Origin of the sequence: Micromonospora sp. S-DT3-3-22 (genome assembly GCF_015354745.1) — a bacterium.
In the GTDB taxonomy this organism is placed as follows: Bacteria; Actinomycetota; Actinomycetes; order Mycobacteriales; family Micromonosporaceae; genus Micromonospora; species Micromonospora wenchangensis.
This window is the reverse complement of the sequence record NZ_JACGMO010000062.1, coordinates 1-40,453: the sequence shown is the minus strand read 5'-3', so window position 1 is coordinate 40,453 and position 40,453 is coordinate 1. Positions and strand designations below refer to the sequence as shown.

Here is a 40,453-nt window from a genome sequence, read left to right as displayed (position 1 = left end):
CCGGCCCCGTCGAGCGTCCCGCCCCGGTGCTCCGCCGGCCCGGTCGGCTGCACCGGGTCCTCCGGGCGGTTGCCCACCGGCCGGTCCTGCCCGCTGCCCGCCGAGCCGTCCCGCCGACGGGCGGCGGGGACGCCCCGGTCGGTGCCGGTGGCATCGTCCAGGTCGGCCCGGCCACCCGGTTCGGCCTGGTCCTGGGCGGCGGACCCGGCGAGCTGTCCCATGACAGCGGTGGGCGGGGCGGTCGCGCCAGTCTGGTCGGCTGGTCCCTGTGCCGCCGGCTCCGGGACCGGTCGGGCGTCGGCTCGCCGGCCGGTGCGGCCCCGGCGTCCGGCGAAGGCCACCTCGACCGGGCGCACCTCACCGGCCGACGACGGGGTCCCCTCCGGGTCGCTCCGACCGTCGTGACCCGGGGCGGCGGTGGACGCGCCCCGGCCGGTGCCGGTGTCCGGCTGCGCCGGTCGGGTACGGCCGACGCCGGCCGACGCCCGGGCCTCCTCCGCTGCCCGGGTGGCCTCCGCCGCCAGGTAGGCGACCTCGAATCCCGGCGGCGGCCAGACCTGCGCGGTGGGCAGGCCGGCGGCGGCGAACTGCGCTGCGGTCCGGGCCGCTGCGGCATCCGCCCCGGCCCCGTCGGATCGCCCGGCGGACGTCCGTCCCTGCGGATTCTCCGGCCCACCCGTCGCACCCGGTGCCGCGAAGACACCCGCTCCCCCGGGCCCACCCGCCGCCCCGCTCGGGCCACGTTCCACGGCCGAGTCCTGGTCCACGGCCGGACCACCAGCCACGTCCGGGCCCGCGCCCGGCGTCGGACCGCTGTCCCCAGCCGGACCCGGGGTCCCCCCCGGAACCACCGCCGGCCCATGGCCGAGGGTCGGACCGTGGTCGGGAGCCGGGTCGTGGTTCAGTGCCGGACCGTGCATCGCGGTCGGGCCGGGCAGGTCGGTCGAGGACTGGAGCGCCGTCGGGTTCTGGGCCCACGGCACGGCCTGCAATGACCGGTCGTCCGGGGCGGGCTCGCGGACGACCCCCGGCGGCGGGCCACCCCGCCGGGTCGGATCGGGTGGCGACGACGTCCCGGTCGCCGGTCCGGCATCCGGTTGCGGCACACCCGGAAGGTGGCCGCCCGACCAGGGGAACCTCGACACGTCGTCCCCGGTCGTCGGTGCCTGGTACGCCACCGGACCGACCGGCCACAGGTCACCCGGCCCGGCCGCTGCCGCCCGGACCGAAGCGGAAGGCGTCCACCCGGGCGGAACGGTCGGCGGGCGGTGGGGCGCAGCGGTGTCGTACCGGATCAGGGTCGGCTCGGTGGCCGCAGCCGGCCCGACGGACGGCGCGGAGGCAACCGGGGCCGGGCCGGCGAACGCCGGCTGAACGGCGGCGGTCGGGGGCAGGGACGGGCCCGTCCCCGGCGGCGGGATGGTCACCATCGCCGAGGCGGGTGCCACGGTCAGCAAGGGCAGGCCCGGGACGACCGGATACCGGTCGGTGGGCACCGGCGACGCGACCGGAACAGACGCGACCGGAACAGGTGGCGGTACCCCGACCGGCCGGCGGCGACGCGGCCAGAACGGCTGTCCGGGCCGTAACGACCAGGCCATGTCCACCTCCTTCAGGTTCCGGTACGGGTGTGCGGGGTCGGGCCGCCGGGGTGGGTCAGGATTCGCCCGGTCGGCCGCCGGCCAGGTCCACCGCGAAGCGTCCCCCGCAGTGGGGGCAGGCCACCTCGGCCCCGGTGTGCCCCTGCTGGTTGATCCGCCGGTAGAGGTCCTGGAGGAAGGCCAGGTCGGAGGCGAAGAGGTGCTCGATCACGTCGACGTCGACGGCCTTCACCCCGCCGATGCGGGTGACCGTCCGGGCGAGCAGCAGCACGGTGAGGAACGCCGGATTCTGGCGTACCCGGGGATCGCCCTGGGGGGTGATCTCGTCGCGGGCGGTGGCCAGCCGCATGGTGCCCTCGCGGTGCACCCCGCCCCGGTCGTCGACCAGCCCGCGCGGCAGCACGAACGGGTACTCGGTCCGCAGGCCCGCCGCCGGTCCGGCGGCGGGCTCGGCGAGGCTAGATCCGCGCATTGAAGTCGAACAGGTCGTCGCACATCAGCGTGACCGTCTGGTAGACGATGTCGGTGGCCCCGGCCTTGACCCCGCTGACCTCCACCCGCGACGGCCAGGCGTTGGTCATCATGTACGTCAGCCGGGCGTCGCCGTTGAGGTCGTCACCGGGGCCGTAGAGCTTCAACGCGCAGTCCCGGTAGGCGTCGTACATCATGTTGCGCACCTTCTGGTGCCAGAGCCACAGGTCGCCGTTGAGGTCGAGGCCCCGCTTGAGGGTGACCGTCGGCGGCTTGGTCCGACCGAAGTGCCGGGAGAAGATCGGCCCGGTGGTGCCGGCGGCCATGTACTCCGCGTTCTCCACCTCGCTGCTGATCCCGACCAGTTCGGCGAAGTTGATCGCCGACATGCCCGGCACCTCCAGCCGGAAGACGGCGGCACTGATGATCTGGGTGTTCTGCTTCGGGTCCTGGGTACCCTGACCGGCCATGCTCGTTTCTCCTGGTCTCGTCGTCGCTCAGGTCGGGTGCTCGCCGCCGGGGCCGGTCAGTCGCCGGAGCCCTGGGAGAGCTGGGAGAGTCGGAACACCACGAACTCGGCCGGTTTGACCGGGGCGATGCCGATGTCGACGGTGAGGATGCCGGCGTCGAGGTTCTCCGGCGGGTTGTTCTCGGCGTCGCACTTGACGAAGAACGCCTCGGACCAGGTGTCGCCCATCAGCGCGCCGCTGCGCCAGACCCGGCGCAGGAACATCGTGATGACCCGGCGCACCGCGTCCCAGAGGCGGGGGTCGTTGGGCTCGAAGACCACCCAGTTGGTGCCGAGCAGGATCGACTTCTCGATCCAGTTGAACAGCCGCCGGACGTTGAGGTAACGCCACTCGGCGTCGCTGGACAGGGTGCGCGCCCCCCAGATCCGGATGCCCTGCCCGGGGAAGGCCCGGATGCAGTTGACCCCGATCGGGTTGAGCTGGTCGTGTTCGCCCTTGGTGAGCCCGCTCTCCAGGGCGAGCGCACCCCGGATGATCTCGTTGGCGGGTGCCTTGTGGACGCCCCGGGTGTCGTCGTTGCGGGCCCAGACACCGGCGACGTGCCCACTGGGCGGCATGAAGACCGCCCGGCCCTGCGCCGGGTCCATCACCTTGACCCAGGGCCAGTAGAGGGTCGCGTACTTGGAGTCGTAGCCGGCGACGTCCATCCGCCATTCCTTGAGGCGCTGCGGGTGCAGGCCGGGCGGCGGGTCGAGGATGGCCACCCGGTCACCCATCAGCTCGCAGTGCGCGATCATCGCCAGCTGGACGGCCTTGAACGCCTCGTCGTCGATGGCACCCTGCTGGTGGGCGGCGGCCAGGTCGGGGACGCAGAGCATGGTGATGTCCTCGATCGCCTCCAGTCCGGCGAAGCCGGTCCGGTCGCTGACGTCACCGACGTAGTCCTCGGCGCGTACCCGCAGGTCACCGGTGCCGGTCGTGGTGGCCGGCAGCGCGGGCGTGGCGAGGGTGATCTCGGCGCCGCGTCGGGGCGGGGCGAGGGTCGCGCCCTTCGCCTCCTCGATCTGGATCAGCTTGGACTGCTGGCGGACGGCGGTGACCACGTTGCCCGCGCCCCGCTTGGTGGTCAGGTTGTCCAGCGTCTCGACCGGCTTGCCGGCCTGCTTGACGACGAGCTTGAACGCGTCGTCGCCCCCCTCGGAGGCGTCGGTGACCTCGACCGAGAGGTCCTGGCCGGCCGGGCCGGGCAGGGCCGCCCGGACGGTGAAGGAGAGCCGGCCGTTGTCACCGGCCGCCGGTACGGCCGCAGCCGCGTACGACTCACCGGCGGCGGCGTCGTCGGCGGAGTCCGCGCCGGCACCACCGGCACCACCCACCCGGACCACGTACGCGGAGCCGCCCCCGTTGAGGAAGTAGCCGTAGACCGACAGCGGCAGGAAGCTGCCCGCCACGAAACCACCGAAGGTGCGGGTGTACTGCGTCCAGTTCGTGATCAGCGTGGGCTCGTCGACCGGCCCCTTCTCGGCGAAGCCGACGAACGCGGCGACGGCCGTCCCGACCGCTTCGATCGGCCTCGACCCGGAGGAAACCTCCTCCACGTAGACGCCCGGCGACAGATACGTCGGCATCGAACCTCCTGTACGACGGTGTGATGGGGCCGAGCCTGCCAACGTCGACCGGCCGCCAGGGCTGCCCGCCGGGACGCCGCCGGGGTAGGCACCACTGCCCCCAAGGGCAACCGATCCGCCCCGACGGCCTGCCCGGCCGCCGCCCGCGCTCCCGTTCGGGCAGCCGGCAGGGTGGACGGATGATCTGGGATGTCGACCTGTCGGTCCGGGCCTGGCTGGGCCACTACCTGCCGGCGGACGTGCCGGTCGTCTTCGACCCGCCGGACCGGTGCGCGCAGAGCGCCGACGGTGACCTGGTCTCGGCGTTCCTGCTGGACGTCGAGGAGGACTCCGCGGGCGTCTCGGCGACCTGGGACGAGCTGCGCGACGCCGACGGCCAGCTCGTCGGGCGTCGCCCGCCGGGCCGCCGCTACCGGTTCAGCTACCTGTTGACCGCCTGGGCCGCCGACACCGAGCGGGAGCACCGGCTGCTGGGTGACCTGCTGGTGGGCTGCGCGAGCTGCACCGCCCTGCCGTCGGGGTTCCTGACCGGTGCGGTGGCCCGCGCCAACCAGCCGGTGGTGGTGCGCAGCGCGCCCCGGCGGGAGGGGGACACCGGTTCCGCCTGGGTGGGCTACGGCGGGACCGCCCGGACCGGGCTGCACCTGCAACTGCTCGTGCCGTTCGTGCCGGAGACGCAGACGGACCTGGCTCCGCCCCCGCGCGAGGTCAGCGTCAACAGCGGTGGTGGCCGGCCCGCCGGCCCCGGCGGGGTGGCGGGCCGACGGCCGAGGGGCGGGATCAGCGAGCCGCGCTGACGGCCCGCTGCCCGATCAGGCGTTCCGCTGCCCGTTCAGGTAGCCACGGCTGCCCCTTGGTGTTCCTCGTTCGTGGTTCTGCCGGCCCCGCCCGCGCGGCGAGACTGCCCGCATGAGTGTCGCTGTGGGACTTGTCGAGACCGACCTCACCGTCGCCGCCGGCGGCACGGTCGGCTGCACCGTCCGGGTGCGTAACACCGCCGCCGTCGTCGACCAGTTCACCCTGGACGTGGTCGGCGACGCCGCACCGTGGGCCGAGGTCGAGCCGGCGACGATGAACCTGCTGCCCGGCACCGAGCAGGAGGCGCGGGTGACGTTCACGCCGCCGCGTGCGGCGACCGTGCCGGCCGGCAGCGTCGATTTCGGGGTACGGGTCCGGGGGCGGGAGAACCCCGAGGGTTCGGTGGTCGAGGAGGGCACCGTCACCGTGCAGCCCTTCGTGGAGCTGGCGACGGAGCTGGTGCCCCGTACCTCCCAGGCGCGGCGCGCCGCCCGGCACCAGCTGGTGATCGACAACACCGGCAACGTCGAGACCACGGTCGAGGTGCTGCCCGCCGACCCGGACCGGTTGCTGACGTTCCGGGTGCTGCCGGCCGCGCCGGTGCTGCGGCCGGGCACCGCCACGTTCGTGAAGCTGCGGGTACGCCCCCGGCGGCGGTTCCTGCTCGGCCCGGACCGCAACCTGCCGTTCCAGGTGGCGGTGACCCGTCCCGACGCCGAGCCGATCATCAGCGACGGCCTGCTGGTGCAGCGGTCCGTCCTGCCGGCCTGGTCGCCCCGGGTGGTGCTGGTGGCCGCTGCGGTGGCGGTGGCCCTGGTGGGGCTCTGGTTCGCGGTGCTCAAGCCCACCGTGCAGTCGACCGCCAAGGAGGCCGCGCAGGTGGAAACCAAGGAGTTGTCCCAGGAGGTCGCCGAGGTGAAGACCCAGGCCAGCGAGGCGGCGCAGACCGCCGAGAAGGCCGAGAAGGTGGCCAACGTCGCCGCCGGCGTCAGCCCCAAGCCGAGCGCGTCACCGAGCCCGACGACCGACACCGGGAAGGGCAACGGCAACGGGCCGGGCGGCCAGGCCGGGACGCTGGACAACGCCGATCCGGAGACCGCCGCCGACTTCCGGGTGGCGACCAGCGCGTCGCCGACCACCGCCAACGAGTTCACCCTCTCCACCTACCGGCCGGCCGAGAAGAAGGTGCTGTGGGTGACCGACATCGTGTTGCAGAACCCGCACGGCGACGCCGGCCTGCTCCAGGTGCGGCGGGGCGACACCGTGCTGCTGGAAACCGGCCTGAACAACTTCCGGGACCTGGACTACCACTTCGTCCAGCCGTTGCGGTTCTCCGCCGGCCAGCCGGTGACGGTCGCGGTGAAGTGCGCGAACCCGGGCACCACGGCGTGCACCCCGGCCGCCTACTTCGCCGGTCAGCTCGTGCCGGTCGCGCCCACCCCGAGCCCCTCCCCCAGCCGATGAGCGACCCGCACCCCGCTGCCCGGCGGGCCCCCGGCCCGTACCCCCCCGACCCGACCGACACCGCCGACCCGACCGACACCACCCACTCGGAGGGCAACGGCCACCCGGCCGACACCGGCCGCACCGTCCACCCCGGGCCGGTCCGTGCGGCGGTCCGCTCCCGCGACCCGATCTCCCAGGCCGGGGTGACGGCCCAGCTCGGCACCGTCGGGGCGGACGAACCCGCCGGTGCGCGGCCGGTCGTGGTGGCCGGCCCCGACGACGACCCGGACATCCTGGTGATCGTCGCCGACACGGTGGACGGGTGGCTGCTGGCCCAGCTCGACGCCCTGACCGGGCGGCCGGCCCCCCGACCGGTGCTGGTGGTGGGGCAGCTCGACGACACCGCCGGCCTCCAGGCGATCGAGGCGGGCGGCCTGAGCCTGGTACGCCGTTCGGAGAGCACCGCCACCCTGCTGCGCGAGGTGGTCCGGGCCGCCGCCCGGGGCGAGGCGAGGCTCCCCACCGACCTGCTCAGCTCGCTGCTGACCCGGGTGGGTCGGGCGCAGCGGCAGGTGTTGGCACCCCGGGGGTTGACCATCCTGCCGCTGTCGCCGCGTCAGCTCGCCGTGCTCCGGATGATCGCCGCCGGGGCGGACATCGCGACGATCGCCCGGGAACTGTCCTACTCGGAACGCAGCATCAAGAACATCGTGCACGAGATCACCACCCAGTTGGGCGTACGCAACCGCACCCAGGCGGTCGCGCACGCCATCCGCGAGGGGCTGATCTGATCCCGTCCCGTCGGTTCAGGGGAGGTCGTCATCGTGGGCGTACCCGCGGCGAAGCTCGGTGACAAGGTGGTCGGCACCGACACGCACATCATCATGGTGCCCTCACCGACCGGGCCGGTGCCGACACCCACCCCGATGCCGTTCGCCGGGACGATCGCCAACGGGTGCAGCACCGACGTGCTGATCGAGGGCAAGCCGGCCGCCGTCGTCGGCAGCGTCGCGGTGAACGCCCCGCCGCACGTGCCGACCGGTGGGCCGTTCCAGACCCCGCCGAACAACCAGGGCACGATCATCGCCGGCAGCCCGCTGGTGCTGATCAACGGCAAGCCGGCGGCCCGGCACGGTGACAAGGTCAACACCTGCAACGATCCCGCGCCGCTGCCGGCCGGCAGCATCGTCGCCACCGGTCAGGTGCTGCTCGGCTGAGCAGGCCGCGTTCCCGGGGCGACCCGGGTCCGGGGTGCCCGGGCGGGTGGGCCGGTCAGCGGCGGCGGGTGAACGGCCCCGGCTGGGCGGTCGCCGACTGCACCAGGAACGTACCGCTGGTCACCTGGCCGACCGCCGGCACCGAGGCGAGCGCGGCCCGGGGGCCGGCGAGCCCCTCCTCGAAGACCACCATCGGCACCGCGAACCGGCCGGACGCGTCGGCGACCGCCGTCACCGTGCCGGTGCCGTCGACCCAGCCGACCAGCACCTCGGCACCCGCCGGGAAGCCCTGGCCGAGCGCGGTGACCACCTGGCCGGGACGGCCGACGCCCGGGTTGAACTGCAACGTCGGGCTGCGGCCCGAGACGCTCAGGGCCAGCGACTGGGCGGCGACCCCGCCGGTGTCGGTGGCGCTGGCGAGGCTGAGCACCGACGTCGCGGCACCGATCGCCCGGGGGGTGGCGGTGAGGGCCATCGTGCAGGACCGGGCGACGGCCAGCACCCCGGCGCAGGTGGAGCCGGTGACCGCGAAGACCGCCGGGAGGGGTTGTTCGGCGAGGGCGGCGGCCACGGTCAGCGGGTAGTCGCCGGTGTTGGTGAGGGTCACCGTCCGGGCCGCCGAGGGCACCCCGAGCGGGACCTCGCCGAGGTCGAGCGTGGCGGCGTCGGAGTGCAGCACGGGTACGTCGGGTGCCGCCCCGCTGACGGTCACGGTCAGCCGCTCCGGCTCCCCCTGGACGATGCCGTCCACGGACACGTCGAGCCGGCAGGCGTACTCCCCGTTGCGGGCTGCGGCGTCTACCGCGACGGCGATGGTCAGGTCGACGGTGCCGCCGCTGTCGACGGTCTGCTCGGCCGGGGTGACGGAGGCCGTGAGCTGCGGGTCGCAGTCGGTGACGCGGGCGGCGACGGTGCTCTGGATGGCGCGGACGCCGGCCAGGATGGCGTTGGAGACCTCGGACGGGCCGGCGGCGTTGAGCAGCACGCCCCCGGTCTGCCGGGTGATCTCGGTGAACTGTCCGGTCTGGTCCAGGGAGTAGCTGCCCGGGTTGCCGACGTCCACGGCCACCACCCGGACGCCCCGGGTGGTCAACGCCTGGATGGTGCCGGCGAGGTCGTGGCCGACGCTCGGGTCGTGCGACGGCGCGTCCCCGAAGATCACCACGATCGGGCTGCTCTCGGCCCGCAGGGTGACCGCTCCGGTGGCGACGGCGTGCAGGGCGTTCAGGCCGGCCTCCGGGTCGTCGCCGCCGCCCCCGGCGGTCCAGACGTTCACCGCGTCCTGCACCTCGGACGGCTCGGCGGTCAGGTCCCGGTTGAGCCGGAAGACGAACTCGTCGCCCTCGTCCCGGAACTCGGCGACCGCGAAGCGGGCGTCGGGCTGGACGCCGCTGATGTCGTCGACGATCCGCTTCGCGTTGACCCGGACGTCGTTCAGCGCCGCCTGCATGCTGCCGGTCGTGTCGGCGAGCAGCACCACGTCGGGGCGGGGCGGGATGGTCGCGGTGGTCACCGTGCGGGTGACCACCGCCGAGCCGCCGGGGGTCAGCCCGAGGGTCGTCCCGGCGGGTTCGCCGACCAGGGGGGCGACGCCGTCGCCCACGCTGATCCGCAACGCCGGGCCGCCGGCCGGTCGCGGTGCCGCGAAGAACTCGGCGTACGCGGCCGGCGGTGCACTGGCCACCAGGAGTGCCACCACAGCGAACGCCGACGCGGCGCGCAGGGAACGGGACGCTGACGCTGCCATGGTGGACAGTGAACGCGGCCCGACCGGGTCGACCGGGACCGTGCGGGAAGTTCTGCGGGCAGTCCCGCCTGCCCGTTCGGGCACCGCCCCGGCGCCCCCGCCGGCTGTCACCCTACTGCGGGCGGGCCGTCAGCACCCGGACGTCCAGCCCGCCGGAGCAGCGCCGGACGACCGCCGCGACGCTCTGCTCGTGGCTGGTCTTCACCGGGTCGACAGTGAAGTACGCCTTGCGGCCCCGGCCGTGGCGCACCACGTAGCTCTCGGCCGTGCCACCGGCCCACGGGTCCCCGAACGTCTTGAGCACGTTGTAGATCGGGGTGTCCATGTCGCTCTCGTCGGTGTAGAACATCACCAGGTCCTTGAACTGCACGTAGTGCGCGTACGCCCCCTCGTCGGTGAGGGTGGCGATGATCCCGGTGTTGTGCGCGTTGAGGGCCGAGTCGATCGTCACCGTGATGAAGACGTGCTGCGGGAAGACGTGGATGGTCAGCCGGTCGTCCCGGTACATGCGGGGCATCCGGTTCATCGCCGCCCCGATCATGGTGACGAGTTCGTCCACGTCCACCCCCCACGCGCTGACCAGGGCCTGGGTCTGCGCCCAGGAGTAGTGGCCGGGCAGGTTCGAGTTGGCCTCCGGGTTCAGGGTGAAGGCCACCCCGATCTTGAACTCGTTCTGCTGCCACTCCGGCGCGTCCTCCCCCTCCACCAGCGGCTCCGCGAACCGGACCGACTTCGCCGGGGCGGGGGGCGCCACCAGGTCGTCGTCGGACGCGATGTGGCCGAACGCCCGGTCGTAGCCGGAGTAGTCGTAACTCTCCTCCTCGCTCTCCCGGTCGCTCTCCTCCTCCTTGCCCCTGCCCTGGTGACGGAGCGCCTCCTCGGCGAGGGCCTGGCAGGAGGCCACGAAGGCGGGCATCACCTCGGGGACGGACAGCGCCATGACGGCGGCCTGCTGCACCTCCTCCCGCCAGAGCGCGAACAGCTGCTCGTCGTCGCGCAGCAGCTCGGCCAGCGTCGCGAAGTCGTCGTCGTCCCGGAGTTCGACAGGCACGTCCGGGTACCGTCGGGCGGTCTCCGTCAGCGCCGTGTTCATCGCCCAGTCGTCCCACGGCCGGGGCAGTTGACGCTCGAACGTGTCAAGCGTCGCCCGCGCGTCGTCGCCGTGCCGGTAGGTGACCAGCAGGTACTCCAGGCTGCGGATCAGGTCGTGGCGGTCCGGGTGCATCTGCTCGATCCACCGGCCGAACATCCGGGTGCCGTAGTCGGCGTCGAGGACGGTGGCGAACTCGACAAGCTGGAAGTAGTCCGGGCTCTGCGTGGCATCGTCCCAGTAGTTCTCTTCCCAGGTCATGACCGCTCTTTTCGGATCGGCGACAGTCGACCCGGCCACCCTGCCGCGACCCCGGCCGCCGCGGTACGCGGGCACCGGCCGTCTTAGGGGCAGTCCCCCCTGCCCCCGCGGGCAAGCCCGGTGCTGGGGTCAGCGCCGCGCGGCCGGTGGCCCGCTCACGCCGGCCGGCACCGGCGCAGCACGCCGTCGGTGACCGCGGCGAGTTCCCCGGTGCCCCGGTGCAGGCAGGTCGGCACGAAGCCGGGCACCGTCGCGGTGCGGTGCCCGGTCAGCGGGTCCCAGGCGTGCAGGCCGTCGGAGTGCGCCGAGTAGAGCCGCCGGTCGTCGGAGAACCAGGCCCCGGCGGGCCCGGCGAAGGTGGTCAACTCGCGGCCCGAGGCCACGTCGAACAGGCGTACGCCGGGCAGCATCGTCTCGTCGTCGTCGCCGATGCCACCGACCGCCAGCAGCGTGTCACCGACGAAACAGAGCGGCCCGTTCCAGTGGTAGTCGCGGTGGCACAGCGCCCGGCGGGTCGGCCCGTCCTCGGACTCCCACACGTTGCCGTCCAACCACGGGCGCAGCGCCCACACCGAGGGCACACCCACCGGATGCCAGACCCAGCCGTCGTCGGCGAGGACCTGCCCGCCCGGGGCGCAGAGCAACCGGCCGTGGAAGTAGTCGAGATGGTGCGCCGGCCGGTCCTGCTCCGACGTCTTCTCCAGTTCACGCGGTGTCAGCAACTCGCCGGTGGCCGGGTCGCTGACGTCGAGCCGGTTCCACCGGGTGCGGTGCACCACCACCGGCCGGCCGTCGACCCGGGCGAAGGCCAGCGCGAACGGCACCGTGTTCGCGTGGTAGTCCCCGCCGTCGAGGGCGAGCGTCACCGCACCGCCCCGGTCGAGGTCCACCACCCGCCCGTACCGGCCGAAGTCGTTGACCACGGCCGCGAAACGACCACATTCGGAGACGTGCAGACTGCGTCGTAGCTGGCGGTCCATCCACGGCTGCTGCCCCGGCTCGTCGACCAGTTCGACGGTGGCCAGCACGGTGGCCCGGTCGTCGTCCGGGTCGAGCGCGACGATCGTGCCGTCGGCGGTGAGCACCAGCCAGCGGGAGCCGTCGGCGTCGTCGACCGGGGCGAGATCGGTCACCTGCCCCAGTGACGCCGGCAGCGGCCAGTCCGACACCGTCAGGTCGAGCGGTTCCGGCCGTTCCAGGATCTCCGGCTCGCCGCGCCAGCCCAGCAGTTCCCCGTCCTCGACGAGCCGGTCGACGCACCCCTCGCACACCACGACCAGCGCGGCCGACCCACCGGCCTCGCCGCACTCCCGGCAGACCAGGTCGAACGCCAGCCCGCGCCCGGTGAGCAACCGGAAGCACGCCACCTCCCGGTCCTCCGGTACGGCGACCAGGTGGGAGCAGACCCGGCTGGTGGCCACATCCGCCGGATGCCCGCACGGCAGTGTCAGCACGGCAGCACCCTATCCGGCTCCGTCGGCACCCGGCGACGTCCGACCTCGTTGCCCCTTGCCTGTCGGGCCTGACTGCCGTAGCCGAGTCTTCACCCCGGACAACGCGGAACGTCGCGACAGGCCAACATTCGTCTATGCGACTCGGTATCCGACAACACCTTCACGGCCGTCTCCGCTCACCGTGGTGGGAGCGGTCCATCGGGGCGCTCGGCGTGCTGCTGCTCGCCGACAGCTTCCTCCCCTGGTACCGGTTGAGCTGGACGGTCAGCCGGTACGGCAGCGGACAGCAGACCCATCACGTCAACACGGCCACGGCGTGGCACAGCTCATCGGCCTGGTCGCTGGCCGTGCTCCTCGGCGTCATCGCGGCGGCCGGTCAGGTGACCTGTGGCGTCTACGCCAACAGGTGGCCGACGCTGTCGGTGCGGCTGCGCTGGCTGCTCCTGCTCACCGCGACGACGGGTCTGCTCGTGGCAACCGTCTCCTGGTTGGCGATCCCGTCAGTGGACGCGGCGAGCGGGTACGGCTCCGTCGCCGCCGAACAGATCGCGGGCGGGGTCAGGTTCGGCGACATCGTGCGTGACCATCTCTCCGCCAGGGAGACGAATGTAGCCTGGGGCTTCTACCTCGCGGTGTTCATCATGATGGCTCTGGTGCTGCTCATGCTCCTGGACGTTGTCCGGCGGGCCGACCGCCATGCTGCCGCCATCGCCGGATAGGGCAGGGACTGCGCCGCACGGCTGGGGCCGCAGGGTGGCCGAAGGCTATCGGCGTGCCGATCTTGACCGGTTGGGTGGTGTGGGGGCCGGGGGATGGTCGCTGTGCCGCCGGCGCCGGCACCTCCTGCATGTGGTCCCAGCAGGAGGATATCCGCAGGCCAGAGGGATCGGCGGCTGATCTTGGAGGTGCCCCCGGCAGGATTCGAACCTGCGACACACGGTTACCGAACGTCACTTTCTACAGCTTGTCATTGATCGTCGAGTTTCATCGCTGACCTGCACAGACGCAACCGTTTACCAATCAACGCTTGTCGCTGATAGTCGACCTTTGGCAGGGGTTTTCGGGGGGTAAACGGGGGCAGGGCCGAACGACAGGGTCACAGCCACAGCCCGCGTGGTCCAGCCTGCCCTTGCCCGGCTCGGTTGCGAGCCTCGCCTGGCGCGGCGGCCGGGCGCAATGCGCCGACCCTCCCCACTGCCCCCCACCTCCGGTTGTCGATGAGCTGCCGAAACTCCGTATCAGGCAAGTGCGACTGGAGTATCCGGACTGTCACCTTCAATACCGATTCGCTCAGGCGCTGCCAAACCGGGTCGAGCTGAAGTCCTCCTCGCCATGGGCGACATGGAAGCCAATCTCCTCCAGCCGCTCGATCTCGGTAATGGGCACCCCAGCCGGCTGGGCACAGACGGTCAGCTCACCCGGCGTGCAGTCCAGCGGGCTGATGTCGTTGTTGTGGGCCGGGGCGAGGATCGCCAGGGCCTCAACCAGCTCGCACCACGCGGGCGGCGCGTCGGGGCCGAGTAGCTGCCGGACTAAGGACCGGCGGGTCTCGGGGTCCATGGTGATCTCAGGCTCGTCCTCGTAGCTGAAGATTTTCATGCCACTGCCTCCGTCTTGATGTGCTCTAAGGCTTGCCTGATACGCCTGCCGCTGTCGGCGGCCGGCCCACCATCATCAACCTCGAGATGCTGCGTGCCGATCGCGACATGCCGCCCAACCTTCGTCCCGCCGGTTTCATCTTTATGGTCAAGATGGGTGGCATTCGTCCTGAAGGGAACGACCTACACCGTTTGCCACATGTGCCGTGCATGATGTCTGTCGTGTCGCACGCGCTCGCGTGCCACGACGGGTGAAGGACTGTCGGTGGTAACGCATACGATGCCGGTCATGCAGGTGCGGCGAGGTGCACGGTGACCGTTGACATCAGGGACGAAGGGCCGATCAGGCATCCTCAGCCTGAGGTGCCGCGGCTTGCCAACCTCGCAGATAGGATCTTGCACGGCGACATCCTGCTCCCGAAGTTTCAGCGAGCCTTCGTCTGGAACCGTCGCCAAGTCCTAGAGCTACTCGATTCCGTCGTCAAAAACTATCCAATCGGCAGCATCCTTCTTTGGCAAACTAACCTCGGCGAACTCGCGAGCGAACGCACCGTTGCTGGTCTCTCCGTAAGACCACCCCGTCCTGGCTACCCAGTCAACTACATCCTCGACGGACAGCAGCGACTTTCCACAATCTTCGGCGCCCTGCACTGGAAGCCCAACGAAGACCCGGACAGCATCTGGAACATCGTATACGACTTGGCCGAGCAAAAGTTCATGCACCGAACCACCGATGACGAGCCACCAATGTTTCAAATACCGACCCGACTCTTGTCCGACCCGGCGGATTACTTCGGCCGCGTGGGGCTAATCGCAGAGCCCGAGTTGCAGCTTCGGGCGAAACAGGTCTTCGCCCGGTTTCAGGACTATTCGATCGCGGCGATCGTCCTGCACGACATGCCAGTGGACGAGGTCGCGAAAGTATTTGGCAGGATAAACAGCACCGGAACGCCGCTGGACGTCGTGGATCTGGTCCGCGCAGCAACATGGACGCCCGACTTCGACCTTACCGAGGAAGTCGACACCCTGCTGGCGGTTCTAGAGGCTAAGAAGTACGGACGAATCGATCGTAAAACGATCCTCCGTACGATCGCCGCCGCCGCTGGACTCGGCTTCTCCAACAGCGATATGGACAACCTGCGGAGACTCTCGGGACGGCAGATCACGGCAGCTGTCGGCGAGGTGGCTGTGGCCGCCCGACGAGCGGTAGATTTCCTGGCCACCCAAATCGGCACACCCCGTGCAGCGGCCCTACCATACCTGAACCAATTCGCACCGCTCGTGGAGGTGTTCCGCCAGGTCCCTAAGCCTACTGCCGCACAGTTCTCTGCAATCCACCGCTGGTTCTGGCTTACCGCCAGCGGGGGATACTTCAAGGGCTGGAACAGCACCCAAATGCTGGCCGACTGCATCGCGATCGCCGAGTTCGCTGCAAAGAGAACGGCCGACATTGAAATCTCCGTTGCTGTACCCACAAGCAATTTCTGGCGACGTAATCAATTCCGCGCCGACAACGCCCCCGCAAAGCTCCTGGCCTTACTGCTCGCGTATGAACAGCCACTGGACCTTCGCACTGGACAGCGCATCGACGTTGACAAGGCACTCTCCTGGGACAACGACAAAGAGTTTCACCACTTCTTCCCTCGTGACTTCCTTCGCCGAGCCCGATACTCGACAGCGCAAATCAATGTATGCGCCAATTTCATCATGCTTAGCTCGGTCAGCAACATTTGGATTTCCAACCAGCCGCCATCGAGGTATCTTCGCGACCTGTGCGACACAGAAGGAGAAGCCGAGGTCCGCAAACGGGCCGCCACATGTCTGGTCGATGCTGACGCCTTCGCTGCCGCGCAACGCGACGACTTCGAGGGCTTCCTCCGAGCCCGAAGCGAAACCTTGCACCAACGGTTGACCGCTCTCATCGGGCTGCTCGACAGCAGCGGCGGCGCCCCCAAAACCGTCGGATATGCCGAGCCAGACAACTACGATGCAATGGAGGAACCGGTCGACCGAGACTCCGACGACTGAGGGCATTCTGGAAGGATCCCTATGAGGGTCAACGACATCCGGGGAGGAATCAGCTTCCTAAGCTCACTCTTGTCCGGGTGACCCTCGTCAAGCTGCCGCTGCCGCGCCGGGGCGCCGCACAGATCGTGTTGGCCGTAGATGTCTCACCACGGCTACGGTCAAACGCGCCCACAGCCCGCGCCCTCTGCTCTGCCACATCTAAGGGCGGGCCAAGACCCGCCTCCAGTTCATCCCGGCTGGCCATGCTCCATCGCCCCCGCCCTGAGGTGGGACGCACGTCCTGGACCACGGTCCTGGACGCCGTGCGGCTCGCGCCTGCCGGCGACGCCACCGCGATCACCGCTACCCAGCTGCGAACGGTGGTGGAGCGTCTGATGACCGCCGGGCAGCGGAATCACGGCGGCTCCGCATCCTCCGGTCTGGTGGTGGTCCTTGCACCCCTCGCTACTGCTGTCAATGTCGACCGCTGCTGGCTCGCATTACTGGTTGGACCCGTCCGAAGATCCGTACTCCTGCACCGTTGAACCTGGCTGATCATTCCCGCGCACACCCGACTCCGTTTCGGTCGCCCCCCGCAGTCGACCTACGAGGGCGCTGGGAGAGACCCGCCGCCCCAGGGGGTACTTCCGCCAGCTCGCGTCCAGATCCCTACGGACTGTCCGGGAGCGACCGAGGCAAGCGAGTCCGCTTCCTTGACTATTGCGGTGCTTGAGAGGGTATGGCGCCCATCATGAGGAACTGAAGGCAGCATTGAGGAGCGACAGGCGAAGAGCTTTAGACTTCTCTTGTTGCTCAATCACAGCCTTATCAATGCTCATCAGGCTATCAAGGTGCATAGCAATCTGACGCTGCTTCTCCAAGTCTGGAAGCGGAACCTCGGTGGCAAGCAACCTCGCGACGTTCACTCGCTGGCGGCGGGATCCCATTCCTGTGGTTCCGTCCCGTAGTCGCGCATGCAACTCCGGCCAGCGTGCTAAATGAGCTACGTAGCTAGGGTCAGCTACTTCGGCATTAATGTCGAAGGTCGGGAACTCTTGTGAGACGAAGAGTCCTTCGAAATCCTTGGTTACCGTGGCGAGCGCGCCTTCCCATGCGAACAGCTTACTAAACACAAATTGGTTGACATGCAAGCGATAGAGGGTGCGATAATTCGTTTCCGATCCGTAAATCATAGGCCGCTTGAACAAACCACGGCCATAGCTGTATATGCCAGCTGTGATGTATCGCTCTTCTTCCTCCACTGTCACCGGGTCTGCTGACAGCGTCAGAATCTTACTCAACGGCGACCATGGCACATTCTTAGTAGCAACTTCCACTGGGGTAAGTCCACCCAACAGTTCCAGGATCTGACGCTCGATGGCCACAAGGTCCACTATTAGATCACTCGGATCACGATGACTTAGACCAGTGGCCGCACTAGGGTTAGGGCGGTCAAGATTAAAGTCATCCCGTTCGATGTCCGCCCACGCCACGCGCCAGGCATGGTGATTTTCAATTCGACCATCACGATGCTCACCGCCCCACCACTCAATGCAGTCGGCGAATTCCTCGTAACGCATGGGCTTGGTCTTTGAATACCCTCGCCGGCCTTCCGGAGCGGGCATCTGATAGAACCAAGTCTCTTTCGTTGGTCCGGTTTTCTCGAAGAAGAGAAGATTTGCAGGTATCGGAGTATATGGCGCGAATACTCCTTGACTCAGCCGCACTATAGTATGCAGGTTGCATTCCTTCAAGAGCTTTTCTCTGACACGCGGACCGATTCCAGCTCCCGAAAGAACGCCGTTAGGTAGCACGACCGCGCATCGACCGCCGGGCTCCAGTTTGTCAATGACGGCCAGAAGATATAGTAATGAAGTCTCTTTCGTTCGGAGGCCCTGAGGAAAGCGTTGTGCGACCGAGCCTTCTTCCTCTCCACCAAACGGCGGGTTCGTTAGTACGACACGCACTCGGTTCGCCGGCTTGTTCTCGTTAAGCATCCGAATAAGTGCGTTGTCGCGAATGACTGCCGGACTGTTCACATGGTGCAAAATAAGGTTCATTACGCAGAGTAGGTATGGAAGAGGTTTCTTCTCGATTCCACGAAGATTGGCATGCAGTTCAGCCAACAGTACGCTGCTGTTCGCTGAGGTGCGAAGCTTTTCGAACGCCTCAACCAGGAATCCCCCTGTCCCGCAGGCGGGGTCGAGAATACTCTCTCCGAGCTTGAGAAAAGTCTGTTCTACCATGAACTTGATGACTGGTCGAGGCGTATAAAACTCGCCCGAATCTCCTGCCGCGTCGCGCATCTCTTTGAGGATGGACTCGTAGAGAAATGCGATCGCGTGGTAGTCGTCGGATGTACGGAAATTAATCCGGTTCACCTGGTCGACGAGATCGCGGAGCAGTACCCCGGACAGCATTCGGTTGTTGATCTCTTTAAAGACCGCAGAGATGATGTTTCTCGGATCCGACGGGTCCTTGCTCGACGGAAGATCGCGCAAATATGGAAGCAGGTCATCATTCACAAATTTCAGTAGACGTTCGCCACTGAAGTCCTGATCGGAGGCCCACGTCTTCCAGCGGTACCGTTCATCTATCGCTGGCTTGAAGCGCGGTCCCTCGATAAGGAACCGCTCTTCCTCGAGTGTGTCGAAGGCCCGAAGAAAGAGGAGCCAGGAGAGTTGAGGAAGCCGGTCGAGATCTCCGTTTAGGCCGGCATCCTTGCGCATGATGTCGCGGGCAGATTTGATTGCGGAGCCGAACTGAGCGCGAGTGGTCGGTGGTACGTCGGTCCTCTTTGTTGCCATGTCGAAATTCCGTTCGGTTGTCGGCAGTCAGAGCGTCGGCCCAGAAGGCGTAAATCAGGTTCATCGCGTCGGTCGCCGCCGCTTTTGGTAACGGTGACGTCGGCCCACGATCATCGGGTATCTCTAACGTCAGTGCGGTGGCGGATCGGGCAGCGTTGTAAGAGTCGAACGATGTGGCAATCGGCGTGCTGCCAATTGCCGCGCTGCACCTGGCATTGCTGGACCTGATATCTGTGCCCGACGTCGCATGCCTTCGCCCGCGTTGAAGTACGCTCGCCGGCTTGCGCTGAGGCACCAGAGCAGGCTACGAGCACTGCGGGGATCAGCCAGCACGCGGACATGGTACCACGCAGAATAGTGTAGCTCACTGGTAGCGTAAAGTGAACGAGCCGCGCAAGGCTTAATCGTTCCGCTTAGGCCGCCACGCTAAACAGTCGGGTGCCAAGGTTGTCCAGAGCCTCATGCAGCTTATCGCCCCCGTTAAACCGCTCAGCAAGTTCAATGATCGTCCCATGCTCGGTAAACGGTGGGACCTGTAGTGCGCTGGGCGACAACTCAGACGGGCCGTACGCGGCGTACTTCTCTAGCACGAGATCCAGAATCTCCCGCGCTCGGGTGGGGAATCCGGCAAGGAAGTCGCGGTGTTCGCGTCGTAGCCGGGCTACCCGCTCATCACGGCTGACAAGGGGGAATTCCCAACCTATGTGCAACAGCAGGTCGATCGGGTCCACTTCCGGATGTTGGAGCTTCACTGGGAGTTCGGAGACGGGAATGTCGGCGGCTTCAAGTGCTTCGCTGAGCAGGCGGCGACTCTTGGCTATCGCCCACTGCGCTCGAAGATTGGCAGGATCAAGGTCCAGTTCGATGAGTCGAGCCTGGACGTATTGGCGGTACGTCACCAGGCGCAGGCGGCGGCCGTCGCCCTCTAGGACGTAGAATGCCTCGCCCCACACAAATACATCGACACCATTTACGTAGAGGCGGACGCCGTTGGCACGGATGTTGTCGATCTGGTCGGGATCGTCCACTACGTTGGCAGGGCCATCGCTTGCAGCTGTCTTGTCTGCGACATTGCCGTCCTGCTCCTGGTAATCGGACCCAGGGCCGGCGGCTTCTTCCGTCAAGTCTTCGTCAGCTTCCGACTGCTCTATTGTGGTCTCGAAGCTACCTTCGTCGTCAACGTCGTCCCGTACGATACGGATCGGTGGACCATCGAAAGTCGGATCGTTGAACAAGACCGTCGCCTCGACGAAGTCGATAATGTCAAACGATGATTTCCTCACATCCTCACATACTCGAGTGCCACGACCGATTATTTGCTTGAACTCTGGCATGGAACCGATACGTCGAAACAGTACGATGTTACGTACCGATGGCATATCGACCCCGGTGGTAAGCAAGCGAGACGTCACTGCGATCACGGGTTCATCGGTGTCGATCTTTTTGAACCGGTCCAATAGCGCCCGGCCAGGATCACCATCGTCGTCGGTGATCCGGCAAACATAGTCGGGATACCGCTGGACCATGTCGTAGTTCGCGTTGGTTAATGCCTGCCGCATTCGGTGTGCATGGTCATTGTTTTCGCAGAACACGATCGTCTTACCCAACCGATCGGTCTCCCGTAGGTAGTTGGTTAGGTAGGCTGCAGCTTCCTCGGTGCGTTCAAGGATGGCCAAGACCCGCTCGTGGTCCTTGGGCGTATAAAGCCGATCTGGAATCTCGTTGCCGTAAATGTCGCGCTGCCCTGCGGTCGGCCGCCATCCCATAATGTCGACGTTGAGGCGCGCCTTCCGAACCCGATAGGGCGCCAGGTAACCGTCCTCGATTCCCTGAGCCAATGAATACTCATACACTGGGTCGCCGAAGTAGTTGTATGTGTCGGCATCGCGCTTGTTGATCGGTGTCGCTGTCATTCCGATTTGCGTCGACGGACTGAAGTACTTTAGGATTTTGCTCCACTGTGCCTCATCTCGGGCGCTCCCCCGATGGCACTCATCAACGATGATCAGATCGAAGTAGTCCGAGTCATAGCGCTTGTATAGTGGCTGATCGTTGCCGCGGTCGAGCGTCTGATAGAGTGCAAAGTAGATGTCCCGTCCGCGCGCCGCCACCCCGCGCTCTATCTTGTGGACCACGTCCCCGAACCCCTGGATGAAATACTCGTCCTTTGGCTGGTCAATCAACATGCTGCGGTCGGCAAGGTAGAGAACGCGAGGGGGGCGGCCTCCCGTCCACTCGGCGCGCCGCAGCTTGGCGACGATCAGGTAGGCAACCAGAGTCTTGCCAGTGCCAGTAGCGAGAGTCAACAGAATCCGCTTATCACCACGGGTAATTGCGTGAACGGCACGGTTGACCGCCACCTTTTGGTAGTAGCGCGCTTCGCGTGGTGTATTGTTGAAGTTGCGTAACTGCTGATCGAAGGGCATCAACACTACTTCGGTCTGCAGCCCCCTGTCGAGGCCCCGCGCTTGCCGATAGCGGGCAAGTAGCGTCTCCGGGGAAGGAAATGCCCCAACCTCGGTCATCAGGCCCGTTGATAGATCAATTTCGTGGATCACGCGACCGTTCGTTGCGTACGCGAACGGCACGTCAAGCAACCGCGCGTACCGCTTGGCCTGTTCGATGCCGTCGGCGGCGTTCTTGCTGGTCCGTTTGGCCTCTACGATCCCGATCGGGAGTCCATCACGGTGTTCCAGCACATAGTCAGCCTTCAGCTTCGACTGACGCGAATGTCGCCGCGTAGTAGCAACCAACTTGCCCGCATTAATTGGGTATTGCGGCCAGATCTGCTCCTCTGGCCACCCCGACGCGGCAAGCGCGGGCAGCACAAACCATTTGCACGTTTCGTCCTCAGTCAGCCTCGCAGCACCAAATGTCACTACCACTTCTTACACGATGCGGGCGACACTCACTACCCGCCCGTACTTCTAGCGCAGCGCGCCAGCCACCACGGGGCCGGTCTCCAACATTCCCGGAGAGCTACGCCAGATGGATGCAGCGCCTGTGCCACCCGCAACTTGGTCGCGATCTCTGCGGTCGGCAGTGCACGAGCAGTGCCGCAGCCAGATCCCGTCCTACCTGCAGGCAGGCACAAGCGGCCCCTCTGACTGGTTCCGACCTCCAGGGCAACCCATGTTTCGCAATGCCACGCTTGATCGGTTTCGTAGCGGCGGCCCGTCCCAGACCGGCGCGCGAAGCGCGGTGTCTAGGACTTCCACGGCCAATGCTGCCGATGTGCTGATCTCGCATATCACCGATGCGGAAGCTCCCCCGCCAGGGCTGTTGCATTCTCGCGGGGCGGCACGTTGACCAGCGGTTTTATAGAGAGAGACAGCCCTTTTCATCGTGGTTCTCGGCTGGTCTGGGCGTGGTGTAGGACGAGGATGGCCTGGATGATCGCGGTGGCGCATCGGGGCAGCCGCGGAGCTTGGTGAGGACTTTCCAGGCTTTGAGGGTGGCGACGGCGCGTTCAGCCGACGGCCCGGGTCTTGGCGTGGTGGCGGTTGACGGTCTTCTTCCGGCGGGACAGTCGGGGTCGGTATCGGCGGCGTTTGAACGGCGTACGGACGCTGCCGCCAGCGCCTTGGTACGCCTTGTCAGCGAAGGTCATCACGTTCGCGCTGGTCAGCGCGTTGATCAGGTCGTGAGTGCGGGCGGCGGTGAGGTCGTGTACGGCGCCGCGCCGGTCGTCACCACCACCGCTGGCGGCCTGGCCGAGCAGGTAACCGAGGGGGTCACCGGATTCACCAGCGAACCAGCCCGCCCTGACGCGCTGGCAGCCGCGATCGATCGGGCGCTGGCCACCACCCCAAAGCAGCGGGATCAGATGCGCCAGGCAGGCCAGAGCGAGCTGAACTCCCGCTTCAACCACGACGCCGCGGTGGGCCGATTCCTGGGTGAGATCACGCCGTGGGCTGTCCGCTAGGGCGTGAGACGCATGTGGCTAACCTCCACGCCTGGCCGCACCAGCGTCGTGCCGCCGACCTGGATCCAGCCGCCCCACATGCCGCCACCGTGGTAGGTGCCGAGGCATGAGCATTCGCAGTCGGAATGCTCGGCCTTCTGGCAGTTGGAGTCGCACCGCTCCGTGGTCTTGAACTCCAGGTACAAGTCGACCGCGCCGAACCGGTCGGCAAGTGCGCGGGCAAGGCGCATCAGGTGCGTTCGGGCGATCTCCCACCGGCGCTCGGGGCCGTTCCACCGGGGGCGGGTCCTCTCGCCGAGGGCGTCGTGCAGCCACGCCCGGTTGCTGGGGCTGTAGGGCATCTGGAGGTGCAGGCGGGTTTGGCCGATGCGGCGGTCGATACGGAGAGTCGACATGTGAGGTGTCCCTTCAGTGGGGTTTCACCTCGCATATGTGCCAGAGGTCAGCGCGCTGTTCACGTCTGTCTCCTACCTGACATCCGGCGGGCAGGGTGGCGTGGGGGCGGCATCATGCCTGCGTGAAGATCGAAGACTTGGTCGATGGTGCGTCCATCGGGTCGATGGTAATCAGTCTCGCCGTCGGATTGGTGGCGTGGCTGGGGTGGAGAACATCCGTCGGTGTCCGCCGCGACCAGGTCGAAGCCGAGGAGCGGCGCAGGCACCGCGAAATGCGGCCCGTACTGGAAGTGTTGCTCGGCACGAGGGGAACACCGGAGCCGGCGTTACTGGTGGTCAAGCTGATTGGTCCGCGTGAGGTGGAGCAGTACGACTGGATTCGGTTGGCCATCCGTGACGACGGGAAAAACCGCACCCCGCACGGCGATGTCACCACTGAGGCGATCCGCGAGCAGGTATGGGGGCCGTTCCGGCTGCGCCCCGGCGTGGACGGCGCTGACCGGGAGGGGCGTGCCGCCCAACAGGACGCTCGGGCAGTTACCGATTCCTGGCTGTTCACCGTCGACCGGTCAACCCCGCCCCGCTGGTATGGGGGTGGGGATGTGGAGTGGCGAAAGGACTACGCGGGGAAGCCGGTCCGGTTGCGGATTGAGATCGGGTTGGGTAAGCGGTCGTGGTCGGAACTGGTGGAGGTCCCTACGGCGCGCGAGGTATCACGGAAGGCCAGGTTCGCTGACTAACGGCCGGTGAGGGTCGGGCCCGTCGCAGCACAGTTCATCCCCGTGTTGGCCAAACGGCGCGTTGCCTGCCTCGTCGGGGTGACCGGCGACGTCGGCGACGGAGCCGTCACTGCACACCGCCGCCGTGTGGACACCGAGGGGCCGCCACACCCGCAGCGTCTGACCGACCAGGGCCAGCGACGGACACACAACCCGTGGGCAGCACCGTACTGCCGCGTGTGCGGCGATCAGTGTCTTTCCGGTCCCGCAGGCGGCGATGACCTGTCCCCTGCCGTCGCGGGCGGCACCCTCAACGATCGCCTCGACCGCTTCCTGCTGATATCCGCGCAGCGGCGGCAATGCGTCCGCCGGCAGGGATCGCCGGTCGGGGGCCGTCGGGTCGTTGTCCGCCCACCTTGCCGCTTGCGGCCGTCTCCGGGGCGGTCACGCCCGCGCCACCGAGGCGGGAAGGTTCACTGCTGCTCCTGGGCTGCTGTCGCGGTCGGTGGTGTGGCGCTGCCGTAGCCGGTTGAGGTGTGCGGTCATGCGGGCGGTGGTGGGATGCCCGGGGTGGGCACGGCGGTGGCGGTCGATGGTGTCGGCGAGGAGGGCGCGGGCGGCGTCGTGGTGACCGAGGTCGTGCAGGACGAGAGCGGTGGTGGCGCGGACTGCGAGGGTGGGGTGCGCGTCCGGTCCGGCGGTGGCGGCCAGGTGATCGGCGAGCTCCCGCAGGAGGTGGTACGCGCGCTGGTGGTGGCCTACCTGGCGGTGCGCGGTAGCGAGGGTATGGGCGGCGGTCAGGGTGTGCGGGTGGGTGGGGCCGTGGAGGCAGGCGAGGCTGCGGTGGGCGTAGTCCGCCCAACGAATCGCCGCCTCGCCGTGCAGTAGCGGGGCGAGCAGGTGCGCGGCCTCGGCGTGAACAACCTCGGTGGCGGTGGTGGTGGGGTCGATGCCGGCGAGGATGTTCCGCAGGATGGTGCGGGCACGCTGCGGATCGGTGCCGGTGAGGTTGCGGGCAAGGTCGAGGTGTCCGGGCGGAACCGGTCGGGGTGAGCGGGTACTGGGCCAGGTGATCCGCAGGTCGCTCGGGTGGGTGCCGGCGGTGATCCGGGTGATCAACCGGCGGGCGTGACCGGCGGCGATACCCGCCGCCTTGGGGTGGGTGAGCGCGGGTACGAGATGCGCGGCGTGCCGCAGGACCACCACGCCGACGGCGCTGGCGACTGCTGTCGCGTTCAGCACAGGTCGACGGCACGGTGGTGGGCAGTCATAGACGAGACCGGCCCAGGTGAACACCGCCGTCATGGGGTGTTGGCAGAACCGGCAGTGCAGCAGCCCGTCGGGCAGCAGGACCGGGTCGACGCCGGTGTGGGTGCTCGATGCGTTGGGCGGTGGTGCTGCGGCGGTGGCGTGGGTGCGGGCTTTGGTGACCCAGGTTTGGAGGAGTCGGCGGTCGAGGTGGAGTTCCCGGGCGACGGCGCTGATCGGGCCGCGTCGTCCGGCGGCGCGGGCGGCTTCGACCTGGCGCACGGCGTCGGCGATGACGTCGGAGGTGTAGGTGCGGGGCAAAGCCATCAGGAAGGTCAGTCCCTCGGCAAGACGAACGGGCAGGGAAGCAAACAGGGCGTTGGCGGGGCCGGCCGCAGCGATCACCAGGCCGGCCGGTGGTCAGGGCGTGGGGTGGTGGCGGGCGCGGTGATGCGGGGCACGAGTGCGGCGGCGGCGTCGATGACGTCCTGCTGGTGCGGGGGGCAGCGGACAGGATCGGACCGCGGTGAGCAGGTGCGCCGAGACGCGGGCAAGCCGGGGCTCGGAAGAGCCGGGGCGGCGGGGTGGCAAGCAGTGGATCAAGGGGTGCCGATGCCAGCGGTGGGTGAAGACGTTCGCCGGGGCCTGGGGATCGACCTCGGCAGGTGTGGGTGACCCGGGCCTGAACCCGGCCCGGTGGCGTCGGTGAGGTCGGTGACGAAGGCGTCGATCTGGCCTTGGGTGACGCCGGGCATGCAGATGAGGTGACTGACGTCCGCGTCGGTCGCCAGGAGCCACTTCGCCCGCACTGCGGCGGGTGGGGTGGGGAGGACGACGGTGAAGGCGTGGGGGTGTCGCCAGGCGGGCCAGCCGGCGGCGGTGAGCCGGTCGACGGTGTAGGCGGCGAGACGGCGTGCTTCGCTGACCCGCCACCGGTGTCCTTCCCGGCCGTGGGTGGCGATGGCGTGCCACAGCAGGGCGGCGGCCAGCCCGCACCGGGACCCGGTCACGGTGGAGTCGAGCGTCGCGGTGTAGGTGACCGGGGCACCTTCGCGGCGGAGGCTGTCGCGGATGAGGACCACCCCGCACGGTGTCGGTACCCCGAGGAACTTGTGCCCCGACACCGTGACGCTGCCGATGCCGCTGTCGTCGTCCAGGCGGAGCCGCCCGTCGAGGGCGAGGGGGATGCCGGACAGGGCCGCGTCGACGTGCACATGCCGGCCCGGCACCTCGAAGGAGTCGAGGACGGCCCGGATGTGGGTGGTGTCGTCGACGGCTTCGGTCATGGTGGTGCCGGCGGTGGCGACCACGATCGCCGGCCACCGCCGGTGCCGGCGTATGCGGAGGGCGAGGTGGTCGTAGTCCATCTCCCCGTCCGCACCCGCGTTGACGACCACGCCGCGTGCTCCGAGCATTTCGATGATCTTTGGGATGGAGTAGTGGGCGGCGGTGGAGTAGTAGATGCGGGCGGTGGGGAGGCGGCGGTGGGCGGTGTGGAGGGCGGAGAGGTTGCCTTCGGTGCCGCCGGTGGTGACGTAGCCCCACCGGTCGTGGGTGGGCATGTGGAGGGTGTCGGCGAGCCAGGCGATGACGGCTTGTTCGAGGATGCGGGTGTGGGGGGTGCCGCTGGTGTCGGTGGGGTCGCCGATGTTGTTCCACAGGCGGTGGCCGAGGCGGGCCATCACCTCTCGGTGGTCGAGGTCGACCGCGCCGGGGAACCCGATGCTCGTCGGCGCGGCCGTGTCGGCTTCGGCGATCAGGTGGTCCAGGACCGCGGTGATGTCAACCGGCGTATGGCCGAGGTCCGCGGCCTCGGCGAGACCACGCAGGCGAGCGGGCGCGGGGGTGGGGGTGTGGGTCATGCCGGACGTCCCGCGAGGAGGTGCCCGGGGAGGGTGCGGTGCAGGCGGGTGAGCTGCGTCCAGGTGTCCCGGGTGACGGCGTCGCCCTGGTCGGTGAGGTGTGCGTGGGGGTTGTAGTGGGTGACCCGGTCGGGGTCGAGGGGTTTGGTGCAGCGGACACCGTCCGCGCCGATCGGGGCGTGGGGGTCGCGGTCGACGTGCAGGGCGGTGCCGTCGGTGAGTAGGACGAAGCATTGGCCCTTGAGGTCGAACACCGAACGGCGACGGTCGTCGCCCGAGGAGCGTAGGGTCCGGGCGAGTTGCTGCCAGCGGCCCTGGTCGGAGTCGAGGGTCGTCACGCCCATGCCGACGTAGACGGCCCCGGCGGGCAGGGTCATGTCGCCGCCGTTGACCATCGACCCCTGCGGGCCGAGGGGATGCCACCGGCGGCCCGCCGCCCCGGCCCGGGTGATGCTGTCGGTGACGACCTCGGTGAGGTCGGCCAGCAACCTTGGTAGGTGCTGGGATTCGGGGGAGGCCAGCCACAGCCGGTAGGCGGTGTGCAGGTGGTAGCCGTGGGGTTGGGCGGGGGCGTCGGAGACGAAGAACAGCATCACCCCGTGCGGGCTGAGCGCGTCGCGGTGTCCGTAGCGTTGGTCGGCTTCGATCATGTGTCCGGTGTTCAGGCGTTTCGCCCGGTAGACGATCTGCTGCCGCAGGTCGGCCCACCACCGGGCCTCGACCGACACCCTGTCGTCGGGTTCCCCCGGCTGCGGGGGTGAAGGGGTGTGCTCGGGCGGGGCCACGTGGACGGGGGCGTCCCGGCGATACGGTCGCTCGTCGGGCATGCGGTAGTCCGGCGGGGCCGGCTGGATCAGGCGGGGACCCGGTGGGGGTTGGTGGTCCGCCGGTCGGCGGGGGCCGGGTGGTGGCGTCGGCCGTGGAGGTTCGGGCCGCCAGGCGGGATCCAGCGGGTCACTGCTGCGGTAGCCCTGTGCCGCTGGGGTGTGGGCGGTGTAGGTCTTCATGGTCGGGGTGTTCCTCGGGGTTCAGATGGAGATGTGCAGGGCGTCGGGCACGGCATGCGTCTTCGGGGTGCCATGACCGATGCCGGCGTAGACGTCAGGTCGGGTTCGGCGCAGGTGCGCGGCCCACATGCCGCCTGCGGTAGCGGTGGCGGCGAGGATCGCCGGGAGCAGCAGCGGATACGGTGATCCGGGTGCGGCCCCGAGTAGCGAGCCGACGTTGCCGACCATCGCCACCAGGACCACCGACCCGCCGATCACCCCCAGCACGGGTGCGAACCTCCACTGCCAGATTCCGGAGCGTTCACCCCGCACGGCGGGTGAGGCGGCCAGCACGGCGATCGAGGCGGCGAGGAGCAGGCAGAGCAGGCCGAGTGCGCCGAGGGTCGACAGCCAGGTGAACATCACCGCCACCGGGTCGACCCCGGCGACCGCGAACACCGTGACGACGAGTGCCGCCACCGCCGTCTGGGTGAGAGACCCGCCGCGTGGGGCGCTGACCCGGGTCGTGCTGTCGGTGCGGGCGAGACCGGTGGGGAGGACACCTTCGCGGGCCATGGCGAACACGTACCGGGCGATCACGTTGTGGAACGCCAACATCGACGTGACGATCGCGAACACCAGCACCACCCCGGCAACACCCACCCACGCCGTCCCGGCGGGTTCGAGGATCGTGAACGGCAGGCCGGAGGACGGATCGGCCGCGCGGGAAGCGACCGTGTCCGGGCCGACGGCCACGCCCATCGCCCACGCCGCAGCGGCATACACGCCACCCAGGACGAGAACGGCGGTGATGGTGGCGCGGCCGATCGACCGGCGGTCGACGGCTTCCTCCACGAACGAACCGGGGGCGTCGACGCCCATGAACGCGGCCACGCACAACGCCACCGCCCCACCGATCCCCCCGACCGCCAGACCGGAGGCGTCGAACCCCTCCCACGACACCGTCCCGCCGGCCGGCGCGCCGAGGCCGGCGGCGACGAACAGGCCGACGATCAGCAGCGACACCGTGAGGACCCCACCGAGGACCCAGGTGGACAAGGCGATCGCCCGTACTCCGAGTGCGCCGACGACGGCCCAGGCGATGCCGGCCCACACCCACCAGGTGCCGCCGAGTTGGGCGGCGAGGGTCGCCCCGAACAGGCCGTACAGGCTGGTCTGGATCGCCGTGTACGCGACCAGGGCGACCAGGCCGGCGGCGACACCCCAACTGCGGCTGACACTGTGGGCGAGGATGCCGTAGTAGGCCGCCGGGTGCCCGACCTGCCGGGCCAGCGCCGTGTAGCCGACCATCAACAACGCGACGACACCCGTCACCAGGACGAAGGTGAGGGGTAGGGCGGTCACCCGGGTCGTGGCGTAGGTGGTGACCAGACCACCGGCGAGGACCACCATCGGCGCGGACGCCGCCGCACCGAAGATCGACAAACTGGTCGGGGTCATCGTCCGGCGGGCGAGAGCCACCTGCTCGTGCATGCTCATCGCTGCCCCCGCTGCGGGACGTCCGGGCACGACGGCTTACGGCAGTCCCGTACCGGGTGGGTGGTGACGTCGGCGGCGTGCACCGGCACCAGGTACACGGCGGTGGGTCGTACCGGGCCGGTGCGCCAGTAGCTGCGGTCGCGGTCGAGTCGCCGCAACGCCACGTCGGCGCGCGGGGTGAACCCGAACAGGTCGTGCGTGCCGTCCGGCCACTCCCGGCGCAGCGCGTACCCCCACAGGTGCACCTGCGGCTCGGTGCCCGCGTCGTCCGCGCGGGCGGGGGTGGTGGGGCGGGTGCGGGTGGGGGTCAGCCAGGGCGGCAACCACCAACCCGCCGCACGCCTGCGCGGCGGAACCATAACCACCGGACGCTCGACAACGGTCAACATGAGACAAGCCCTTTCTTCGGACAGTGGGTGCACGGGTGGGACTGGCGGGCCACACGGCCTCCGCCAGCTACTGATCAGGGGTGACGCACTACCGGGCGCGGTCAGAGAGAACGGTCAGGGAGAACGCGGCGGTGTCGGGAGGAGCCGGCCACGTAGCGGGGTCACGCCACGGCGCAGCCGGGCCCGTGGGGGAAGCCCGCCACACGACCGGCCGGGGCCGGGGCGCCACATCCGCCACAGCGCGGGACCGCCCGGCTCCAGCAGGATCGGTGACCTCGGCTCGTACCCCAGCGCGGCCAGCAGGCTCTCCCTCGGACGACCACCCGGCACCTCCGCGTACGCGGGGAGTCCTTCGGCGTCGAGGACCCGGTGGTGGGCGGTCAGCAACGTCCGCGCGGTGTCGTCGTGGCCGGGACGCGTGGCGAGGTGCGCCAGGTAGGCGTGGGGGACGTGCGGGACCACGGCGTCGAGGTAGGCGTGCCAGAGTGCGAACCGGGACGCGTACGGGCCGAGGGCCTGGTGCAGGTCATACATCCACGCCGCCGCCGGCACGGGCACTTCCGGCCGTCGCAGCCACACCGCCACCGCCGAACGGTCCCCGGTCGTGTCGACCTGGCCGCGCTCCAGCCCCCATGACACCAGCAGCCGCGCATACCGGCCCAGCACCTCGGGTCGTTCGGCGGCATCCGGCACCAGCCAGCCACCCACCGCACCATCCGACAGCGCCTCCGCGACGAGCACCGACAGCGCGTCGAGGTCCGCAGCCGAGGCGCGACGTACCACCTCCGTGCGCGTCACGACGCCACCCCCGACCCACCGTCAGCGCCGCTGTCCTCGGACGTCTCGGCGACCGCGGTGTCGGTGTGACGTTGTCGCGACGCCCACGCACCCACGTCGAACCCCCGCTGGAACGTCACCGCCACGTGCAGGTCGTCAGGCTCGACACCGCCGATCGGCAGCCACGTCCGCGCTTCCCGGACGAACTCCGGCGGCCCACACACCAACACCGCCTGCCCCGCCTCGTAGTGGTGCAGCACCGACCCCAGCAAACTCCCCCGAGCAACCGGATCGGCACCACCGTCGCCCGAGAGCACCACCACCACCGTCAACCACTCACCATGCTCCCGCTGCAACCCATCCAACGCCGCCGCGTCATACAGACCCCCCAACCTGCGAACACCCACCACCAACGTCACCCGCCGCCCACCCGGCGAGGCCGCAACCTGCTCCACCAACGCCCGCAACGGCGCAAGCCCCGTACCCCCAGCAACGAGCAACAGATCGGCATCACCGGCCGCCGCCAACGACAAGCCCACCTCACACGGCGGCCCCAACCACAGCAACTCCCCCGCCGTCACCTGCCTCACCAGCACGGGCGAGACGACACCACCAGGAACGACACTGACGTGGAACTCCACCGTCCCGTCCGGACGCGGCGCGTTCGCCGGAGACAACCACCGCCACCTCCCCGGCAACCGAGGCGAACACACCGGCACAGCGTCACCCGGCAAGTAGTGCAGCCGCCGCACCGGACGCACCGTCACCACCGCGACGCACCCCGACGCCGACACCACCGACTCCACCACACCGAACATCACCTGCGGGCCGTCGCCCAGCATGCCGGCGGACTGCTCGGCCAGACGCAACACCCGGAAACAACCCTGCTCCCACACCCGGACCAGCTCCGGCCCCCACGACTCCCCCGCGAACCGCCGCACCGTGTCCACCACGGCCGCCGCGATCACCGTCCCGTGATACGGATACAGGTCGAACCGCCGGTACAACCGGCCCAACACCACCAGTCCCGCCCGGTAAGCAGCAGGATCGGCACCGTGCGCGATCGCCTCCACCAGCGTCGAGAAGAACACCGGCGCAAGCCGCTCTGGCAGAAACCGCACACTCCGATCCACCATGAACGACCAGAAGTACGCCGCCGCCCGTTCATGATCAGCGATAGCAGGGGTCAGCGACTGCTCAAGATCAGGCGCGGACATGAACCACTTCCTCCGGTGGATCGTCACGTCCACCCCTCTCGACACCGCCATCGGACAACGCCTTCCGGGCATCACTGGTCCACATCCTTCGCAATGCGAAGAAGGCGCAGGAACGCGGTCGCCCGGCAACTGCGTCCACGATCATTGACGCGGCCCCGACGCCGCCACCTGTGATCATTGGGAGGTTTCCTTCCCCACAATTCCCCGTGTCGCGGGGAAGTTACATAGACGGCCCGAATTGCGTACGGTGGTGCAGCACCATCGATGGGCACGGCTGACGGGGAAGGGCCGCACATGACCGACGGGAATCCCGAGAGCCTGCGGCAGCAACAAACGCGCCTCGCCGCCGAACTACGGTCAGCGGGAAGAACATGGGTCGAGACCGCCGAGGTCTTCCGCGACAGGTTCCGCCTCAACCCCCGCGTCGCGCTGCGCGTCGTGCGCGGATGGAGCCAGGCGAAGGCCGCCGAGGAATGGAACCAGCGCTGGCCCGACGAACCCAAGTCGTTCAAGAGCTTCTCGTACTGGGAGATCTGGCCCGGCAAGGGTGGCTACTCACCCTCCCAGGAGAACCTGGCCCGCCTCGCCGAACTCTACGAATGCAGCGTCGCCGACCTCCTGGCCGACCTACCGAGCTTCCGCCACCTCGACTCCGCCACCGCATCGACCCCCGTCACGCCCGAGGGGGTGAAACCCGGCCTGCAAGGTGAAATCATGGTGCCGAGCGAGGCAGAGATCCTGCTTCGTGACCTGCTCGGTCGACGCCCCGGCGCCGACGCGGACGCCCCGCCACAAGCGGAAACCGCCGGCCTGTACCGCCGACCCGAGGAGGTCAACTTCGCAGAGTTGGCGCAGGTCATCACCATGTGGATGCAACGAGTACCCCACCCCCAGACCCGACGCGACATGCTGACCAAGCTGACCGCCGCACTCGCCGTCGCCGCAACAGCACCACTGACCGACCTCGCAGGCTTCACCGACAGCGCCACCGCCGCACCCACGCTCACCGACCCCGCACGGTTCGAGCCGGCCACCCTCGCTCACTGCGAAGCCATGATCCCCAACCTGCGTAAACAGGGCGACGTCCTCGGCGCTGCCGCCACCCTCCCCACCGCCCTGGCCTACCGGCGCATCGCCGAACAACAGGCCAAAGCCGCACCCCACGGCCCACACCGCGACCGCGCCATCGCCACCTACGCCGAACTCACCCAACTCGCCGGCTGGCTCTGCTTCAACACCGGCGACTACCACACCGCACAACGCCTCTACGACGACGCACGCACCGCCGCCCACGACGCCCGCGCCGTCGAACTCGTCACCTACATCCTCTGCACCATGAGCCACCTCGCCACCTGGCAAGGCAAACCCCGCATCGGCATCGACCACGCCGCAGCAGCCTCCGCCTGGGCCGACCAGACCGGCAGCCCCTACGCCCGCGCCTACGCCGCCGACGTAGCCGTCCGCGCCCTCACCGCCGACAACCAAAACCACCAATCCAAACAAGCCCTCGACCGCGAGTACGCCGCACTGCAAGCAGCACTCACCGACCCCCACCCCAGCCAGTCCTGGTGGTACTTCTACGACGAATCCTTCTACTGGGCTACCAATGCACAGAACTTGCTGAAGTTCGACGGAGCTGAGCAGGTGCTCGCGGCAACCGAACTGGCGCTCAACCTCGGCGACCCGGGCAATCTGCACAACCGCTCGTTCCGATTGCTGTTTCGCTCGGAGGCTTTTGCACGTCAGAAGAACATCGGTCTGGCCTGCCAGGCCATCACTGATGTCCTAGAACTGACCGCCGTGAAGTCGACACCCCGCGTCGAACAACGAGTGCAACAACTGCGGCGCGGCCTCGACCCGTGGAAACGCACCCGAGCGGTGCGGGAGCTCGACCAGGCGATCAACGCCCACCGCTCGCCGCCCCTCACCTAGCGCAGCGGGCGCACGAACTTGACGTACTCCCGGTAGTAGGCACCGGGACCTCCAGGAACGACACCGACCCGCTGCCAGCCCCATCCCTCATAGAGCGCATGAGTGGCGGTCGCGGCAGGGTTGGCCGACAGCGTGGCGCGTTCCTCATGCCGTCCTCTCAGGAACGAATCGTGCAGGCCGCGCCCGATCCCCCGGCCCTGCCACGCCTTGCGTACCTCGATCTCGGCCAGGACCACCGTGCGTTCGCCACCCCGTTCGTCGGTGAACCCCTCCTCCGGCGCCGGCTGAAGCCCCGCGAACCAGTCCCGATCCTGCCGCAGGCTGTACCCGAAGACGAACCCCACCAACTCATCCCCCACCCGCGCGGTCACCAACTCGTAGTTCCGCGCACCCAGCGCCCCCGTGGCCCGCCCCCGGAACGCATCGACCTTGACCGTCGCATCCTCGCCAGGCACCTGCCCGTACGCATCCGCGTAGACCTCACACAACTCGTCCATCAACCCGCCAGCAGCCTCAGCACCAAGGCGGGTATACGTCACATCGCTCACGCCCACCACCCTACGGACGCCCCCACGCCCCACCCTTCCCCGCACCACGGGGAACTACGCTGAGCAAACACCGACTGACCTCGCAGTCTTGACGCGGTGGCAGGCTCTAGGCCCGCTATTACAGCGGCGAGATTGCCAACGAAGTGGGCGACCGCAGCAGTCAATCGCTGCTGGCAACCCCTGGAATGCCACCTGAGCTGTCACGTGGCCTCGACAGCTCACTGTCGAATACCCGACACTCACTGTGGGCGCAAAGCAAGGCATCACTCAGAAGACGATGTCAACCGGAAGAGACTAAGCTCGCGGGCACCAGAGTTAGAGGACTATCCGACCACCTTGGGCGTACGCAGATCCTACGGTCTTCGGGTCAATCGTCTAGTTGGCGCGGCCTGAAGGTTGAGAGAAGAGACATGGGAGCAGGCTTATGGATCGCCTAGATTCAGTGGCCGACACTGGTCAATCACGGCAAGAACAGCTTCCCGCTCGCGGTGAAACAGAAACCACTCTCGCCCGCTGGGTGGAGCTACACCGCCTCGCGGTAGCGGGCCAGGAATCGGCGATCGCCCGGGATTCGGGGAGTCGCATAGCGAAAATTTGGCTGCCAAGGTCTCGGTTCGCAGATGTCGTGACTCTCACAAGCGCGACCCTGACCTTTGGCCCAGACGTCGACGCCTTTTACCATCTGGGCTGGGCCCAGTTTGCCTTAGGGCAACCCCGAAGTTCATTGGATACCTACACACATGCCCTGCGCCTTGCCCGCGAGTCTGGCAATAGCGGCAAAGAAGCGTCCATCCTGAACAATATCGGTCTAGTGTATGCCGGAATTGGTGAGGTAAAGCAAGCCATTACCTGCCACAGAGATTCTCTCCACATAAGCCGAATGGCCGGAAACCGCGATAGTGAAGCGGCCACCCTCAATAACATAGGCGGAATACACGACCGACTCGGAAACCCGCAACAGGCCCTCAACTACTACCACCAGGCCCTATCTATCCGAAGAGAAATCGGCAACCCCAACGGCGAATCCGCCATCCTGAACAACATAGGCGGAATACACGACCGACTCGGAAACCCGCAACAAGCCCTCAACTACTACCACCAGGCCCTATCTATCCGAAGAGAAATCGGCGACACCAAGGGCGAAGCGACATCCCTGAGCAACATTGGACTTGTACATAGCAGGCTCGGAGACTGGCAGCAGGCCCTCACGCATTACCAACATGCCCTCCAGATCCGCCGGGAAGTCGGCGACCGCGCCGGAGAAGCGGTCACCCTCAACAACATCGGCGGCTCGCACAACAGGCTCGGAGACTGGCAGCAGGCCCTCACGCATTACCAACATGCCCTCCAGATCCGCCGGGAAGTCGGCGACCGCGCCGGAGAAGCGGTCACCCTCAACAACATCGGTCTCGTGCATAGCAACGTCGAAAATTGGCAGCAGGCCCTGACCTACTACCGGCGAGCACTACCCATTCGGCGGGAAGTCGGCGACCGCGCCGGCGAGGCGACCACCCTGACCAACATCGGCCTCGCATATGATGGCCTTGGAGACTGGCAACGGGCGTTGACTTACTACCAGCAGGCCCTACCCATCCGGCGGGATGTTGGCGACCGCGGAGGGGAGGCGACGACTCTTGCCAACATTGGCGCTATTCAACTAGTGCAAGGCAATTTTGCTGCAGCGCAGAACATTCTGGGTGAGGCGCTTAAGATTTTCCAAGTCGTTGGCGATCGCCGTTCAGAGGCGATAGTCCGAGCCCACTTAGCCGACCTGCTAGTGCAGATGAGTCGAGTGGCCGATGCCGTCGAGGTACAGCGTCGCGCAGTCACCTTGGCTGAGCAGACGAGCCATCCGGAGTTGGAGCGGATGCGTACGTTCCTGGTCGAGCTTGAGCAGATGAGGAGGAGTTAGGCTTAGGCGCTGTTGTGGAGGTTTCGGAATCGGATAGGGTTGGTGCTTGCTGGACTCGGCTCGGCCAAGACGATCTTGGGCTGCTGGCATTCGCGTCGTCCTTCCGGGGTGACCGTCACGGTATTGCTCCGCGATGGGGCGCGCGGTGTGAGGCATCCACTGCCAGCCGGGTACAGGTCGCCTTCGAATACCGCTACAAGCGTGATCGGGGGGATTTGGTGGTTGGAGATCGCCTTGTAGAAGGCCGACTCTCCGCAGCGATGAGGTCGGAGGCCAGAATGGGCGAGATGGACACGTACGAGTTGGAGATCCTCGAACAGACCTCCGACTACGCCGAGCTGCGGCTGTCGACCGGCGGGGGCCCACCGAGGACCCGGGGTATCGATATGGCGGCGATCGACCGGCTGATCGGAATGGTGGAACGCGATTATAGCCAAGACGCGTTCGCGCAACGGGTTTTCGGTGCGCCGCCGCTGCGGGAACTCGGCACGCAACTGGCGGTCTTCCTCGACGGTGACGAACGCTGGCTGACCCCTCTGATGGGCCGTCCGCCCGGCGTAGCGTTGCGGATCACCACGGCCGGACGGCTACGGCACCTGCCGTGGGAGCTCCTCGCCTCTGACGGCGCTTACCTGACCGTGTCTGGTCACGCTCCGCTGCTTCCGGTAAGGGCGGTGGGAACCCACACAGCTCTCAAGAGCCCGGTCGCCCCGGGGAACCGACCCCTGCGGGTGCTGTTCATGGCGACGTCTCCCGAGGGAGTCGAGCCCATGCTCGGCTATGAAGCCGAGGAGGCGGCGATCCTAGCGGCCACCGCGCGCACCACCACCGATCTGGTTGTGGAGGAAAGCGGCACCCTGGACGGGCTTCGCTTCCTGTCCCGGGACTACGGCGCGGGCCACTTCGACGTCCTGCACCTCAGCGGCCACGCCACCATCAAGGACGGTCAACCCACGTTCCTGACGGAGAACGAGTTCGGAGGGCTCGCTTACGCCACCGCCGATCAGATCGCCCGGGCCATGGCCGGGCACTGGCCCCGGCTGGTCTTCGTCTCCGGCTGCCTCACCGGCAGCTCCCCCGACGCCGGCACGCTCCCCTCGATGAGCGAAAGCCTGATTCGGGCCGGTGCTCCCGCCGTGCTGGGCTGGGCGCTGCCCGTAGGCGACATCTCCGCCACCGAGTTCGCCGCCGAGCTCTACCGGTCACTTGCCGACGGGGAACCACTCGACCGGGCCGTCGTCGACGCTCGTTGCCACCTCTACACCAACCAACGCGGCAACTGGCACCTGCTGCGCCTCTACGCCGACCGTTCCCCCCTCGCCCCCATGGTCACCCCGCTGAACACCAAAGGCCGAGCACGCCTACAGACCCGCCCCGCCGAACAGGAATTCCTCGACCCACAGACCCAACGGTCCCGGGTCGCCGGCCGCGCGACGTTCGTCGGCCGGCGACGCGTGATTCAACGTTGCCTGCGGACCCTCAAACAACCCGCCGATGACCACGCCGCACAGGCCCTCGTCCTGCACGGCATGGGTGGCCTCGGCAAGAGCAGCCTCGCATCCCGTCTGCTAGAACGCATGCCCACCCACCAACGTGCCGTCTGGTACGGCCGCGTCGACCTGACCAAGTTCCGAGAGCTCACCACCAAGATCACTCTGCCCACCCTCCAGCAGCAGATCGCCGCCACTGAACTCCTCGACAACGACAAGGCACCCCTGGCCCTCCGCCTACGCCACCTCCTGCACGCCGACGGACCCCTCGGGCAGACCCCCTGCCTATTCGTTTTCGACGACTTCGAAGACGGCAACCTCGACGAACGCGACGGCACCCATATCCTGTCGACCGACATGGCCGACATACTGCCCGCCCTGCTCACCGCCATCCGCGACACCGGAAGCCCCAGCCGGGTAATCATCACCACCCGCTACCGCTTCCCAACCCCAACTGCCACCACGATCACCGTGGAATCCCTGGAAACCCTGACCCCCGTCGAGCAGGACAAGAAACTCGCCAACCTGCCGAACCTTCGCCCAGGCTCCCCCACCGACCCTGAAATCCGCGCCCGGGCCATCCAAGCCGCCGCCGGTAACCCCCGCCTTCTCGACTGGCTCGACCGCATCGTCGCCGATGCCACCCTCGACATCAACGACCTCATCACCGCCATCGAGAGCGAGGCTCACCGATTTCGGGAGAACATTCTCGCGGAGAAGCTTCTCCATTCCCAGCATCCCGACCTCCAGACCATGCTCGCGCGGGTCAACGTCATCGAACTCCCCGTACCCGCCGACACCGTCCACGCCCTCCACCAACACCCCAACGCCACTACGCACATCACCCGCGCCGTCCAACTCGGCCTCCTCGAACAAGGCACCGACCCGGCAACCCAGCAACCCCGCTACTACGTATCTGACATCCTCCGCCCCCTCCTACGCCCCCTACTCACCGACGACGACCACACCGATGCCTGCGCCACCGCAGCCCGATCCCTCTACCAACTCTGGCTCGTCGACCCCACTAGCGAGTTGCCATCATGATTACCCCCAGCCAGTGGGCAGAGATACACCGCCTCGCTGTCGCAGGCCGAGAAGCTACGATCGCCCGGACCGTTGGGCATCTGGTGGCGGGTGCCTGGATGCCCAGATCCCGATTCAGGGAGGTTGCAGCTCTGGCAAGCGCAACCCTGACCCTCGGCCCCGACGCTGACGCGTTCTGCGATCTTGGCTCGGCCGAATCAGCCATGGGCCAAGTTAGGCACTCCTTAAGCAGCTACGAGCGGGCCCTGAACCTTTACCGGAAAGCCGGAGACCGTCGTGGCGAAGCAGCAACCCTCAGCAATATTGGCCGCACGCACAACTGGCTTGGCGAACAACCACAGGCCCTGGCCTTCTATCACCAAGCATTACTAATCGCTACAGATATATCCGATCATGCGGGACAGGCGACGATCCTCTGCAACATTGGTCGCGTGTTCGAAGAGCTCGGGCAGCATCAGAAGGCTCTGACTTACTATGAACATGCTCTACCCATAGCCAGGAAGGTCAACGATCGCATCGGCGAAGCAGTTATACTCAACAACATTGGCGGAAGCCACAACATACTCAAGAATCCGCATTTAGCCCTAACCGCATTTCACCAAGCACTCGATATACGACGACAAGTCGGCGACCGCGCCGGAGAGGCTATTACCCTCAACAACATCGGCCGGGCGTACGCCAATCTCGACGACCCACATCGAGCCCTGGCCTACTACCACCAAAGCCTCCCCATCAGACGGGAAGTCGGCGACCGCAATGGCGAAGCGAACACCCTCCATAACCTCGGCGACACGTGCTACAAACTCAACGACCACCAGCAGGCCCTCGCCCATTACCAGAAGGCCACCACAATCCGACAGGAAATCGGTCAGCACGCACGTGAGGTGAACAGCCGATACAACAGCGCGACAATACTCCGGGCAGAGGGACAGCTCGACCTGGCTATGCGCGAGCTCGAAATCGTTGTCAGCCTTGACTATAGAATTAACCATCCGGACCTCGAATCCCATATGGCAATACTCGAAGAGCTACGCCAAGAACAGTCCGAGACTCAGGTAAAATGACTATCTTTCCGCCCACCTCTTTGAGGCACCAGATCATGCGGTGACAGCATGATGCAACGCTTCACACGCTTAGCCTTGAGGCGGGTGGTGGTCGGCATCTTGCCGCTTCGGGGGAGAATTTGTAGCTATTCTTTGCCGTACTCTGCCAGCCCCATTAACCTTCGGCGTCGGGGCTCGACGGACACCTCAGACAAGTACCCGCTCCGTCCGTCGTGAGGGGCCATTCGGTACTAGAAGTCGGAGGCGAACCAGGCGGGGTTCCGGTCACTGCCCTCGATTCTTAGGTCGCGGCTGGTGAGGCTTGCTCCCCGGACCAGCACTGAGCAAGGAGTTTCGTTCCGCTTCATACTTCGACGGCCGGGACCTTGCAACCCCCGACGACATGCCAACCCAACCCCGAGCTCAACCAGCAAGCCGAAGCCTGCCCTCTACCATAAGAACTGCGACGCGGTCAGGGCGACCGACGACGCCCCGATGTTAGAGGGGGGAGCCCGGCTACTGGCCCGAGCTGGACCGGGACGGCGACGGGGAAGCCTGCAAGCCAAACGGCGGCAACGGCGACCTGGGCGGCTACGACGACACCAACGGCGACGTGTACTACGCGAACTGCACGGCGACGCGGCGGGTGCGGCCCCGGGTACTCGCGGAAACTGGACCGCGACGGCGACGGGATCGCCTGCAAGTAGCCGCCGTCGTCAGCGGGGGTTCGGCCTTCACCCGCTCAGTGAGCGTTTCGCATGTCTGTCAGTCGGGTGTGTTGAGAGTGCGGCGTTGTTGGCGGGTGGCGGGTCCGCCTCGGGTGAGGCGGGCGAGCATGCCAGCGATCGCGGCCCAGCGGATGATGGCTTCC

General features: G+C 67.7%; 32 protein-coding genes and 4 pseudogenes. 15 read left to right on the top strand and 21 right to left on the bottom strand.

The features are described 5' to 3' along the window. The 4 genes and pseudogenes from H1A17_RS18880 to H1A17_RS18865 all read right to left on the bottom strand — a co-directional run. Positions 1-749 (bottom strand): annotated as a pseudogene (locus tag H1A17_RS18880) (hypothetical protein); the annotation flags it as partial. 907 nt (positions 750-1,656) lie between these two features. Next, positions 1,657-2,073: a hypothetical protein gene (locus tag H1A17_RS18875; protein ID WP_145917717.1), complete on the bottom strand. Its 417-nt coding sequence runs from the start codon at positions 2,071-2,073 to the stop codon at positions 1,657-1,659. Further along, a complete protein-coding gene (locus H1A17_RS18870) occupies positions 2,060-2,542 on the bottom strand; it encodes a phage tail protein (protein WP_088643766.1) in 483 nt (160 codons plus the stop codon). Before H1A17_RS18870 ends, H1A17_RS18875 begins: the two co-directional genes overlap by 14 nt. 56 nt (positions 2,543-2,598) lie before the next feature. Next, positions 2,599-4,170 carry a phage tail sheath subtilisin-like domain-containing protein gene (locus H1A17_RS18865; RefSeq protein WP_194822502.1) on the bottom strand — a complete coding sequence of 524 codons (1,572 nt, stop codon included), beginning with the start codon at positions 4,168-4,170 and terminating at the stop codon, positions 2,599-2,601. Between the two features lie 179 nt (positions 4,171-4,349). Here H1A17_RS18865 and H1A17_RS18860 point away from each other — a divergent pair, with 179 nt between their 5' ends. The 4 genes from H1A17_RS18860 (at position 4,350) to H1A17_RS18845 (ending at position 7,631) form a co-directional block, all read left to right on the top strand. Next, a complete protein-coding gene (locus tag H1A17_RS18860; RefSeq protein ID WP_194822501.1) occupies positions 4,350-4,967 on the top strand; it encodes a Pvc16 family protein in 618 nt (205 codons plus the stop codon). A 112-nt stretch (positions 4,968-5,079) separates the two neighbouring features. Further along, on the top strand, positions 5,080-6,432 hold the full coding sequence (locus H1A17_RS18855; protein WP_194822500.1) for a hypothetical protein: 1,353 nt from the start codon (positions 5,080-5,082) through the stop codon (positions 6,430-6,432). Next, on the top strand, positions 6,429-7,205 hold the full coding sequence (locus tag H1A17_RS18850; RefSeq protein ID WP_194822499.1) for a response regulator transcription factor: 777 nt from the start codon (positions 6,429-6,431) through the stop codon (positions 7,203-7,205). Before H1A17_RS18855 ends, H1A17_RS18850 begins: the two co-directional genes overlap by 4 nt. 33 nt (positions 7,206-7,238) lie before the next feature. Beyond that, the gene (locus tag H1A17_RS18845; RefSeq protein WP_088643791.1) at positions 7,239-7,631 is read left to right on the top strand and encodes a PAAR domain-containing protein; all 393 of its coding nucleotides are present in this window, start codon (positions 7,239-7,241) and stop codon (positions 7,629-7,631) included. Between the two features lie 55 nt (positions 7,632-7,686). On the opposite strand, the gene H1A17_RS18840 is transcribed toward H1A17_RS18845, so the two are convergent. From H1A17_RS18840 to H1A17_RS18830, 3 genes are all read right to left on the bottom strand, one after another. After that, entirely contained in the window at positions 7,687-9,378 is a 1,692-nt protein-coding gene (locus H1A17_RS18840; protein ID WP_194822498.1) for a choice-of-anchor D domain-containing protein, read from the bottom strand. 112 nt (positions 9,379-9,490) lie between these two features. Further along, complete coding sequence (locus tag H1A17_RS18835) at positions 9,491-10,729, bottom strand: hypothetical protein (RefSeq protein ID WP_194822497.1); 1,239 nt, start codon at positions 10,727-10,729, stop codon at positions 9,491-9,493. A gap of 155 nt (positions 10,730-10,884) precedes the next feature. Then, complete coding sequence (locus H1A17_RS18830) at positions 10,885-12,183, bottom strand: hypothetical protein (protein ID WP_194822496.1); 1,299 nt, start codon at positions 12,181-12,183, stop codon at positions 10,885-10,887. Positions 12,184-12,317: 134 nt separating this feature from the next. Between H1A17_RS18830 and H1A17_RS18825 the strand changes: the two genes are divergently transcribed. Beyond that, positions 12,318-12,902: a hypothetical protein gene (locus H1A17_RS18825; protein ID WP_194822495.1), complete on the top strand. Its 585-nt coding sequence runs from the start codon at positions 12,318-12,320 to the stop codon at positions 12,900-12,902. 571 nt (positions 12,903-13,473) lie between these two features. On the opposite strand, the gene H1A17_RS18820 is transcribed toward H1A17_RS18825, so the two are convergent. Continuing rightward, positions 13,474-13,782, bottom strand: a complete 309-nt coding sequence (locus tag H1A17_RS18820; RefSeq protein ID WP_194822494.1) for a hypothetical protein — start codon at positions 13,780-13,782, stop codon at positions 13,474-13,476. Between the two features lie 32 nt (positions 13,783-13,814). On the opposite strand from H1A17_RS18820, the gene H1A17_RS18815 reads away from it, so the two are divergent. Beyond that, positions 13,815-14,036 carry a hypothetical protein gene (locus tag H1A17_RS18815; RefSeq protein ID WP_194822493.1) on the top strand — a complete coding sequence of 74 codons (222 nt, stop codon included), beginning with the start codon at positions 13,815-13,817 and terminating at the stop codon, positions 14,034-14,036. Positions 14,037-14,093: 57 nt separating this feature from the next. Continuing rightward, positions 14,094-15,809, top strand: coding sequence for a DUF262 domain-containing protein (locus H1A17_RS18810; RefSeq protein WP_194822492.1), 1,716 nt, complete (start codon positions 14,094-14,096; stop codon positions 15,807-15,809). A 728-nt stretch (positions 15,810-16,537) separates the two neighbouring features. Here the strand turns inward: H1A17_RS18810 and H1A17_RS18805 are convergent. From H1A17_RS18805 to H1A17_RS18795, 3 genes and pseudogenes are all read right to left on the bottom strand, one after another. Next, positions 16,538-18,595: an N-6 DNA methylase gene (locus tag H1A17_RS18805; protein ID WP_194822491.1), complete on the bottom strand. Its 2,058-nt coding sequence runs from the start codon at positions 18,593-18,595 to the stop codon at positions 16,538-16,540. A gap of 413 nt (positions 18,596-19,008) precedes the next feature. Next, positions 19,009-21,474 carry an EcoAI/FtnUII family type I restriction enzme subunit R gene (gene hsdR / locus H1A17_RS18800; protein ID WP_194822490.1) on the bottom strand — a complete coding sequence of 822 codons (2,466 nt, stop codon included), beginning with the start codon at positions 21,472-21,474 and terminating at the stop codon, positions 19,009-19,011. 461 nt (positions 21,475-21,935) lie between these two features. Further along, positions 21,936-22,274: pseudogene (locus H1A17_RS18795) on the bottom strand (transposase family protein); the annotation flags it as partial. On the opposite strand from H1A17_RS18795, the gene H1A17_RS18790 reads away from it, so the two are divergent. After that, a complete protein-coding gene (locus tag H1A17_RS18790; protein ID WP_309236805.1) occupies positions 22,239-22,520 on the top strand; it encodes a glycosyltransferase in 282 nt (93 codons plus the stop codon). The pseudogene H1A17_RS18795 and the gene H1A17_RS18790 overlap by 36 nt on opposite strands. On the opposite strand, the gene H1A17_RS18785 is transcribed toward H1A17_RS18790, so the two are convergent. Then, entirely contained in the window at positions 22,517-22,915 is a 399-nt protein-coding gene (locus H1A17_RS18785) for a hypothetical protein (RefSeq protein WP_228543804.1), read from the bottom strand. The genes H1A17_RS18790 and H1A17_RS18785 overlap by 4 nt on opposite strands. Before the next feature lie 122 nt (positions 22,916-23,037). Here H1A17_RS18785 and H1A17_RS18780 point away from each other — a divergent pair, with 122 nt between their 5' ends. Continuing rightward, positions 23,038-23,655 (top strand): hypothetical protein, encoded by a 618-nt coding sequence (locus tag H1A17_RS18780; protein ID WP_194822489.1) that lies wholly within the window; start codon positions 23,038-23,040, stop codon positions 23,653-23,655. On the opposite strand, the gene H1A17_RS35860 is transcribed toward H1A17_RS18780, so the two are convergent. The 8 genes from H1A17_RS35860 to H1A17_RS18740 form a co-directional block, all read right to left on the bottom strand. Further along, positions 23,629-23,994: a DEAD/DEAH box helicase family protein gene (locus H1A17_RS35860; RefSeq protein WP_194822488.1), complete on the bottom strand. Its 366-nt coding sequence runs from the start codon at positions 23,992-23,994 to the stop codon at positions 23,629-23,631. The two genes, H1A17_RS18780 and H1A17_RS35860, sit on opposite strands and share 27 nt — an antisense overlap. A gap of 84 nt (positions 23,995-24,078) precedes the next feature. Beyond that, a complete protein-coding gene (locus H1A17_RS18770; protein ID WP_194822487.1) occupies positions 24,079-25,209 on the bottom strand; it encodes a CDC27 family protein in 1,131 nt (376 codons plus the stop codon). Positions 25,210-25,481: 272 nt separating this feature from the next. After that, positions 25,482-26,744: a histidine decarboxylase gene (locus H1A17_RS18765; protein WP_194822486.1), complete on the bottom strand. Its 1,263-nt coding sequence runs from the start codon at positions 26,742-26,744 to the stop codon at positions 25,482-25,484. Next, positions 26,741-27,571, bottom strand: coding sequence for a hypothetical protein (locus H1A17_RS18760; protein WP_228543803.1), 831 nt, complete (start codon positions 27,569-27,571; stop codon positions 26,741-26,743). The genes H1A17_RS18765 and H1A17_RS18760 overlap by 4 nt, the downstream gene beginning before the upstream one ends. A 201-nt stretch (positions 27,572-27,772) precedes the next feature. Beyond that, positions 27,773-29,230 (bottom strand): APC family permease, encoded by a 1,458-nt coding sequence (locus H1A17_RS18755; protein WP_194822485.1) that lies wholly within the window; start codon positions 29,228-29,230, stop codon positions 27,773-27,775. Next, a complete protein-coding gene (locus H1A17_RS18750; protein WP_194822484.1) occupies positions 29,227-29,553 on the bottom strand; it encodes a hypothetical protein in 327 nt (108 codons plus the stop codon). The genes H1A17_RS18755 and H1A17_RS18750 overlap by 4 nt, the downstream gene beginning before the upstream one ends. A gap of 180 nt (positions 29,554-29,733) precedes the next feature. Next, positions 29,734-30,417: an N-acetyltransferase gene (locus H1A17_RS18745; RefSeq protein WP_309236804.1), complete on the bottom strand. Its 684-nt coding sequence runs from the start codon at positions 30,415-30,417 to the stop codon at positions 29,734-29,736. Beyond that, positions 30,414-31,664 carry an FAD-binding oxidoreductase gene (locus tag H1A17_RS18740; protein WP_228543802.1) on the bottom strand — a complete coding sequence of 417 codons (1,251 nt, stop codon included), beginning with the start codon at positions 31,662-31,664 and terminating at the stop codon, positions 30,414-30,416. Before H1A17_RS18740 ends, H1A17_RS18745 begins: the two co-directional genes overlap by 4 nt. Before the next feature lie 243 nt (positions 31,665-31,907). Between H1A17_RS18740 and H1A17_RS18735 the strand changes: the two genes are divergently transcribed. Then, the gene (locus H1A17_RS18735; RefSeq protein WP_194822483.1) at positions 31,908-33,545 is read left to right on the top strand and encodes a helix-turn-helix transcriptional regulator; all 1,638 of its coding nucleotides are present in this window, start codon (positions 31,908-31,910) and stop codon (positions 33,543-33,545) included. Here the strand turns inward: H1A17_RS18735 and H1A17_RS18730 are convergent. Continuing rightward, the gene (locus tag H1A17_RS18730) at positions 33,542-34,093 is read right to left on the bottom strand and encodes a GNAT family N-acetyltransferase (RefSeq protein WP_309236803.1); all 552 of its coding nucleotides are present in this window, start codon (positions 34,091-34,093) and stop codon (positions 33,542-33,544) included. The two genes, H1A17_RS18735 and H1A17_RS18730, sit on opposite strands and share 4 nt — an antisense overlap. Before the next feature lie 442 nt (positions 34,094-34,535). Here H1A17_RS18730 and H1A17_RS18725 point away from each other — a divergent pair, with 442 nt between their 5' ends. The 5 genes and pseudogenes from H1A17_RS18725 to H1A17_RS35850 form a co-directional block, all read left to right on the top strand. Continuing rightward, positions 34,536-36,005, top strand: coding sequence for a tetratricopeptide repeat protein (locus tag H1A17_RS18725; RefSeq protein ID WP_309236802.1), 1,470 nt, complete (start codon positions 34,536-34,538; stop codon positions 36,003-36,005). A gap of 287 nt (positions 36,006-36,292) precedes the next feature. Then, on the top strand, positions 36,293-38,539 hold the full coding sequence (locus tag H1A17_RS18720; protein ID WP_228543800.1) for a CHAT domain-containing protein: 2,247 nt from the start codon (positions 36,293-36,295) through the stop codon (positions 38,537-38,539). Further along, positions 38,536-39,603, top strand: coding sequence for a tetratricopeptide repeat protein (locus tag H1A17_RS18715; RefSeq protein ID WP_194822481.1), 1,068 nt, complete (start codon positions 38,536-38,538; stop codon positions 39,601-39,603). Before H1A17_RS18720 ends, H1A17_RS18715 begins: the two co-directional genes overlap by 4 nt. A 481-nt stretch (positions 39,604-40,084) precedes the next feature. Beyond that, positions 40,085-40,141 (top strand): annotated as a pseudogene (locus H1A17_RS35855) (excalibur calcium-binding domain-containing protein); the annotation flags it as partial. Between the two features lie 91 nt (positions 40,142-40,232). Continuing rightward, positions 40,233-40,289, top strand: a pseudogene (locus H1A17_RS35850) (excalibur calcium-binding domain-containing protein); the annotation flags it as partial. Positions 40,290-40,453 lie beyond the last annotated feature (164 nt).

Bases quoted from the DNA above. Each gene is read 5' to 3' on its own strand.
- H1A17_RS18875 (WP_145917717.1), bottom strand. From the start codon at position 2,073: ATGCGCGGATCTAGCCTCGCCGAGCCCGCCGCCGGACCGGCGGCGGGC.
- H1A17_RS18870 (WP_088643766.1), bottom strand. From the start codon at position 2,542: ATGGCCGGTCAGGGTACCCAGGACCCGAAGCAGAACACCCAGATCATC.
- H1A17_RS18865 (WP_194822502.1), bottom strand. From the start codon at position 4,170: ATGCCGACGTATCTGTCGCCGGGCGTCTACGTGGAGGAGGTTTCCTCC.
- H1A17_RS18860 (WP_194822501.1), top strand. From the start codon at position 4,350: ATGATCTGGGATGTCGACCTGTCGGTCCGGGCCTGGCTGGGCCACTAC.
- H1A17_RS18855 (WP_194822500.1), top strand. From the start codon at position 5,080: ATGAGTGTCGCTGTGGGACTTGTCGAGACCGACCTCACCGTCGCCGCC.
- H1A17_RS18850 (WP_194822499.1), top strand. From the start codon at position 6,429: ATGAGCGACCCGCACCCCGCTGCCCGGCGGGCCCCCGGCCCGTACCCC.
- H1A17_RS18840 (WP_194822498.1), bottom strand. From the start codon at position 9,378: ATGGCAGCGTCAGCGTCCCGTTCCCTGCGCGCCGCGTCGGCGTTCGCT.
- H1A17_RS18835 (WP_194822497.1), bottom strand. From the start codon at position 10,729: ATGACCTGGGAAGAGAACTACTGGGACGATGCCACGCAGAGCCCGGAC.
- H1A17_RS18825 (WP_194822495.1), top strand. From the start codon at position 12,318: ATGCGACTCGGTATCCGACAACACCTTCACGGCCGTCTCCGCTCACCG.
- H1A17_RS18820 (WP_194822494.1), bottom strand. From the start codon at position 13,782: ATGAAAATCTTCAGCTACGAGGACGAGCCTGAGATCACCATGGACCCC.
- H1A17_RS18805 (WP_194822491.1), bottom strand. From the start codon at position 18,595: ATGGCAACAAAGAGGACCGACGTACCACCGACCACTCGCGCTCAGTTC.
- H1A17_RS18785 (WP_228543804.1), bottom strand. From the start codon at position 22,915: ATGTCGACTCTCCGTATCGACCGCCGCATCGGCCAAACCCGCCTGCAC.
- H1A17_RS18770 (WP_194822487.1), bottom strand. From the start codon at position 25,209: ATGGCTTTGCCCCGCACCTACACCTCCGACGTCATCGCCGACGCCGTG.
- H1A17_RS18765 (WP_194822486.1), bottom strand. From the start codon at position 26,744: ATGACCCACACCCCCACCCCCGCGCCCGCTCGCCTGCGTGGTCTCGCC.
- H1A17_RS18760 (WP_228543803.1), bottom strand. From the start codon at position 27,571: ATGCCCGACGAGCGACCGTATCGCCGGGACGCCCCCGTCCACGTGGCC.
- H1A17_RS18755 (WP_194822485.1), bottom strand. From the start codon at position 29,230: ATGAGCATGCACGAGCAGGTGGCTCTCGCCCGCCGGACGATGACCCCG.
- H1A17_RS18740 (WP_228543802.1), bottom strand. From the start codon at position 31,664: ATGGCGGTGTCGAGAGGGGTGGACGTGACGATCCACCGGAGGAAGTGG.
- H1A17_RS18735 (WP_194822483.1), top strand. From the start codon at position 31,908: ATGACCGACGGGAATCCCGAGAGCCTGCGGCAGCAACAAACGCGCCTC.
- H1A17_RS18720 (WP_228543800.1), top strand. From the start codon at position 36,293: ATGGACACGTACGAGTTGGAGATCCTCGAACAGACCTCCGACTACGCC.
- H1A17_RS18715 (WP_194822481.1), top strand. From the start codon at position 38,536: ATGATTACCCCCAGCCAGTGGGCAGAGATACACCGCCTCGCTGTCGCA.